Source organism: Peptoniphilus sp. HMSC075B08 (assembly GCF_001815405.1).
Lineage (GTDB): Bacteria > Bacillota > Clostridia > Tissierellales > Peptoniphilaceae > Peptoniphilus_A > Peptoniphilus_A harei.
Genome location: NZ_KV820458.1, coordinates 318 through 57,988, shown reverse-complemented (window position 1 = coordinate 57,988; position 57,671 = coordinate 318). Strand labels below are relative to the sequence as shown.

Genomic DNA, 57,671 nt, shown 5'->3' with positions numbered 1-57,671 from the left:
AAATTATGGTTTCTGATAATGGAATGGGAATGACTAAGGAAGAACTTGCCCACGTAAAAGAAAAATTCTACAAGGGCAAACACTCCAAGAGCCACAGTGGAATTGGTTTATCTATTAGTGATGAGATAACAAAACTCCACCAAGGTAAACTAGAGATTTTCTCCGAAGAAAATATTGGAACAACAGTCAAGGTTAGCTTGCCACTAGAAATAGAAAAAGAAGTAGGTGAAAAAAATGATTAAAAAAATAATTTTTTACCTCTCATTAATTTCCCTAGTTTTATTAACAGGTTGCTCCTTTTTGACAAGTCAAGGAACCGATGTTGAAAGGCCTGATATGGGTCAGTCACCACTTTATGGTAAGTGGACAATAACGAAGTTTATATCCAATAAAAAATCAAACCAAGACAATTTTAAATTTAAGGAATTAATTGGAGAAGACCTATACTTTAGTAACGATTCAGTCCTTCTTGCCAATGATTATATAAAGGATGCTTCCTATAAGACTAAATATGTAAAACTTTCTAATTATTTATATCAAAAGTTTAATCTTGACTACAAGAATTTGGGACTTGAAGATTCTGAAGTCTATACAACTTATGTATTCGATTCAAATTCCAACTCTTCCTTGTATTATGAAGTTATAAAGACAAGTGAGAACACTGCTCTCTTGTTTGACAATGGAATTACTCTTGAAATAAAACTTGTGGACGACAAGATAAAAAATGAAGATTTAAATTCACATATTTTAGAAAGAAAGGATGAGGTCTTAGCCAAGAGTAGCTTGTTTGACTTAACAGGTGACAAGGGATTTTTAATTGGATTTAAAACTAAGCTTGACTCTGACATTCCTTCATGGAACTACAAGACTCTTTACCTAAAATTCTCTGATTTGAAATTGGAAAATGTCTACGAGATGAACAATATTATCCTTCCGAGGGATGATCGCTTCTTTGAAGTTAGTGTTCAAAGAGAGTCAAAGTCAGAGGAAACAACTGATAGGTTAATTGCAAGAGACTATAAAACGTCAAATCTTCTTAAAAGAGATTCGGAAATTCCCAAAAATGAAGCTGAAGAGTTAAGAGAAGACAACTCCCTTAAGACCATTAACTTTATTACAAATAATTATATAAATGTTGAGAGTCTCGATAGGAATACAGGCAAAAGGACTCTTAGAATTTATAATTTAGATAAGCTAGAGGATAAAAAGGCCCTTAGTTATAAAGATTTCATATCTGAAGATGAATTAAAGGCTGAAGGGAAAAACATTCAATCCCTAAAAGAAGATCCTTACAATATTGGAATCTATAGGGACAATGGATTTTGGAAGCTCAAGGGAAGGCTTAACACAGAAGATGGAAAGTACTCTGATTTTGATTTAAACCTAGTTCTTCCTTATGAAGTTAACAAGTACAACAAAATAAATATTCCAATGACTCAGATCAAAAGTTTTAAGTCAGGAATAAAAGACGGATTTGTTTCTCCAGATAACAATTTCTTAATAACATTGGAAAATAATTATCTAAGAATATATAATATAAGTGAAGGAAAAATTATCTCCAGTCCTATTTTTGAAAGGGAAATAGGAGATGAGGCTTCCACAATTATGACAGAGTGGTCAACAGGCCGCTATGCAAATATTTGGCAAGATGAACTTTCATCTAATAAATGAGGTGTGAAATGAATAAGATTATAGAATTAGTTGGAGAAAATTCCACTTACATGCTCCTAACCCTAGGTGCAATATTAATTGGAATTGTCATTACCTTTATAGTAAACTTTGCTGCAAGGGATTTAAAATTTATAAAATATTTACCAGGACTTGCTCTGGTATTTGTTGGGATAATTTCTCTTTTTATGGTTATCAATAAACTTTTTGATCCAACAAGCTTAGACAGTTTAATTATTTTTGTAGTGGGAGTTTCATCTGGATTAGTGTCACTTATATTTGCACTAATAATAGGCATTGCCTCTTCAGATAAAAATCGTTACAAGAAAAATACTAGAAATAGATAAAAATTAAGCTCAAGATAAGAGGCACTTAGGTGCTTCTTTTTTCTTGAGCCTTTTTAGGAAGAATATGAAAAATATATCTTAAATAAGTTTTTAATTTTTAGAAAGTAAACACCTTCGAATCCTCATTATAAAATAATTTTTGATTCTTAAAAAATTTTTAAAATTAATAAGTAGAAATGTAGTCCTTCATGGACTCAAATTTTTTGTCCCCAATGCCAGGGACATTTTTTATGTCTCCAATGGAAGAAAAAGAATTATTGGCCCTGTAGTCTAGAATCTTTTGGGCAGTTTTTTCTCCTACTCCAGGAATTTTTGTCAGTTCACTTAGGTCTGCTGAGTTAATATTTATTTTTGAAGCAGGTCCACTTGATGATGGACTAGATACAAGTGTGGTCATATTTTCTTGTACTTCACCAACTTTTGGAATATAAATTTTTTCTTCATCGTGGAGCTTTGCTGCCAGATTAACCCTATCAAGGTCTGCATCATCTCTGGCTCCACCAGCCAAATCAAGGGCATCAACCACACGCTTACTTGAGTCAAGTCTTAGGATGCCAGGGCTATTTACCGCTCCAGATATATGTACCATTATCTCTTCACTTTCTTCAGGAGCTTTTTCAATCTCAAGTTCTTTTGTATTATCATCGAGAGATTTCTCCTTATTATCAATTATGCCAGCAGTATTTATTTTTAAAAATTCTTTGGCATCATCATTGCTGTCATTATCATAATATTGGTAGCCAATTATTAAAAGTAAAAAAATAATTATAAGGTAGGGGAGTTTATCTTTATTTAAAAATTTAAAATCCATTTACACCACTCACTTATTAGTAATATTATATTTATAACAATGTAATACCCTAAATAGATAATTTTACACAGTTTTCAAATGCTAAAATTTATGTTATAATTTATCCAATCGAAACGATTTCAAAAAAATTAATATATTTAGGAGGAAAACAATGAAAGTTTATACAACAGATAAGGTAAGAAATCTTGCTCTCGTGGGACATTCTGGCTCCGGAAAGACTAACCTAACAGAGGCTATGTTATTCCAAAGTGGAGCTACAAAAAAACTTGGAAATGTTTCTAGCAAGAACACAGTATCCGACTTCTCAAAAGAAGAAAGAGAAAGAGGAACATCAATTGCAACATCAATTATTCCTGTTGAATGGAGAAATTATAAAGTAAACATAATAGATACTCCTGGATTTCTTGATTTTGTTGGCGAAGCTCACAGTGCTTTAAGAGCCAGTGAAGCAGCAATTATGGTTATAGATGCAACTAAGGGTATTGAAGTTGGAACAGAAAGAACTTGGAAATACGCAGAAAAAATTGGACTTCCAAGAATTATTTTTATAAATAAAATTGACGGAGAAAATGTAAACTTTAGAAAACTAATGGATGAGCTTGAAGCTGCCTTTGGTAAAAAAGTTATCCCATTCTCTGTACCTATTGGCGAAGGTGAAGATTTTGTTGGTGTAACTGATGTAATCTTCCAAAAGGGATACAAGTATGTAAACTCTGCACCAGAAGAAACTGAACTTAACCACGACCAAGTTAAGGCAACTGAAAGAATGTACGAAGAAATTGCAGAAGTTGTTGCAGGTTCTGACGAAGTACTTATGGAAAAATACTTCTCTGGAGAAAAATTCACAAGAGAAGACCTTCTAAGAGGAGTTACAACAGCCCTACTTGAAGGTGACGCAGTTCCACTACTTGTTGGATCTGGTGAAAAGGGAATAGGTATAGATATTTTACTTAATACAATTGTTAACTACATGCCAGCACCAGACGATGATCGTGCCCACCTTGGATTTAGATACAAGGAAGGGGAAGAAAGAAAGGTTTCAGCAAAGGATCCTTTTGCAGCAGTTGTATTTAAAACTGTATCAGACCCATTCCTTGGAAAGATTTCTATATTTAAGGTAATTTCTGGTATTTTAACTAAAAACACTCCTTTATATAATGTAACTACTGAAGAAACAGAAAAACTTGGTGGCCTTTTTGTAATGAGAGGTAAGGAACAAATAGAAGTTGATGAAATATATGCAGGAGACATTGGTGCAACTACAAAACTTGCAGGCACTTTAACTGGTGATACTCTTTGTGATAAGGACCACATGGTTAAGTACAAGAAGTTAAAACATCCAACTCCAGTTCTATATTATGCAATAGAACCTAAGACTAAGGGAGACGAAGAAAAGCTTACTCAATCTCTTAAGAAGATTAGGGACGAAGACCCAACATTTACAATCGAAAGAAATACAGAAACTAAGCAAATGACTATTGGTGGTCAAGGCAAGGTTCAACTTGACGTTATACTTGAAAAATTAAAGAACACTTATGGTGTTGAAGTTGAAATTGTTCCATTTATAATCCCTTATAGAGAAACAATTAGACAGACTGCAAGTGTTCAAGGTAAGCACAAGAAACAATCTGGTGGAGCAGGCCAATATGGTGATGTTTGGATTAGATTTGAACCATCTGAAAATGACTTTGAATTTGATGAAGAAGTATTTGGTGGTGCAGTTCCTAAGAACTACTTCCCAGCAGTTGAAAAGGGAATTATTGAATCCAAGGAAAAGGGAGTTCTCGCAGGATATCCTGTTACAAACTTCAAGGCTGTCCTATATGATGGATCCTACCACGATGTTGACTCAAATGAAATGTCCTTTAAACTTGCTGCAAATCTTGCCTTCAAGAAGGGTATGCAAGAAGCAAGCCCAGTTCTCCTTGAACCTATTATGAAGGTTGAAGTTACAATTCCAGAATCTTATCTTGGAGATGTAATGGGAGATATGAACAAGAGACGTGGAAGAATTCTTGGTATGGACCAACAAAATGATGGTACTCAAGTTCTTATTGCTGAAGCTCCTCAAGCTGAACTTTTCACTTACCTAATTGATCTTAGATCACTTACTCAAGGTAGGGGAACTTTCAACATGGAATTTGTAAGATACGAAGAAGTTCCACAAAATATTGCAGAAAAAATTATTGAAGAAAGAAAAACTGATAAATAAAAATAAATTTTTAAAGGTTGGGCTTAAGTGTTCAACCTTTTTTATTATAAAACAATTAAAGATATTGAAAAGCAACATTAATAGTTTTATAATTTAGTTAGGTAACATTATATCTTATAGAAAGGGGATAAAAATGAAAACTAAAAAAATTGTATTAATTTTAATATCTTTGGCTCTTGTGTCAATTATGTGTGGTTTTTCTTTTTTAAATTCTAATAAAGAAATTTATAATTTTAACATAGATGTTTGTGATGATAAACCAAACTATGAAAAAATTATTAAGGACTTAACTTATGATAGTGTGTATAAATATAAGCTAAAAGAAGTTATAGTAAGTAACAAGATTATGGAAGGACAGGGTTTTAAATTTACAACAAATAAAGATGCGGATTATTTATTAGTATTTTCTAATGAAGATAATGAGAATGCACGTATAGCAGTAAGAGTTTCTGATGTGAGTTTGAGAATTTCTACTTCTAAAAAACATAGTAGTTATATACTTATTACTGATACAAAAAATTCAAAAAAAGATTTAGATTTCTCTTCTAAAAGTGGTATCCCAAAAGGAACATTTTCTATTTTAGAACTAGAACGAGAAAAAGTCGTAAATAAGTAAAAAAGAATTAAATAGCTAAAAAATATCTGTTGGTGAGTTGAATCCCAACAGATATTTTCATTTGAAAAAAATTTATTATTTATATGAAACAATTCTTTAAAAACAACAAAAATATATAAGCTTAAATGGTCACGAAGCAAAATACTTTACAAAAGTCCTAGTTTATATTAAACTGGAGATAGTAAAAGATAGTCAAATTTTTTATGACATAAAAGACAAAGATAGTCAAAGGAAATGATTTTATGGCAAAATTATCCAATTCCATTGAAGAATTTTTAAATGAATTAATATTTGAATCAGGTGGAGTTGTTGAAATACAAAGATCAAAAATTTCAGACCAATTTAACTGTGCGCCCTCACAAATAAATTATGTTTTGACCACTAGGTTCACACCCTTTAAGGGTTACTATGTTGAGTCGAGACGTGGTGGCGGAGGCTATATTAGAATTGTTAAGGTTAAATTAGAAGATGATGAAGATATACTAGAAAGATTTTTAGATTTTATAGGCGACTCTATTACAAAAAATAATTCGGATGATCTTATAGAAGAGCTTGTGAGATTAAATAAGTTGACTGAGAGGGAGATGGAACTCATGAAGGTGAGCCTGTCTGACAGGTCCCTAAGTCAATGTGAAAATAGAAATGAACTGAGGGCAGATTTGTTAAAAAATATGCTTCTCGTTATTTTCAGCTAGGAGGGAAGAAGATGTTGTGCGACAACTGTAAAGAAAGGGAATCAATAATTTCTTACACAAGAATAAACAATGATGAAGTTGAAGAAGTTCATCTTTGTCAGGTTTGTGCTGAAGAAAAATTTAAAAAAGAATTTACGGGATATCAAAATATAATTCCTCAACTTGAAAATGCCCTAAAAAATATTTTTAAATTTACCGCCAACTCATCAAAAGATGAAAAAGATGACATTAGGTGTGAATACTGCGGCAGGAGTTTTAGAGAACTTAAGAACACAGGAGTCTTGGGTTGTCCAAAGTGTTATGACTCCTTTGGAAATGAAATTAAGTCTTACCTAAAGGCTTTAAATATAAACTTAAAATACAGGGGAAAGATCCCTAAAAATTCAGAATCCTATATTTATTATAATAGGAAGCTTGAGGACCTTAAGGAAAAGCTGGACCTTGCTATTGGCCTAGAGGAATATGAAAAGGCAGCAGAAATTAGAGATGAGATAAAAACTTTAAAGGAAGATGCCAATGTCTAATATTATTTTAGGTAACAAGATAAAATTATACAGAAACATTGATGGCAAGAATTTTGTCAACACTATGTCCGATGAAGAATTAAGAGAAAACATAGACTTTCTTGAGCCAATAATCAAGGAAATGGGTTATGAAAAAGTCGATATAGAAAACATGTCTTCCTTAAAAAAGTTAAAATACTTGGAAGAGGGAAGGCTTGGCAAGAGCTTTCTTGAGAAGAAAAATATTGGGTTTTATCAAAAGGTTGAGGAGCCAGATATTTTAATTAACTCAAGCGAGCACATAGAGCTTTCAAACTTCTCAAGGACCAAGTCTCTTGACGAACTTTACGAGGAAATTTATGACTTGGAAGGAAAGCTTGAAGAAAAAGTTGATTTTGCCTTTAGTCCAGAGTATGGATATTTAACTTCAAGGGTTTTTAATGCAGGAACTGGTTTTAAACCTATTGCCTTTTTATACTTGCCAGCCTTAAATTATTTTGGGATAAGTGAAATTGCCAAGGGCCTATCAAGGCTTGGCTACACCCTAGGTTCTTATAGGGGCAGGTCCGAGAAGGCCATGGCAAGTATCTATACACTTTCTTTTGAGTCCACACTTACAGAAGACGAAGATTCTTATTTAGAAAAATTAAAACTCATTAGCGACGAAATTGCTGATGTTGAAAGGGAAAATAGAAAAAAACTTTATTTAGACAATATTATAAGCCTTGAAGACATGGTGAACAGGTCCTATGGCCTACTTGCCAATGCAAGGCTACTATCGGAAGAAGAGATGATGCAGTCCATGAGCATGATTAACCTGGGGATTGAGCTTTCAATCTTAAAGCCAAATAGGGATTTTGACTTTTACAAGGAAATCATGAAGCTTAGAAATGGACACTTACAAATTGAGAGAGGCTCAATCTTGGACCTTAAGTCAAGAGATATTTTAAGGGCCAACAAGTCGAGAGCTCTCATGAAGGAGGTTTTCAAATGAGTATGTTTGGAAGATTTAGTGAAAAATCACAAAAAGCCATTCTCTTTGCCCAACAAGAGGCAAGAGAACAAAGACATTCATATATAGGGTCAGAGCATATACTTCTTGGAATTTTGCGAGAAGGAACAGATGCAGGAGCTCACATACTTTCAAAGCTTGGGATAGATTACAATAAGGCCAAGGAAACAACTATGGATATAGTAAGCCAGGGCCAGGGTCCAGTGGTGTCAAGCATTGCTTACACACCTAGGACAAAGAGAATCTTTGAACTTGCCTTTGAAGTTTCAAGAGAAATGGGTGAGAACACAGTATCAACTGACCACCTTTTACTTGGAATCCTAAGAGAAGGTCAAGGAGTTGCTATCTTAGTCTTAAAAAGACTGGGCATTGATGTAATGAGTCTTGAGAATGATATTTTAAATAACATGGAAGACTATGAGGATTATGAAGAAGGCAGCGAAGGGTCCTCTGAAGCCCTAGAAAAATATACTACTAATTTAAATAAAAAGGCTGAAGAAGGAAAAATTGACCCAGTTATTGGAAGAGAAAAGGAAATAAAAAGAGTTATCCAAGTTCTATCAAGAAGGACAAAAAACAACCCAGTTCTAATTGGAGAACCAGGTGTTGGTAAGACTGCCATAGCTGAAGGACTTGCTGCAGAAATTGTTGCAGGTAATGTTCCTGAAATTATGAAGAATAAAATTATTTTAACTCTTGATATTTCTCAACTTATTGCCGGAGCGAAATACAGGGGAGACTTTGAAGAGAGATTAAAAAACGTAACTAATGAGGCAAGCAAGAATAAAAATATTATTCTATTCATTGATGAAATGCACGTAATAATTGGTGCAGGATCTGCTGAAGGATCTCTTGATGCTTCAAATATCCTAAAGCCAATGCTTACAAAGTCAGTCCTACAAATTATTGGGGCAACAACTATTACAGAGTACAGGCAAAAAATTGAAAAGGACTCTGCTTTTGAAAGAAGACTTATGCCAATAATGGTTGATGAACCAAGTGTGGAAGATTCAATCAAAATAATAGAAGGTCTTAAAAATATTTACGAGGACCACCACCATGTAATAATACCTGATGAAAGTATTGAAGCTGCTGTAAAATATTCCGACAGGTATTTAAACGACAGGTTTTTGCCAGACAAGGCAATTGACTTAATTGATGAGGCAAGTTCAAAATTAAAGATAGAATCTTATAAGGTTCCAGAGTTTGAAGAAAAGTATAAGCTTGACCTTGAGGATATAGAAGAAAAGAAGAATCAAGCAGTAAAGGACCAAGACTATGAACTTGCTGCAAATCTACGTGATGAACAAAAAAGAGTGGAAGAAGAACTTGAAGAGAAGAGGGCTGCCTTTAAAGAAAAAGAAGCAAAGAAGGAAGTTTCAAAAGAACTTATAGCCGATATTGTATCTGATTGGTCTAAGGTTCCAGTAACTGAAATGACAGAAGAAGAGACAGAAAAATTAAGGGACTTAGACATAAAACTAAAAGAAGATGTCAAGGGACAAGACCAAGCTGTCAAGGCTCTTGCCAAGGCCATAAAGAGGTCAAGGATTGGTCTTAAGGATCCAAACAAGCCAATAGGTTCCTTTATCTTTGTTGGACCAACTGGTGTTGGTAAGACTTATCTTGCAAAGAGTCTTGCCAAAAACCTGTTTGGAAAAGAAGAAAACATGATTAGGTTTGATATGTCAGAATACATGGAGAAATTCACTGTATCAAGACTTGTGGGTTCACCTCCAGGATATGTTGGTTACGATGAAGGTGGCGAACTAACAGAAGCTGTTAGAACAAATCCTTATTCAGTAATTCTCTTAGATGAAATTGAAAAGGCTCATCCAGATATATTTAACATTCTTTTACAAATTCTTGATGAAGGAAGATTAACTGACTCAAAGGGAAGGACTGTTAACTTCAAAGATACAGTTATAATTATGACTTCAAATGCTGGAGCAAACCTCCTAGCCAAGAATTCAGTGCTAGGCTTCTCAACTTCAGAAGAATCTGTAAAGAAAAGTGAATTTGAAAACATGAAGTCCATTATAGACCAGTCCTTAAAAGATATGTTTAAGCCTGAATTCTTAAACAGGGTTGATGATGTTGTAATCTTTAAGGCTCTTGAAAAATCTGAAATCAAAGACATTGTTAAGAATATGCTTGATAGTCTAAACCTTAGACTAGAAGATATGGGAATCAAGGCAAGATACACAAATAAACTTATCAACTTCCTTGTTGAAGAAGGTTATGACAAGGTCTTTGGTGCAAGGCCACTACAAAGGACAATTACAAAACTTATTGAAGATAAAATTGCAGACGAATTCTTAGATGGAAATATCAAAGATGGCGATGAAATCTCTGTAGATGTTAAATACAAGAAGGTTCAAATAAAAAAAGTAAAGAAGACAAAAAAGGCGAAAGATGAAAAAGAAAATAGTCTATCAATGTAATAAATGCGGCTACATTTCCCATGGTTTTTTTGGGAAGTGTCCCAACTGTGGTGCATGGAATACTCTAGAAGAGAAGGAAGAAGAAACATCTTCTAGCAAAAGCTCTTCTAGGAGCAAAAAGATTAAAAAGGATGCACAAAAATTAAATACTGTTGCAGTTTCTTCAGATGAGAGAATTAAGACTAGCATAGAAGAATTTAACAGGGTCATGGGCGGTGGTATCGTCCGTGATTCTGTTAGTATTTTGACTGCAAAGCCAGGCTCAGGTAAGTCAACCCTTCTTATGCAAGTTGCCAATGACATTGCCAACAAGGGGATGAGGGTCCTCTACGCATCGGGAGAAGAGTCAGAAACACAAATTAAGATGAGGGCAGAGAGAATTCTTGACAAACTTTCTGACAATATTTGGGTTTATTCTGTCACTTCACTTAACTCTGTCCTTGATCAAGTTGAAAAAATTGATCCACAACTAATAATCATAGACTCAATTCAAACTTTTACACTTGATGAATTTCCACAAAGACCAGGAACTCCAACCCAAACTATGGAGTGTGCCTACAAGATGACTGAAGTTGCCAAAGACTTAGAAAAGCCTCGCATGGTCTTCTTAGTTGGACAAATGACCAAGCAAGATGAGCTTGCAGGTGTGAGAAGTCTTGAGCACTTGGTGGATACAGTTCTCTTAATTGACGGCGATTCATCAGAAGACTTGAGATCACTTATGACGACAAAAAATAGGTACGGGTCAACAGGTGAAATTGGATTTTTCTCCATGACGGAAAAGGGAATGATCTCAATTGACAATCCATCAGAATACTTTATGACGAAAAGGTCGGCAGCAGAACAAGTGCCAGGCTCTTCACTCTCAGTCATTAGGGAAGGAACAAGACCAATAATTCTTGAGACAGAAGCCCTAGCCTCAAAGTCTTTCCTTCCTTATCCATCAAGAATTTCTGAATCTGTAAGGCGTGAACACCTAAACACCCTTGTTTCAATTCTTGAAGAGAGGGCAGGAATTACTTTTTTAGACAAGAACATAGTTGTCAAGTCCACTGGTGGAATTAAAGTTAAGGAGCAGGCATCAAACCTATCTGTAATGGTTTCTATTGTGTCGTCAACACTTAATAAGCCTGTTGAAGCTAACTCAGTTTTCATTGCCGATGTGGGACTTACAGGAGAGCTTAAAAATGTTCCAAGTCTTGATGTAAGACTTAAGGAGGCAGAAAGAATGGGCTTTAAAAAAGCTTACGTTTCAAAATATTCTAATGTAAAGGAAGAAGCCTACCAGGACTTAAAAGTTATTAAGATGTCGAATATCTCTGAAGTCCTAAATAAAATATTTGATTTATAAAATTTTTAACAATAAAAAAACTCTTGTTACTAAAAAGTAATAAGAGTTTTTCTTTTGCATATTTTTAATTTTAAGCTAGCTTAGTTTTTCTCGTAGATGAAATTACAAGAGCAATTACGAGACCAACAAGCATTGGACATACCCAACCAAGACCAAACTCAGTAAGTGGTAATTTAGTTAAGCTATCTCCAAAGCCACCTAGAAGGCCTTTGCCTTGCAATACAAATAAGAATCCAAATATCAATGAAACGATAGAAGGAACTTTAAATACTAAGTCGTCCTTAATCTTTTCATTAAATAATCCCAATAGGATAATTGTCATTGCACATGGATAAATAACTTCAAGGATTGGTGCAGAAATTTTAATAATTTGAGTTACACCAAGCATAGAAATTAAGCATGAAACAATAGAACAGATAATTACGATTCTTTCATAAGAGATCTTGTTAAAAGTCAAGTCGTTAAAGAAATTACCAGTTGCAGATATAAGTCCAATAGCGGTTGTAAGACAGGCTAGGGCAGTTATAAGACCAAGGATATAAACTCCAGTGCCACCTAAGATTCTGTTTGTAATGTCAACAAGTAAAAGAGTTGAGTCAGTGTCAGCATCATAAATGCCAAGGCTTGAAGTTTGTGCTCCAAGATATAGTAGGCCTCCGTAGATTAATGCTAATAAAATTACTGCAATGACACTTGATAAAATAGTTGCCTTAATCTCAACTTTTTGTGATGAGTAATTTCTTGACTTAACAGCTCCAATAACAACAAGGGCAAACATACAACTAGCAATGGCATCCATTGTTTGATAACCATCAGTGATGCCCTTTTTTAGAACATTGTCGATCATAGTTGTGTTTGCAACTTCTCCAATTGGAGTGACAATTCCCTTAATGATTAAAACTGTCATACAAAGTAAAAGTGAAGGAGTAAGGAACTTTCCAACAATATCAATTACCTTACTAGGTCTAATACTTAATAGACAAGCTATAAGGAAGAAGATAACAGAGAATAAGTACCTGTTAAAGGACTCACCAAAAATTGGCAAGATTGCAATCTCATAAGTAGTAGCGGCTGTTCTTGGTGTTGCCAAGAAGGGTCCAATACATAAAATAATTGCTGTAGAAATAATTACTGCAAAAGTCTTGTTAATTCTTGAGGCGAGGACGTTAAGGTTACCTTCATATTTTGATAGGGCAATAATTGCCAGTAGGCCTAGACCTGCGTCTGTGATTGTAAAGCCTAAAAATCCTATCCACCATTGGTGACCCGACAATAAACCTAAGTAAGGGGGAAAGATTAAGTTTCCAGCTCCAAAGAACATTGCAAAAAGTGCGAAGCCAATAATAAATAAATCTTTCGTCTTAATTTCATTGTTCATCTTTTTTTACCTCCATAAATATATTTTTCTCATTCTATCACAAAGAAAGACTTTTGGATACATAAATTATTGATTAGATGCAAATATTTTGATAATATCAATGTTATTGAAAGGAAGGTTGACATGGATTACAAAGAATCAGTAGCTTGGCTTGAAAATAGAAATATACCTCTTGGAGAATTTACAACAGATAATATTAAGACTTTATTAGAAATTTTTGATAGGCCTCAAGATAAATTAAAAATTATTCACATTACAGGAACTAACGGCAAGGGATCAGTTGCAAGTTTCATCACTAATGCCCTTATAGAAAATAACTATTCAGTGGGCAAGTTCACATCTCCTTATATAACAAATGTTCGTGAGGAGATAGAAGTCAATAGGGAAATCATAAGCGAAGAAGACTTTGCAAAGATTGCCAGTCAAGTTAGAAAAGAAGTTGAAGGACTTGATAAGAAGAAAATTTTTGTAAGTGGTTTTGAAATTTTAACTTCAATTGCCTACATTTATTTTGCAGAGAAAAATTTAGACTTTGCAGTAATGGAAGTTGGCATGGGAGGAAGAGTTGACGCGACAAATGTAATGGAGAAATCTATCCCTGTTTTTTGTCACATTGCACTTGATCATGCAAACATCTTGGGTGACACTTTAGAAAAGATTGCTCGTGAAAAGGGTGGAATTATTAAAGAAAATTCTCATGTCTTTTCTTATCCTCAGGCTGAAGAAGCAAGGCTTGAATTAAAGAAAATATCAAGAGAAAAATCTTCTAGCTTTAGTGAATTTTCCTTTGACGAAGTAAAAATAATTTCCTCCAACGAATTTGGAAATAAATTCAACTTTAGATCTTATAAGGATGTAGAAATTTCTCTTATTGGAGACCATCAAGCCTTTAATGCAGCCCTTGCTATCATGGTTTTGGATTATTTAAAAGAAGATTACAAATTAGACGAAGAAAAAATAAAAGAGGGACTAAAGAAGGCAGAGAATATTGGAAGGACAGAATGTCTATCAAGAGACCCTCTTATAGTAATTGATGGGTCTCACAACTTGGATTCAATTGAAGGAATAGAAAAAAGTATAAAGAAATTTAACTATAACAAATTGATATTGGGCTTCTCACTTCTAAAGGATAAGGACCACAAACACATCTTGGAAAAGATTGAGGGACTTGCAGATAAGATTGTCTTGACAGAAATTGACAATGAGAGATTTACTGATTTAGATTCCTTAGAAAAAGAATTTAAAGAAATTTCAAGTAAAGAAATTTATGCAATCAAGGACAGGAAGGAAGCAGTTGAAAAAACTTTTGAACTTGCAGGAGAGGGCGACATGATCCTTTGGTGTGGATCACTTTACCTCATAAAGGATATAAGAAAAATAATTTTGGAAAAAATAAATTAAATATAAAAAACAAAACCCCTTGACGACTACTCAAGGGGTTTTCTTATAAAGTCTCCCAAGGGAGAATATGTAGGTCCTAAATAAAAAAAGGATCTTAACTAAGACCCTTAATTATATAGCTCTTTCTACTTTACCAGATCTTAGGCATCTAGTACATACGTTAATTCTTTTTCTTGATCCATTAACTACAGCCTTAACTCTTCTAATGTTAGGAGACCAGCTTCTGTTAGAACGAGAGTGAGAGAAAGAAATTTTATTTCCGAATGATTTTTCTTTTCCGCAAATTTCACATCTTTTAGCCATAACGCACCTCCTTTAGTTATTAAGCAGACAATATTTTACCAAAAAAGTCCGCTAAGTGCAAATATTTTTTCAACATGTATTTATTTTACACTAAATTCTAATTTTTTACAAAGGATTTTTGAAAATCTGTTAATATTCTGTGACTTCTGATATAATGTACTAGATAAGGAGGTGCCCTCATGCCGGCAATTATTAATAGAGAACTTGGAAACATTGTAATAGAAGATAGCGTACTAGCAAATATAGCTGGGATTTCAGCTATGGAATCTTACGGAATTGTTGGAATGGCATCAAAAAATGCCGCAGATGGAATTTTTGAATTATTGAGATTCGAAAATCTTTCAAAGGGAATTGTAGTTAATACTGACGAAAATGAAATTTCTATAGAGCTTCATGTAATTTTAGAATATGGAGTTAAAATTTCTACTGTTGGTGAAAATATTATAGAGAGAGTAAAGTTTAATATAGAAAATTTAACAGGGCTTGAAGTTGATAATATTGAGGTCCTTGTAGAAGGTATTAGACTTAAGTAGTGGAGGTAAGATTTTGGAAATAAATAAAATTAATGGTCCCCTATTAAAAGAAATTTTTAAGGGAGCCGTAAATTATCTAATATCCATGAAGGAGGAGGTCAACGCTCTTAATGTGTTCCCTGTTCCCGATGGAGATACAGGAACTAACATGAGCCTTACATCAAAATCTGCCTTAAAACAAATTGAAAGCTTAGAGGGAGATTTTACTGCTGGAGACGTTTCAGCTGCAGCAGCTCGTGGTGCTCTTATGGGAGCTAGGGGAAATAGTGGTGTTATTCTTTCACAACTTCTAAGAGGTTTTTCTGAAGGTTTGGAAGGAATTGATAAAGCAACTACATCAGACCTTGCTCATGCCTTTAAAAAGGCAAGTGAGACAACTTATAAGGCTGTTATGAAACCAATTGAAGGAACAATACTTACAGTTGGAAGAGAAACTGCTGACTTTGCCATTAGACATTATAAAAAGGCAGAAGACCCAATTACATTTTTAGAAGATGTAATTGTTGAAGCAAATAAATCTCTTGATAACACACCAAATCAACTTCAAGTTTTAAAGGAAGCTGGAGTTGTCGATGCAGGTGGTAAGGGTCTTGTTGTCCTACTTGAAGGTGGACTTAAGGTCTTAAAGGGCGAAGACATTGCTGATCAAAGTGAAGATGAAACCCTAAAGAAAAAGGCACAAAAAGAAGTTCAATTCACTGAAGCTGACACTTCTTTAAAATATGGTTATTGTACTGAATTTATTATAAATACTGACTACGAAGATATTGACTCTTTTAGAGAAAAAATTGCACCACTTGGTGACTGTCTTTTAGTTGTTGGTGGTGGCGGAAGTCATCTTATAAAGGTTCACGTTCACACAAATGACCCTGGAATTGTCCTTCAACATGCTTGCGAGCTTGGACTTCTTCAAGATATCAAGATCGATAACATGAGATACCAACACAGGGAAGTTCTCTTTGATGATGAAGAAGTTGCTGAAGCTAAAAAGAGAGAAGAAGAGGAAGAAATAATAGAAGAAAAAGACTATTCCTTTATAACAGTTTCCATGGGAGAAGGAATGACAGAAACCTTTAAATCTCTTGGTGTTGACTTTGTTGTTGCAGGTGGTCAAACTATGAACCCATCAACAGAAGACCTTTTAAAGGGAGTTGACAAGGTGGGGGGTAAGGTAATCTACCTAATCCCAAATAACAGCAACATAATTTTATCAGCAGAACAAGCAAGGGATATTTCTAACAGGGAAATTATTGTAATTCCATCAAAATCAGTTCCACAAGGTATAGCTGCTATGCTTGCCTTCAATGAAGAAGCTTCAAAAGAAGAAAACGAAGAAAATATGATAGAAGCAATAGGAAGTGTCATTGATGCATCTGTAACTTATGCAGTAAGAGATACTACAATAAATGGCAAGGAAATCCACAAGGATGACATAATTGGTATTGCATCTAAAGATATAATTTCCAGCGGCAAGACTGTTTTTGACGTTGTAACAGAAACTGTGGACAAGCTAATGGACGAAGACATTTCTCTTGTGACACTTTTCTATGGAGAAGATGTTAAAGAAGAAGATGCAGAAGAAGTTCGTGAAGCTATTGAAGAAAAATATCCAGATATTGATATTGATGTAATAAAGGGTGACCAACCAATTTATTACTACATCATATCTCTTGAATAAATTTTAGATTATTTATTGAGCCCGAAGTTTTGCTTTGGGCTTTTCTTATAGGAAATAAAACTAGGAGATAAATATGAACTTAACAGACCCTATAAAGGGCTTAAAAGGAATTGGACCCAAAAGGGCTAAGCTCTTTCATAAGTTGGGAATTTATACAATTGAAGACCTCCTCCACTTTTATCCCAGAAGATATGAAGACTCTTCAAAAATTACTAGGGTTTCAGAAGCGAGGATTGGAGAAAAAAATACTTTTAAGATTAGGATTCTTTCTAAACTTCAAAACAGGAGGATAAGGAAGGGTCTTACACTTACAAGTTTTTTGGCTGAAGATGAATCTGGAGAGATTGAACTTTCTTTTTTTAATGCCTTTTACCTTCATTCTAAGATCTTGCCAGGTAGATACTACTTAGTCTATGGAAAGACAGACTACTTTAGGGGCAGGGTGACAATGTCAAGTCCAGAGATTGAAGAGGCTGATAATTTGAAAAAGCTGGGCAAGATTTCTCCTATTTACAATTTAACAGAAGGCCTGAATAATTTTGTCTTTGAAAAAGTAATTGACCAAGTTATTAATGAAAATCTTTTTAGTGAAAATCTGCCAGAAGAAATCTTGGATAAGTATTCTTTCCTTGGGAAAAACGAAGCCATAAGAGCAATTCATTATCCTAAGTCTAGGAAAAATTACATACAGGCTAGAGAAAGGCTAATCTATGAAGAGTTATTTTTATTTGAGCTTTCTATCCTAAAGAATAAGGTCCAAAATGAAAGGCGAGATGCAATAAAATTTGAAATCAAGGATCAAGTTTTTGATTTTATAAATAATCTTCCCTTTAAATTAACAGAGGGCCAAAACACAGTTCTTGAAGAAATCTTTAAGGACATGAAGGAAGGCAAGTCCATAAATAGACTGATTCAGGGTGATGTTGGTAGTGGTAAGACAATTATTGCAATAATAATAATATATCTTGCCTACCTCAATGGTTACCAATCATCAATTATGGCACCAACAGAAATTTTGGCCAAGCAACACTTTGAATCCTTTGTAGAATTGTTAGAGCCTTTGGGTATAAAAGTGGGACTCTTAATAGGATCAACTACAAAAAAGGCAAGAAGAGACATCTTGGACAATCTTGAAATGGGGTCTCTTGACATCTTAATAGGAACTCACGCCCTAATAGAAGAGAATGTAGTTTTTAAAAAGCTTGGTGTAAATGTAATTGACGAGCAACACAGGTTTGGAGTTGTTCAAAGAAATATGCTGCAAAATAAGAATAAGGACGCAGCTACAATCGTTATGTCGGCAACGCCAATTCCAAGGAGTTTAAGTCTTGTCCTCTATGCAGACCTTGACGTTTCCATAATAAAGTCCATGCCCAAGGGACGAAAGCCAATTAAGACCATTGCCATAAATGAAAATATGCTGGAAAAGTCCTTGGCCTTTATAAAAAAAGAACTTAATGAGGGGAGACAAGCCTATGTCATTTGCTCTCTCATTGAAGAAAATCAAGACTACGAAAACTTGCAGGCAGTTGAGAAGGTTTATGAAGAACTAAGCCAATACTTTGATGGTTTTCATGTTGGACTTCTTCATGGAAAGATGAAGGCAGATGAAAAAAATCAAATTATGGAGGACTTTGCAGAGAATAAAATTAACCTCCTTGTGTCAACGACTGTTGTTGAAGTTGGGGTCAACGTACCCAATGCCAGCGTCATAATGATCTATAATGCAGAGAGGTTTGGGCTATCAACCCTCCACCAACTCAGGGGAAGAGTTGGAAGAGGGGACCAACAATCCTATTGCATCCTCTATAATCTTTCTACAAGTGAAATATCCTGGGAGAGGATGAAGATAATGACGGACTCCAACGACGGATTTTATATTGCCAACAAGGACCTAGAGCTCAGGGGCTTTGGTGACATACTTGGAACAAGACAATCGGGCATGCCAAATCTAAGACTTGCAGACCCCTTCAGGGATGAAACTATTTTAAAATACGCTGCAGATGACGTGAGAAATATATTAGAAGAGGACCCAAACTTAGAGGGAGAAAAATATTCTTATTTAAACAAAGAGATAACTGAATTTTACTCGGATTTAAACTAATATCTTTTAAAATATCCTTTCTTATGGTAAAATGTAACTAATTTGGAGGCTTTATGAGAATAATTTCAGGAAATAGAAGGGGACTAAAATTAATAGCTCCCAAGGGACTAGATACAAGGCCCACAGAAGACAGGGTTAAGGAATCTGTTTTCAACATTTTGGGACAAAACTTCTTTGACGTCACAGTCTTAGATTTATTTTGCGGTTCAGGTGCCAATGGAATAGAATTTTTATCCAGGGGAGCAGACAAGGCCTACTTTGTTGACAAATCAAAGGAAGCCATAGATTGTGTGAAAAAGAACCTTGATAAGGCAAAGTTAAATGATCAAGCAATAGTAATGGAAGATCATTTGAACCAAGCTCTAAAAAAGTTAGATGTAAAGTTTGATTACATCTATATGGACCCACCCTTCGACAGACGCGACTTATACAAGAAAGCCTTTAAACTAATAAGAGAAAATAAGATACTAAAGCCTGACGGAAAGTTAATTGTGGAGTATAATACAGATAAGCCACTAATAATAGGTGAAGGCTTTGTAGAAATAAAAAACAAAAAATATGGAAATACTTCGATTTCCATATGTGGATGGGATGAAAATGAAAGTAATATATGCGGGTAGCTTCGACCCAGTGACAAATGGCCACTTAGACATAATAAAAAGAGCAAGGGATATTTTTGGAGAAGTTATAGTTGCAGTCCTAGACAACACTTCAAAAAAAGGACTCTTCACAGTTGAAGAGAGGAAGGACCTTCTTCATGAAGTTTTAGACGGCATGGAAGGGATTGAGATTGATTCCTTTGACGGACTCTTAGTAGAATATGCAAAAAAGAGAAACTGCAAGGTGGTTGTTAGGGGACTGAGATCGGCAAGTGATTACTTTAGTGAATACACCCTAGCCATGGCAAACAAAAATTATAAGGACAGCATAGAAACAGTATTTTTATTGTCATCTAATGAAAATTTATTTGTAAGTTCATCACTTGCAAAAGAAGTAGCCAACTTTGACGGAGATACAGATTTATTCGTGCCTCCTATTGTAGGAGAAGCTATGAAGAAAAAATTACTTAGGAGGAAGATATGAATTTAATTGATTTAGTTGAAGAATTAGAAGACCTTGTGGAAACATCATCACAAATTCCACTTACAAACAAGGTAATGGTTGAAAGGGAAGAATTTTTAGAAATTGTTAACGAATTAAAAACACAAATCCCTGGAGAAGTTTCTGAAGCACAAAAGATTGCTCAAGACAAGGACGATATCATCAATGGAGCACACGACGAAGCAGACAAGATTATCTCTGCAGCAAGAGCTCATTCAGAAAAAATTATTGACGAAAATGAACTTGTGAGACAAGCAAATGAAAGAGCAAGTGAAATTTTAAAATCTGCAAAGGAAGAGTCAACTCAAATAAGAGAAGGCGCAAGGGACTATGCAGACGAGCTACTTGAAAACACACAAGTAAACCTTTCAGAAATTATAAAAATGCTTAACGAAAATAGACAAGAGTTAAGAGGATAAATTTAAGAGCAAGACCTGAGTTAAAAGCTTAGGTCTTTTTTCATGCTTAAAACCATCTTCACCACTTATTTAATGAAAATTGGACTTTATAAGTTAGTAAAAATTAAAATAATTAGAGAAAAGAATAAGAATTAATTTAAAGTATAAGATTAATAAAAAATTTCAATTTAAAATAAATTCTAATTTGAAAAAAATACACAAACTTATATTAAGTTGCAAGTTAATATAAAAATGATAAGTCAAAAATAATTTTCATACTATAACAAAATGATAAGTCAAAAATTATTCTCATCTACCAACAAAATATTAGTGTCATTATATCAACTGTGTTATACTAAAATAAGCAATACAAAGGAGGATTTTTATGGAGCAAAATATCTATTTAGATAAGGAGCGCCTGGAAAATTCCAAGCTTACAACTAAAGCCCTAGGTGAGTCTCTTGAGATAGATTCTCTCAAGGAAAAAGTAGTTGAGCTTAACAAAAAACAAATGGAACCAGGTTTTTGGGATGACAATGAAAGTGCCCAAAAAGTTATACGTGAAACAAATTCATATCAAAGAAAGATAGATCAATACGACAAGTTAAATGAATTAATTACTGATGCAGAAGACCTAATTACCCTTATGGAAATAGAGGAAGACTACTCTTCATACTCTGACTTCCAAGGAGTTGTTGATGAAATAGAAAAGGAAGCTGCTGAATTTAAACTAAACACTTTATTAAATGGGGAGTACGATTCCCACGATGCCATTCTTTCTATCCATGCTGGTGCAGGTGGAACTGAAGCCCAAGACTGGGCAAGTATGCTTCTAAGGATGTACACAAGGTATGCAGAAAATAAGGGTTTCAAGGTTGAAACTCTTGACCTCTTAAAGGAAGACGAGGCTGGAATTAAATCCGTAACTCTAAAGATTTCTGGCGACAATGCCTATGGATACCTAAAGGGTGAAAAGGGAGTCCACAGACTTGTTAGGATTTCGCCTTTTGACTCCAACAAGAGAAGACACACTTCCTTCTCATCTGTTGATGTCTTCCCAGAAATTGATGACGACACAGAAGTTGAAATCAAAGACGAAGAATTAAAGATTGATACTTACAGGTCATCAGGTGCAGGTGGACAACACGTTAACACTACTGACTCTGCTGTTAGAATCACCCACATTCCTACAGGAATTGTTGTTCAATGTCAAAATGAACGTAGCCAAATCCAAAATAGGGAAAAGGCAATGAACATGTTAAAGGCAAAGCTTGTTGCTCTTGCAGAAGAAGAAAAAAAGGAAAAAATTGAAGACCTTCAAGGTAACTACTCACAAATTGCTTGGGGTTCACAAATAAGATCTTATGTATTCCAACCTTACACTATGGTTAAGGACCACAGGACAAATGTAGATGTTGGTGACGTAGAAAAGGTAATGGACGGAGATTTAGATACATTTATTAACGCCTACTTGCAAGATAAGGCGACTGGAGAAAGCTGAGGTTAATATGGCAAAGGATGTAATTATTGCACTAGATTTTCCAAGTGGAGATAAGGCTCTTGATTTTTTAAAGGATTTTAAAGATGAAGAAGTATATGTAAAAGTTGGAATGGAACTTTTCTACAAGGAAGGTCCAAGTATTGTAAGAAAAATAAAAAAACTAGGTCACAAGATTTTCTTGGACTTAAAGATTCATGACATTCCAAACACTTGTAAGGGGGCGACAAATTCTCTAATTGCTCTTGATGTTGACATGATCAACTACCACATAGCTGGTGGCAAGAAGATGTTAAGCGATGCTAGTGAAATTGTAAAAAATGAAAAAAGTGACCTAATAACCCTTGGTGTAACTATGCTTACTTCTACAGACGAAGAGGTTATGCACAAGGAACTTCAAATCGATAAGGATAAGTCTCTTGATGAGGTTGTCCTTGCCTATGCAAATATTGCAAAGGAAGCTAACTTAAGTGGTATTGTTTGCTCTGCACTTGAAGTGCCAAAGATAAAGGAAAATTTGGGTAAAGACTTTATCACAGTTACTCCAGGCATTAGGAAGGTAAAAAATACTGACGACCAAAAGAGGGTTGTAACTCCTAGCGAAGCAAGAGAGCTTGGATCTGATTACATCGTTGTGGGAAGACCAATCACTAAGGCAGAAGACCCATTAAAGGAATATAGAGAAATCAAAAAAGACTTTTTAGGAGGCAAATAATGCGAGAAATTGCAAAAATTTTATTAAAATTAAAGGCCGTTACTCTTTCACCAGAAGATCCATACACTTGGGCATCTGGAATAAAATCTCCAATCTACTGTGACAACAGACTGACTCTTTCTTACCCAGAAGAAAGAAGTCGAGTAGAGAAGGGTCTTGTTGATTTAATTAAAAAAGAATACCCTGAAGTAGAATATATAATGGGAACTGCAACAGCAGGGATTCCTCACGCAGCTATAATTGCTGATGCCATGGAACTTCCCATGGGCTTCGTAAGATCTTCCAATAAGGACCACGGCAAGCAAAATAAAATTGAAGGTGCAAAAATTGATGGAGCGAAAGTTGTAGTTATTGAAGACTTATTCTCAACTGGTGGATCCTCAATTGAAGCTGCAAAGGCTCTTGAAGAAGTTGGATACCAAGTCCTTGGAATCGTAAGTATATTTACTTATAATATGAAAAATGCTGAAGAAAACTTTAAAGCAGCAGGTTTTAAACACAATTCACTTACAACTTTTGATGAATTAATAGAAGTTGCTCACGAAATGGACTATATTAAGGAAAGTGAAATTGAAAAGTTAAAATTATTTAGGGATAATCCAAAGGATTCTTCCTGGATGAATGCATAAATCTCTTTTTGGGTAAAGAAAAGTAGTAAGAGAAATGCAAATTTTAACTTAGGGGGAGAAATTTGAATTATTATAGAACTTTGAGAAAGCTATGGCCCTATGCTAACCAAGTTTTTAAGAATAAAGATAGAATTAATAGGGTGATTCATGAGTCTACAGCCACTACAAGTAAAGTGGATTTATTTAAAAAGATTTCACGAGAACTTGGACTTGCTCTGGGCCTTGTAATGGATTATTCCAAGGGAAATTACAGGGATGTAAAAAAGAAGGACATAATTTTAATAGTGGCAGGATTTTTATATCTTTTAAACCCCGCAGATATAATTCCTGACTTTGTTTTGTTCTTTGGATTCTTTGATGACTTAGGTGTTCTAACTTATATAGTAAAAAAATTAGACAAGGAATTGGAAAAGTATGACCACTGGAAAAATTCTAGAGAATGATTTTTTTAAGAGAGATACAGTTGAAGTTGCAAAATCTTTAATAGGCAAGAAAATTATCAGAAATATTTCTGGTAATTTTTTCTGTGCAAAAATAGTTGAAACTGAAGCTTATTTGGGCCTTGAGGATAGGGCCTGCCACTCCTATGGTGGTAGGATTACTGATAGGAATAAGACACTTTATCTACCTGGAGGTCACATCTATGTCTACTTGATTTATGGTATGTACGACTTATTAAATATTGTGACAAGAGACGAAGAACATCCAGAGGCAGTTTTAATTCGTGGAGTAGAACCACTTGAAAATTTAGATGGGATTTCTAAAAATCGATTTGGAAAGGCTTATGAAGATCTCTCAACTTATCAAAGGAAGAACCTAAGCAATGGACCAGGGAAGCTTTCCATGGCGCTTGGAATTAATAGGTCTTTAAATGGAAAAGTCTTGTCAAAGGATTATCTCTACATAGAAGATTCTGATGAAATTTCTGAAAGTGATCTTCTTATTACAAAGAGGATTGGGATTGATTATGCAGGCGAAGACGCAGATCTTCCCCTAAGGTTTTGCCTTAGAGATAATCCCTATGTGTCAAAGAAATAATATAGATTTTTGTTAAGTTATCCTTTATAATAGGTTAACATAAAGGTGATAAAATGATTAGTATAAAAAACTTATCTTTTAAATACGACTACGAAGATGAAAATGCTAAAGAGATTTTAAAAGATATAAATTTAGAAATAAAAGAAGGCGAATTTGTGGCTCTCTTGGGTCACAATGGGTCTGGAAAGTCTACCCTTGCCAAACTAATAAATGGTCTCCTATTGCCAGGACAGGGAGATGTCTTTGTTGATGGGATGAACACCAAAAATGAAGATGAGATTTGGGACATAAGAAGGACTGCTGGCATGGTTTTTCAAAATCCAGACAACCAATTAGTTGCAACTATTGTTGAAGATGAAGTTGCCTTCGGTCCTGAAAATATGGGGATTGAACCAAGTGAAATAAGAAAAAGAGTTGATAGTGCCCTAGAGGATGTTGGGATGGCTGAATATAAAAAAAATGCACCCCACCTTCTTTCTGGTGGACAAAAGCAAAGAATAGCCATAGCTGGAATCCTTGCCATGTCGCCTAAATATATAATTCTTGATGAGCCAACTGCTATGCTTGACCCAAGTGGCAGGAGGGAAGTAATTGACACTCTTGTTAAACTCAACAAGGAAGAAGGCAAGACAATAATTTTAATAACCCACTACATGGAAGAGGCTGCAATTAGCGACAGGGTTGTTGTAATGGAAGATGGCAATATGGTCCTAAGTGGGACTCCAAGAGAAGTTTTTTCTCAAGTGGACAAGATCAAGGGACTTGGCCTTGATGTGCCTCAAGTAACAGAACTTGCCTACGAGCTAAAAAAAGATGGGATTGATATTTCTAGGGAAGTTTTAAATATAGAAGAAATGGTGAAGGAAATATGTCACTAATAGAAATTAACAATTTAACACATATCTATAGCGAAGGCCTCCCTTTTGAGAAGAAGGCTGTTAATGACATCAGCTTAAAAGTCGAGGAGAATGAATTCATTGGCCTCATTGGTCACACAGGTTCAGGCAAGTCAACCTTTATCCAACACCTAAATGGACTTTTGAAGCCATCATCTGGAGAAATTATTATTGATGGAACAAGGGTTGATAAGTCTGGTTCAAACTTAACTGACCTTAGAAAAAAAGTTGGACTAGTCTTTCAATATCCAGAATACCAACTTTTTGAAGAAACTATTGAAAGAGACATTGCCTTTGGACCAAAAAACTTGGATATAAGCGAAGAAGAAGTTCAAGAGAGAGTAAAGTCTTCCATGGAGTCAGTTGGACTCGACTATAAAACTTATAAGGACAAGTCACCCTTTGAACTTTCTGGAGGTTTAAAAAGAAGGGTGGCCATAGCAGGTGTCCTTGCCATGGAGCCAAAAGTCTTAATACTTGATGAGCCAACAGCAGGTCTTGACCCAAGGGGTCGTGACGAAATCCTAAGTGAAATAAAAAGCATTCATGAAAAGAGGAAGATGACAGTAATTTTAGTTTCCCACTCCATGGAAGACGTGGCGAAAATTGCTGAGAGAATAGTTGTCCTTGATAAGGGTAAAGTCTTTTTAGATGGAGAGCCAAGAGATATCTTTAGAGAGGAAGATAAGCTTCTTGGAGTTGGACTTGGGATTCCACAAATAACTTCTCTTATGAGGACTTTAAAGAAGAAGGGTCTAGACATCAACGAGGATGCCATAACTGTGGAAGAGGCCAAGGAGTCTCTAAAAAAATATTTGAGAGGTGCTTCTAATGTTTAAAGATATAACAATTGGCCAATATTTTCCTGGTGAAAGTGCCGTCCACAAGTATGACCCAAAATTAAAAATGATAACAATGATTTTATTTATATGTTCACTCTTCTTTATAAAATCAGTTTTCATGTATATACCAGTAGTTTTATACTTACTTTTAATTATAGTTAACGCCAAGCTACCACTTGGAATGGTCCTAAAGGGATTAAAGCCACTGAAGTGGATTATCCTCGTTACATTTATAATTAACTTATTTTTCACGCCTGGAGAAGCAATTTACACTTTTGGATTTTTAAAAATTTCAAAAGAAGGGGTAAACCTTGCTGTCTTTATGGGAATAAGACTAATCCTCTTAGTTCTTGGTACAAGTTTATTAACTTATACAACTTCGCCAATAGAACTAACTGATGGGATAGAATCGCTCTTAAGGCCTTTTAGGAAGATTGGAGTTCCAAGTCACGAGATTGCCATGATGATGACAATTGCCCTTAGGTTTATTCCAACACTTATAGAAGAAACTGACAAGATTATGAAGGCACAAATGGCAAGAGGAGCAGACTTTGAGTCAGGAAATATAATCAAGCGTGCGAAAAACTTAGTTCCACTCCTTGTTCCACTTTTCATTAACTCCTTTAGGAGGGCAGAAGAACTTGCCACAGCCATGGAAGCAAGATGTTACAGAGGTGGAGATGGCAGGACAAAGATGAATGCCTCAAAGATCGTGAAGAAAGATGTCATCTTATTTATTGGCAACCTAATCTTCTTTGGCATAATAGTTGTGGTTTCTAAGATATGAAAAATATTTTAATAAAAATTAACTACGACGGGACTAACTTTCACGGATTTCAGATGCAACCAGATGAGAGGACTGTTGAGGGAGAAATAAATCTTGGAATTGAAAAAACTGTCAAACATCCTGTGAAGATTTTTTATGCAGGAAGAACTGACAAGGGAGTTCACGCTGAGGGACAATACGCAAATTTTTATTCTGATACCACAATTGATATAGGAAATCTCCCTAAGGTTTTGAACTTTAACCTGCCAGAAGATGTTTCAGTTGTTGAAGCAAGGTATGTTCCAGATGATTTTCACGCAAGATATGATGCAAGATTAAAAAAATATCGTTACGTAGTTCACAGGTCAAGATATAGGCATGCCCTCTTACGCAATCGTGCCTATGAATATCCCTATGAAGTGGACCCAGATAGGATGAGGAAGGCTCTTTCTTACTTAATAGGAGAGCACGACTTCAACTCCTTTATGGGAAAAGGGGCCATAGTCAAGGACTCCATAAGGTCCATTGATCGAATAGATGTCATTGAAGATGGAGACTTTTTGTATTTTGACTTTGTAGCAAAAGCCTTTTTAAAAAATATGATAAGAATTGTAACAGGAACTGTCCTCGAGATAGGACGGGGTCAAAGAGAAATTGAATATATGAAGGAAGCCTTGGAGAAAAAAACTCGAAAGGCCGCTGGACCAACAGCACCTGCCTGTGGACTATACTTGCTAGATGTCAAGTATTAAGTCCTCGGGCTTTTTTTATTTTTAAATTTTAGCAACTTAGGACTTACAAGCTTATAAATAATTTTTTAAGACACAAAAAAAATTCATACTTAATTCTTAATAAGAACTTTATAATTTTTAAAGACTTCATAATTATTTCTTGTTTACTATTTAATTACAAGCTTACAAATTTTTAAGAAGTTACAATAATTTTTTAATCACCTTTTAATAAAGACTTGATAAGTTTTTATAGACTCTTTAAAAATTACCAAGTCCTCTTTTTATAATAAGCTAGAAATTTTTATTAATTTATCATAAAATTTCAACCACATTTTCAGCAATTATTTACTTTTAAATATCTTCTTAAAAAAGTCATGCAAAGTGCAATAAATTGATAATATAAGAAGTATTTGGTATAATTATTTTAGTTAATTTGGAGGTGTAATAGTGGATAATAAATATCTTGTTAATGGTAATGAGGCAGAAGGTCAAGTTAAGATTTCTGAAGATGTTATCGCTACAGTTGCATCAGTTGCAGCTGAAAGTGTTGATGGTGTTGTTAAGGTTGGATCTAACTTCAAGTCTCAAGTTACTGACATTTTAAATACAAAAAATTTCAATAAGGGCGTTAGAGTCAATATTGGCGAAAAAGAAACTATTGTAGATGTATATATTACTATTGAGTACGGAATAAAAATTGTTGAAGTATCTGAAAAGGTACAAGAAGAAGTTAAGGAAGCAATTGAGAATATGACAGACTTTGATGTTGTAGAAGTCAATGTTCACATTTCAGGGATTGCTGTAAAAAATTCTGAAAAGACTGTTGTAAAATGAGTAGGAAGAGAGCAAGAATAGGGGCCATGCAGGCCCTTTTCGCCATGGATATAAATAATGACTTCTCTACTGACAAGTTAGAAGTTTTTATGGAAAACAATAACTTCCAAGGGGACGAAGTTGATTACATCAATAGGGTAGTTCCAGATATTTTGGACAAGCTTGAAGTAGTTGATGAGACAATAGAAAAAAATTTAAAGGGCTGGACTATGGCAAGGCTTGCCAAGGTTGACAGGCAAATCCTTAGGGTTGCTGTCTACGAATTTCTCTACAAGGATGATATCCCTGAAGAGGTTTCTATTAATGAAGCTGTTGAAATAGCAAGACTTTATAGTTCTGACGAAGCACCTAAATTTATAAACGGAATTTTGGGAACAATTTACAGGAGTTTTTAATTTGGCAAAGTCTGCTTTTAATGTAAGTGAACTGAATAATTACATCAAAAAGCTAATCTCAATGGACTATATCCTAAGGGACATTAAGGTCACTGGGGAGATTACTAATTTAAATTACCACAAGAATGGAAATATTTATTTTTCTCTCAAGGATAAATTTGCCCGTATTGATGCTATGGCAAGCCAAGAGGATATAAAAATTAATATATTCGATGGGGCAAAGGTTATGGCAAAGGGAACTGTCACTTACTACGATAGAAGTGGCAGGGTTTTTTTATATATTAGCCAATTAGAACTTGATGGCAAGGGCAATCTCTACCAGGAGTACCTGGATCTTAAAGAGAAACTCTCTAAGGAGGGACTTTTTGACCCTGGCCACAAGAAGAGATTAAAGAAGTATCCATCGAGGATTGGACTTATTACATCGACTAGTGGTGCAGCCATTGAGGATGTTATAAATATTTTTAGGAAACGCAATAAGACTTGTGATGTTTTTATTTATCCAAGTCTTGTTCAGGGAGCCTATGCAGCTGAAACTTTAATTTCTGGTGTGAAATATTTTAATGAAGAAGAGGCAGTAGACACAATAATTATTGCAAGGGGCGGAGGAAGCTTTGAAGACCTCTTTGTCTTTAATGATGAAGGTCTTGCAAGGGAGATTTTTGCATCAAAAATCCCAGTGATTTCTGCTGTGGGTCACGAAGTAGACTACACTATTTGTGATTTTGTAGCAGATATGAGGGCGGCAACTCCAACTAATGCAGCTGAACTTGTGACTATTAGTGAGGATCAAATTTTTTCTGAACTTGAGAAGAAAAAGTCTCAGCTAAAAAATCTCATGGATAGGAGACTTGATTTCAATAGATTAAGACTCTTAAATCTATACAAAAATATTTCTATAAAAAACCAAGTTTATAAGATAAATGAAAGGACTAGAGACCTCTTAAGGGCTCATGCACTTTTGAATTTCTCTATGAAAAAAATTATTGAGGACCATGAGTATGACCTTCAGGAGAAAAAGTTTTATCTGGGGAATTTTAAGTTAAAAGAGTCCAAGGATCTTGAAAATTATTCTTACAGACTAAAAAATATTTCTGTAAATATAAATTCTAGGATTAACAAGGACCAAGAGAGTCTAAATTTTGATAAAAAACTCTTAAATTATTATTTTAAGACTTATGTCAATGATAATCATAGGAAGGTTAAGAGTTTTGAAAAGTTTTTAGCCGCTTATGACTTAAGTGTTAGGTTGAAAAATGAAAAAAACAGGCTAAATCTATTGAAGATGGGAATTGATTCGGCCTTTGAAAAGATAAATAAGGTTGAAATCTTGACAGAAGATGGAAAAAATCTCAAGTCTGCAAGAGAAGCAAGGCCGGGAGATCTTATTTCTCTAAAATTTAAGGATGGCCAAGTAGAATCCAAGGTTCAAAAAGTGGAAGTGAGGGATTAAATGGAAAGAGATTATGAAAGTTCCTTTAGGGAGCTTGAAAATATAATAAAGGAACTTGAGTCTAAGGACATTAGTCTTGAAGATTCCATAAAAAAATACGAAAAGGGAATTGAGCTTTATAAGTACTTAAACAATACCTTAAAGGCCTACGAGGGCAAGATTAAAACTATTGCAGAAGAAAATTCTGAATTTATTGAGGACAAAAAAGATGAGAGATTTCGATAATTTACTAGAAAAATTTAATAATTATTTGAGCTCCTTACTTGAGTACGACAACAGTCCTCAACACAAGGTTATTGACTCTATTAAGTATTCCTTGTTTTCTGGTGGTAAAAGGATAAGACCCCTTATTTGTTTAATAAGTTTTTGTGAATTTTCAGATGAGTCTTTGGATAAAATACTACCTTTTGCAGCTGCAATTGAAATGATTCACACTTATTCACTTGTCCACGATGACTTACCAGCCATGGATGATGACGACTTTAGAAGAGATAAGCCAACTAACCACAAGGTTTATTCTGAAGGGATTGCAATCCTTGCTGGAGATGGGCTCCTAAATATGTCTATGGAAATTCTCTTAAGACATATCGAAAACATTGAAGACCCTGAAGACTTAAAACGTGCCATGAGGGCCATGAAATATATTTATAATGCAACAGGTGTTAATGGGATGATTGGTGGCCAAACTATTGATATTGACAGAGACGTTTCAGATTACACAGAGGATGACTGCGAAAATATGTATAAGCTAAAGACTGGAGCCCTAATTAAGGCATCAGTTGTAGTTGGCGGCATTATAGCAGGTCTTGAACCAGATAACATTACTAAGCTTGCAAAGTTTGGTGAATACATTGGTATTGCCTACCAATTTGAGGATGATCTCTTAGATGAAGAAAAGGACCCAGACAGTGGCGAAATCAACATGCTTCTATTTAAGGACAAGGAAGACCTTCAAAATGAAATTATCGACTTAACTAATGGAGCCTATGAAGCCCTAGATGGTCTTGAACTTAAAGAAGATGCATTAAAGTCTTTTGCAGCCAAATTAGTAAATAGGAGTAGGTAATGGCAAAAAAACGAGCAGATGTCTTATTAGTTGAAAAGGGCCTAATTGATTCTAGAGAAAAGGCCAAGAGACTAATAATGGAAGGCAAGGTTTTTATTGGAACAGACAGGGTGGAAAAACCTGGAACCCAACTTAAAGAAGAAGAAAAAATCTACATCAAGGGACTTGAAAACTCCTTTGTATCTCGTGGTGGCCACAAGCTTGAGAAGATGATTGATGACTATGAAATTGATCTCACAGATGCAGTTTGTGTAGATATAGGCGCATCAACTGGGGGTTTTACTCACTGTATGTTAAAGCATGGGGCAAAGAAAGTTTATGCCATAGATGTTGGCTACAACCAACTTGACTACAAGCTTAGGATGGATGAAAGAGTTGTATCTCTTGAGAGGACTAACATTAGGTATTTTGACAAGGAAATAATCGAAGAAGATGTTTCCTTTATATCTATTGATGTCTCCTTTATTTCACTTGAACTTGTTCTTCCTGTTGCCAAGGACATCTTGGGACCAGAAGGCGAAATTGTTGCCCTTGTAAAACCACAATTTGAAGCTGGTAAGGGAAAAGTTGGCAAGGGTGGAATCGTAAGAGACAAAAAAGTACATATTGAAGTTATAGAAAAAATAATTGACCTTGCAGGAGATCTAGGCCTTAATATAAAGGCTTTGACAAACTCTCCAATTAAGGGAACAAGTGGAAACATAGAATTTTTAATTTACTTGTCAAATTATGGGGAGTCTTCCAGGACTTTTGATGCAAAAGAAATTGTAAACAAGGCTTATGAAAATTTAAATGATTAGGTGAAATATGCTTTTAGAGTTAAATATCGAGAATTTTGCAATAATTGAAAATATGAAAATAGAATTTGAATCTGGTCTCAATGTTTTAACAGGAGAAACAGGTTCAGGTAAGTCAATTATTATCGACTCCCTTGGTCTTGTCCTTGGTCAAAGGGCCAACAAGGATATTATAAAGAAAGGTAAGGACAGGGCCTTTATTGAGGCAGTTTTTTCCTCTTATGATGAAGAAACTAAGGATCTTCTCCTTGAATATGGAATTGATTCAGGAGACTTAGTTGTTGTTTCAAAGGAGATTCGTGAAAAGGGACCAAGCATTACTAGGGTCAACAACAGGACTGTTACATCTCAAATTTTATCAAAAATCTCCAGCCATCTTATCGATATTTTTGCTCAGCATGAATCTATTTCCCTAATGGACAACAAGAATCAGTTAAAATTGATTGATGACTTCTCAGGCAAGGGTCAGATACAACTACTTGCTGATTTAAAGGAACTTGTAGAAGAAATAAATTCTTTAAAAAATGAATATAATGAAAAGTCCAATATGGAACAAAATAAGGACAGGGAAATTGACCTTCTTGAGTACCAAATTAAAGAAATTGAAGATGCAGGCCTAAGTGATTATGATGATGAAGAACTTTATGATGACTTCAACGTCCTCAACAATATGACAGACACTTTGATAAAATTATCTGAGGCTAAGTCTTTAATAAATGAAGGCTACGAGACAAGTTCTCTTGAAGACATTTTGGACAGGGTGATTGCCAATGTGGTTGACGTCACAAGCTACAACAAGGACTTAAAAGAAGTGGAAGAAAACCTAGAGGATATAAGATTTAGGATATCTGATATTACAAAAGACCTTGATAGATATATAAACTCCAGTGAGATTGATGAGGAAAGACTTCAATTTTTAAAAGAAAGAATAGACCTTGTAAACAACTTAAAATTAAAGTATGGAAATAATGTTAAGACTATAAATATTTTCTTCGATGAAATAAGCGAGAGACTTAGATTTTTACAAAACTTCGAAGACAATTTAAATAAACTTTTAAAGAAAATCAAAGAAAAAGAGAAGGAAGCCTTAATACTTGCGGAAAAAATTAGCCAAAATAGGAAAAAGACTGCAAGGATTCTCGAGAAAAAAGTTGAAGAAGAGATCAACAAGTTAAATATTAAAGACGCTAAGTTTAAGATTGATATAAAAGAAAAAGACCTTTCCTTTGATGGGATTGACAAGATTGAATTCTTAATTGCACCAAACCTTGGTCAAGACCTTATGCCAATGGCAAAGGTGGCATCTGGTGGTGAAATGTCAAGAATTATGCTTGGCTTTAAGTCCATAATTGCAGAAAAGGACAATATCCCTACACTTGTGTTTGATGAGATAGATACGGGTATAAGTGGAAAGACAGCTCAAATAGTTGGAAACAAGATAAAGGAAGTTTCAAAAGATAGACAAGTTATAGTAATTTCTCACTTACCACAAATTGTTGCCCTTGCGGACACGCACTTTGCAATAAAAAAAGATGTGGTTAACAATAGCACAATTTCTACAATTGACAAATTAAGCTACGACGAGAGAGTTAATGAAGTTGCTAGATTAATTGGCGGTATGAATATAAGTGAAATTGCAATTGAAACTGCAAAGGAAATGATTGGTGATTAAATGACAAATTCAAATTATGAAGAAAGAACTATGAAATCAACAAAAATCTTTGACGGTAAGGTCCTGCAACTAAGGGTTGATACTGTTGAGATGGAAGGTCAAAAGTACACTAAGAGAGAAATAGTGGAAAGACAGCCTTCTGTTGGCATAGTTGCCATAACTGAAGAAGATGAAATTATACTTATAAAACAATATAGGAAGGCCATTGATAAGGAAATCTACGAAATACCAGCTGGCATGGTTGATTTTGGAGAGGAACCTCAAAAGGCTGCCTTAAGAGAACTCAAAGAAGAAACTGGCTATGATGCCAAGAAGTCTGACTATCTTGCAGAAATTTATTCTTCTCCAGGCTTTACTAATGAAAAATTATTTATTTTTTATGCAGAAGACTTGACTCTAGGCGACCAAGACCTTGATGAGTTTGAGCATCTTTCTGTTGAAAAAATAAAATTTGAGGAAGCCTTAAAACTTGTTAGCTTAGGAGAGATAAACGACTCAAAAAGTGTAGCAGGAATTCTTTACTACAATAACTTTAGGAGGAACAATGAATAAATCAATTGACTATATAAAAGGAAAAATAAAAAATCAGCCTGAAATTGGAATTGTATTGGGATCTGGCCTAGGTGATTTTGCCGATGCCATTGAAGATAAAATCGAGATTCCTTATACAGAAATTCCTGGTTTTCCAGTTTCTACAGTTAAGGGACACGATGGAAAACTAATTTTTGGAAAAATTAATTCAAAAGAAGTTTGCGTAATGAAGGGAAGAATTCACTACTACGAAGGTTATGACATCAAAGAAGTTGTTTATCCAATAGAAGTTCTTGCAGGTCTTGGAATAAAAACCCTAATCCTAACAAACGCAGCAGGTGGAGTTAACACTGACTTTGAACCAGCAGATCTTATGATTATAAATGACCACATTAACCTAATGGGTAAGAACCCACTAATTGGACCAAATGATGAAGACCTTGGACCAAGATTTCCTGATATGACAGATCTTTACAACAAAGACCTCATTGAAGTAGCGGAAAAGTCTGCAAAAAAACTAGGAATAGACATTCAAGAGGGAGTTTACATGTACTTCACAGGACCTTCTTACGAAACTGCAGCTGAAGTAAGGATGGCGAGGATTCTTGGAGCTGATGCTGTTGGTATGAGTACTGTGCCTGAAGCAATTATTGCAAGACACAGGGGTCTAAAAATCCTAGGTATTTCAACTATAACAAATATGTCTACAGGTATATTAGACACTCCTCTTGACCACACAGAAGTTGTTGAAGTTGGCCAAGAAGTCGCAGGTAAATTTAAAGAACTATTAAAAGAAATAATTGAGGAAATTTAATGAATTTTTTAGATATTATTCAAAAGAAAAAAGAAAATAAAGTTTTAAATCAAAATGAAATAGAGTTTTTTGTAGAAAATTATGTAAAGGGAGATATTCCTGATTACCAAGTTTCTGCATTTTTAATGGCTATTTATTTTAATAAGTTGAATTTGGATGAAACATACTATCTCACAAAGGCAATGATTGACTCAGGAGAAACTGTAGATTTATCAGAAGTTCCTGGATCAAAAGTTGACAAGCACTCAACAGGTGGAGTTGGAGACACAGTAACCTTAGTCCTAGGACCTTTACTTGCATCAGTGGGACTTGTTTTTGCTAAGATGAGTGGAAGAGGACTTGGTCACACAGGCGGAACTCTTGACAAGCTAGAGGCAATTCCTGGCTTTGACATAAATATTGGTGGAAGAGATTTTATTGAAATCCTAAAAAAATCCAATATTGCAGTTATTGGTCAAACAGAAAACATAGTTCCTGCAGACAAACTTCTCTATGCCCTAAGGGATGCAACAGCAACTGTAGACAATGTCAGTCTAATAGCATCATCTATACTTTCAAAAAAGATTGCCCTAGGAACAGATGCCCTAGTTTTAGATGTTAAGGTTGGAAATGGTGCCTTTATGAAGGACGTTCCATCAGCAGTAGAATTATCAAAATTAATGGTAGAGCTAGGCAAAAAATTCGGACGTAATACTAAGGCAATTATAACTTCTATGGAAGAACCTCTTGGAGATGCCATAGGTAACAGCCTAGAAGTTATTGAAGCTATAAATATCCTAAAGGGAAAAAAAGAAGGTCATCTAAAAGATATTGCTTTAAGAATTGGAGCTAAGCTAATGATTATGGAAGGAATTTCATCTTCTGAAGAAGAGGCAATGAAAGTTCTTGAAGGAAAGATAAGTGATGGATCTGCAATTGAAAAGTTCAAAGAAATGGTTGAACTTCAAGGTGGAGACAAGTCTTACATCGATGATACAGACAAGTTTAAAAAATCTTCAATTATTAAAGAAATTTATGCAGAAGAGTCTGGATATGTAAAGTCCATTGAGGCGATTGAAATTGGAATAGCATCAAGAGACTTGGGAGCTGGAAGACACAAGAAAGATGATGTGCTTGACCTAAGCGCAGGAATTTATCTTCATAAGAAAATTGGAGACCTTGTAGAAAAGGGCGACAAGCTTGCCACAATTTACACTGAAAAGGAAAATGAAGTTGAGGGAGCAATTAAGAGAATCAAGGCTGCCTATGCTTTTTCTGATAAAAAGGAAGATTACAAATTAATTATAGAAGAGATTGATTGAGATGAATAAGTTAGATATTGTATCAATACTAATAAACATTGTTGCCCTAATGGTGGCAATAATTCCTCACGAGATAGCTCACGGTTACGTGGCCTATCTCTGTGGCGATACAACTGCAAAGGATGACGGAAGACTTAGCTTAAACCCACTGCATCACATTGACCCTGTGGGTTTAATTTCTATGGTTATTTTTAGGTTTGGCTGGGCAAAGGCCGTGCCTATTAATCCCTATAGGTTTAAAGGAAATAGGAAAATAGCATCACTCTTAGTTTCTCTTGCAGGAGTCTTTACAAATTTTGTTCTTGGACTAATTTCTGGAATAATTTTAGTTTACTTAAATTACAAGTCATCTGCCTTGGTGCCTCTTTTCACATCAATCTTTTGGTATAATATTATGCTTGGAGTCTTTAACCTTGTGCCCCTTCCACCACTTGATGGGTCAAAGGTCTTGGCGACATTTTTGCCAGAAAATTTAGAATACAAATTTTATAAGTATGAAAAATATTTTTATTTTGTATTAGTTATAATGATTTTTTCTGGACTTGTTGACAAATTTATTGGGCCAATTGTCTATGGAATAATCAATGGAATTATTTCTTTGGGAATTAATTTATGGAATACAATATTGTTTTAAAAACTTATGAAGGTCCAATGGATCTTCTTTTAGATTTAATAAAAGAAAATGAAATAGATATTTACGACATACCGATTTTTAAAATTACTGAAGAATTTTTAAAATACATTGAGAACATGAAGAAGTTAAACCTAACTCTCACTTCAGATTTTATTTTAATGGCTTCAACTCTTTTGGAGATAAAGTCAAAGATGCTCCTTCCAAAGAAGGAGGAGATTGATGAAGATGGGGAGGTTGAAGATGACCCGAGACAGGACTTGGTGGAAAGTCTCTTGGAATACAAGAGGTATAAGGAAGCTTCAGAAATTTTAAAAGTTCAGGAAGAATATGAGTCAAAGTCCTTTTATAAGCTTAGGACAGAAATATTTTCCATGAATGAGCTGGACTTTTTAAAGGATTCTAACGTTGATAAACTTTCCCTTGCTTTTTTTAATATTTTAAAAAGATATAAGGACAAGAAAGTTGTGGGAATTGAAAGAGAATATTTCAAGGTGGAAGATGCTGCCAGAAAGATTAAACTTGCCCTTCACAAGAATAAGGAGATAAAATTTAGTGACTTACTCCATGATATAGTTTACAAGGTGGATGTCATCACTTATTTCTTGGGAATGTTGGAACTTATTAAGAATGAATATATTTATGCAGATCAAAGTGATAATTTTGCAGATATTTTAATAAAAGAGAGAGAGTACAATGGACAGGAACAGGCTGAAATCAATAATTGAATCAATTCTTTTCATCTGGGGCGATCCCATAAGCTTAGAGGACCTTGCATCTACCTTAGAACTTAGGAAAGACTATGCGAGAGAAATTCTTTTGGAGATGAAAGAAAATTATAAGGACGAGACATCGGGCCTAAGGCTTAGAGAAGTTGACGGGAAGTTTCAACTGGGAACTAAGCAAGAAAATGAGCCCTACTTAAAAAACTTGATACAAGAAAAAAATGAAAAAAATCTTTCAAAGCCTGCTCTTGAGACTCTTTCTATTATTGCCTACAAGCAGCCAGTGACAAAGTTAGAGGTAGAAGAACTAAGGGGAGTTAACTGCGACTCAACTATTAAGGGACTTTTGGATTTTGATTTAATAGAAATTTCTGGCAAACTAGATAGGATTGGTCATCCTAATCTCTATTCAACAACAGAAAAATTTCTACAAAAATTTGGGATGGAAAACTTGGAAGAGCTACCTGACTTAAAGGAATTAGAGGAGGAATCTAATTGAGATTACAAAAATATATGGCTCATTGTGGAGCTGCATCGAGAAGAAAGTGCGAAGAATTTATAAAGCAGGGACTTGTCAAGGTTAACGACAAGGTTGTGACAGAACTTGGAACAAAGGTTGACCCCAACGTTGATAGGGTTTACCTCGATGGAAAAAGATTAACACTTGAAGGCAAAAAAGTTTATATGATTTTAAATAAGCCCATAGGAGTTGTAACTTCTGCATCAGATGAAAAAGACAGGCCAACTGTCACTGATCTTGTGCCTGATGACTACAGGGTTTACCCAGTGGGAAGGCTTGATATCGACACAACTGGCCTAGTTTTTCTAACAAATGACGGTCAACTTGCAAATATCATGATGCACCCAAGATATAAAATTGGGAAAAAATATATTGTAACTGTTGAGGGGACTCCCAATGCTCGTGAGCTTTCTCTCTTAAGAGAAGGTCTTGATATTAGGGACCTAAAAACTTCTCCAGCAAATGTAAAAATTTTAAAATCCTTCAAGCAAGATTCCATTCTTGAAATAGAAATTTTTGAAGGACAAAATCATCAAGTTAAGAGGATGTTTGATTATATTGGCCATAAGGTTAAGAAGCTAAAGAGAATTTCCATGGGAGAAATTCAGCTCTTAGACCTTGAGCCAGGAAACTACAGATATCTAAATGAAAAAGAAGTTAAATATCTAAAGGGATTAAAATGATAGTGAAAGAAAAGTATTATGAGATAGTGGATGAAGTCCTATCTCATAATTTTTTAGGAAAAATTGCAGTAGATGCAACTGTGGGGAAAGGCAATGACACCTTAAAGCTCTTAGAAGCTGTTGGACAAAATGGGTTTGTCTATGGCTTTGACGTCCAAGAAGAGGCCATCAATAAGACTAAAGGATTATTAAAAGATTTTAAAAACTTTGAATTATTTTTAGACTCTCATGCAAATATTGATAGGGTGGAGAGTTTTGACCTGGTAATTTATAATTTAGGATTTTTGCCAGGGTCTGATAAAAAGATTACAACTTTAAGAGACTCAACAATTGAGTCACTGAAAAAGGCAACAGACAGAATAAATGAAGCAGGAATAATAATTGTAGTTTCATACTTGGGTCACGAAAACTCTTTTGAAGAGAGAGAAGGCGTCGATGAATTTTTAAAAACTCTTGATCAAAAAATTTTTAAAGTAGAGAAGAGAGAATTCTATAATCAAAAACACAATCCACCCATTGTTTACTTAATCGAAAAGAAGGTGACTAGATGAGAATTGGAATTATAGGAGGAGGACCTGCCGGCATGATGTGTGCCATTAAGGCAGAAGAAAATCATGAAGTTGTCCTCTTTGAAAAAAATGAAAAACTTGGCAAAAAACTATTTATAACTGGCAAGGGAAGGTGCAATTTAACAAACTACACTGACGAAAAAGATTTTATGAAAAATCTTGTGAGGAACCCTTCCTTTATGTTCTCATCAATTTATTCTTTTTCACCCTTCACAACTTATTACTACTTTGAAGACCTTGGCCTGCCCCTAAAAGTTGAAAGAGGGAACAGGGTCTTCCCAGCAAGTGACAAGTCATCTGACGTTATAAAGACCTATGAGAAAAAGCTTAGACAAGTTGGGGTTGAAGTAAGACTTAATACAGAAGTTACGTCCATAAAAAAAGATGGAGAGACCTTTATCTTAAATGGCAGAGAAAAATTTGATAAGGTGGTAATTGCAAGTGGCGGTATCTCTTATAAACTCACAGGGTCAACTGGGGACGGCTACAAATTTGGAAAAGAGTTTGGTCATAAAATCATTGAGCCCAAGCCAGGATTAATTGGAATTAATCTTTCAAATAATTTTGATTTGGCAGGACTTAGCTTAAAAAATGTTGAGTTAAGAGTTGAGAAAGATAAGAAAATTATTTCAAAAGAATTTGGTGAGATGCTCTTCACTCACAGGGGAATATCAGGTCCCATTGTCCTAACGACTTCAAGTAAAATCAATAGAATTAATGATTTTGAACTTTATCTGGACCTAAAGCCAGCCCTTTCAAAAGAAAAGTTAGACAGTAGGATTTTGAGAGATTTTGAAGATAATCAAAATAAAAATATTGAAAATGTGATGAGAAATCTTCTTCCAAGAGATTTGATTGCTTATGTTCTTGATTCTTCAAAAATTCCTGGAGACAAAAAGATAAATCAAATTACAAAAGAAGAAAGAGAAGAGCTTGTAAAAACAATTAAAAACTTTAAATTAATTTTTGCTAGTCTCGATGATATTGACAGGGCAATAGTAACTAGTGGCGGAATAGACGTTAAGGATATTGACCCAAAGACTATGGAGTCAAAACTTGTTAAAGGCTTATACTTTATTGGTGAAGTCATGGACCTTGATGGACTAACAGGTGGATTTAACATACAAATTGCAAATTCAACAGGCTACTCTTGTGGCATAAATCTCTAAGCCTTTACTTATTTCAGAAAATAAAATATAATAACAATGATAAGAGTCACTACGCTAAGTAGTGATTTTTTTTGGAGGTAAAAATGAAAATTGCAATAGATGGACCAGCAGGCTCAGGGAAAAGTTCCCTCGCAAAGGAAATTGCAAAGAGACTTGGGGTCTTATACGTTGACACAGGAGCTATGTACAGGGCAATTACCCTTAAGCTTCTAAAGGAAGATGAGTCTTCTTATGAAGATATTCTTAAAAACACAAAAATATCTTTTGAGGGAGATAAAATTTTTCTTGATGGAAAAGATGTCTCAAAGGAAATAAGAGAAAATGAAATTTCCAATAAGACTTCAGAGATGTCCAAAAAGAAAATTATTAGAGACTATCTTGTGAAAATGCAAAGAGAAATTGCAAGAGACAAGGACGTTGTCATGGAGGGAAGAGATATTGGCTCAGTTGTCTTAAAAGACGCTGAATATAAATTTTTCTTGACTGCTGATGTAGAGACTCGTGCTATGAGAAGGTATAAGCAAATTGATGACGACAAGGTATCTTTTGATGAAATTTTAGAGGACTTAAAAGTGAGAGATTATAATGACTCTCACAGGGAAAATTCTCCACTTATTCAAACAGAAGATGCAATTTTAATTGACAGTACAGACTTAAATGCTGAAGAGACAATTGAAAAAATAATTTCTTATATAAAAAGGTGACGTATGTTTTACTTTACTGTTAGGAGAATTGTGGGATTTTTTATGAGACACATCTATAGGCTCGAAGTCCATGGAAGAGAAAATATTCCACAAGATTCTGAAAGATTAATAATTTGTGGCAATCACAAGAGCAACCTAGATCCAGTGGCCATTTCAGCAATTTTTGAAAGACAAATTTTTTGGATGGCGAAGAAGGAACTATTCGAAAATAAATTTTTTGGAGGTTTTTTAACTAAGCTTGGAGCCTTTCCCATTGATAGAGAGGGAAATGACCTAGCAGCCATAAAAAAATCTCTAAAAATTTTAAAAAATGAAGATGTTCTTGGAATCTTTCCTGAAGGAACTAGAGTAAAGGAAGCTGACTACACGAGAATAAAGTCTGGCATTGCCTTAATTGCTCAAAAGACAAATTCAAGGGTCCTTCCAGTTTATATTGAGGGAAACTACAAGCCCTTTAGGAAGACCAGGATTTATTTTAGGGAGCCTGTAAAAATTAATAAGGAAATAAAATATTCTCCAGGGGAGCTTGAAAATATTTCTCAAGACATAATGAGAATAGTATATGGTGATGAAGTTAAATGGAAATTATTGTAGCTGACAAGCATGGATTTTGTGGCGGAGTAAAAAGGGCTGTTAAGATAGCCTTTGACAATGCAGGTGAGGGAGTCTATTCCTATGGCGACCTTGTTCACAATGAAGGAGTAGTAAAAGAACTTGAAGACTTAGGAGTTGTGACAATTGATGACACCAATGTTGAAAACTCCAAGGTAATAATAAGAAGTCACGGAGTCCACAAAAAGATTTTAGACAAAGTAGAAGAAAAAAATAATGAAATAATAAATTGTGTTTGCCCCAAGGTAGAAAAAGTTTATAATATAGTAGATAATTTCTACAAAAAAGGTTATAATATAGTAATTATTGGGAATCAAGACCACCCTGAAGTGGTGGGAATAAATTCTCGATGCAATGACTCTGCAACAATTATTTCAAATTTGGAAGATATAAAAATTCCAGAGGGAAAGCTAGTTATTGTCTCACAAACTACAAATAATGTAGATTTTTTCGAAAAAGCAACAAATCTTATAAAAGATATTTCAAAAGATGAAGTTTTAGTTTATAATACTATATGTAATGCAACTTTCGAGAGACAAGAAAGTGTTAGGAATTTATCAAAAAATGTTGACGCTCTAATTGTATTTGGCGGCAAAAAATCTTCCAACACAAAAAAACTTGCAGAAATTGCGAAATTAAATTGTAAAAATGTATTTTTAATTCAGTCCATTAGAGATATTGATTTAAATATATTTAAAAAATTTAATAAAATAGGTATTACCGCCGGAGCATCCACACCGGAATCGGTAATCAAGGAGGCTGTTAGTAGGATGGAAAATTTTGACAAAGGTGAGATGATGGAAGCCATCGAAAATTCTTTTAAGAGAATTAGACGTGGCGAAGTAGTAACTGGAGAGGTTTTATATATAACTGATTCAGAAGTAATGGTTAATCTTGGATACAGATCAGATGGTATCATTTCAAGAGATGAACTTGCAGGAGGACCTGATGTAAATCCTCAAGATCTTTATGAACAAGGTCAAGAAATTGATGTTTACGTTCTAAAGATGGATGATGGAGACGGCAATGTTGTCCTTTCAACAAAAAGAGTTGCTGACATGAAGGTTTGGGATGAAGTTGAAGAACTTTATAACAACAAAGAAAACATAACAGTAACTGTTAAAAATCAAGTTAAGGGCGGACTTACTGCAGATTACAGAGGACTTAATGCATTTATACCAGCATCTCATGTTTCTGTTAGATTCCAAAAAGATTTAAGCAAATTCATTGGAGAAGAATTCGAAACTGAAATTATCGATTTTGATAAGAGAAAGAGAAGAATTGTTCTTTCAAGAAAGAATGTACTTCAAGAAGAATTAGACAAGATTCGTGACGAAGTATATGACAAGCTTGAAGAAGGAGACATTATCGAAGGAACTGTACAAAGATTAACTAACTTTGGTGCATTCGTAGATGTTGGAGGAGTAGATGGACTTATCCATATCTCTGAACTTTCTTGGAACAGAGTTAAACACCCTTCAGATGTAGTAGCACCTGGAGATGTTGTAAAAGTACAAGTTCTTAATGTAGATAAAGAAAAGAATAGAATCGCACTTGGACTAAAACAAACTATGGAAAAACCATGGGATGTATTTACTAAAGAAGTTAAAGTTGGCGACGTTGTTAAGGGTAAGGTTGTAAACCTACTTGACTTCGGTGCTTTCGTAAGACTTGAACAAGGCGTTGATGGTCTACTTCACGTTTCTCAAATCTCAAGAGAACACGTTGAAAAACCACAAGATAAACTTTCTATTGGTGAAGAAGTTACAGTTAAGGTAACTGACATTGATGAAGAAAATCAAAAGATTTCTCTTTCAATCAAGGCTCTAATTGAACCAGAAGAAAAAGAAGAAAGCGAAGAAGCTAAACCAAGAGAAAGAAAACCTAGAAGAGAAAGAAGAGCTCCAAAGAGAGAAAAGAAAATTGAAGAACCTAAACAAGATGACTTCAATATGACTATTGGAGAAATGCTAGGACTTAATTTCTCAGATGCAAATCTTGACGCTGATCTAATCGACGAAGATGCAACTGAAGAAAACACAGATAATGAATAATAATTCTTATTTGAAATTAAATGTTAAGAGAATCTAAAAGAAACTCTTTAAGATATAGAAAACTCAGGAAAATTTCCTGGGTTTTTTATTTTGTAATTTTTTATAATTTAAGATTAAAAATATTTAAATAGAGTTAATCTCATAAAATTTTTGATTAAGTAAGTCTGAAATTTTATAAATAATAAATTAAAAAAAACTTTATATAAATAAACTGCTAAATTAAATGATATAATAAAAGCATGAAGTACTTAATATTTTTACTTGTTTTTTTGACAGGATGTAGAGGCAATGAAGCTAAAGTTATAGATAGTGCAAGCCAAGCTAATCTTTCGGTAGAAATCATTTCTTTTGATGACAAGTATGGAAGTGAACTGAGGATTAAAAATAAAAACGAAGAATTTATTATTGATGTCAGTGATCTTAGGCCCTGGAAGATTGACTTAGCTAATGTGGATGGAGGTCCAATTGAGCTTGCACTTGGAGTTTATAAAAAAACTCCCTTTGATCAAAAGTTTGACAGGAGGTGCTTCCTATATAACATTGACTTTAAAAATCAAAAGTTAAGGCCAAAATTAAGAATCTCAAGACTTCATAACCCTATAAAAGATTTTAACTTGTGTGATCTTGATGGAGATGGATATGATGAAATTATTTCTATAGAAAAAAACCTTGATGGCAATTATCTATTTGGTGTCTATGACTGGACAAATTTCGCTGTCGAGAGAAATCATGGAAGTGAGGTCTTAATGGATGAGCCTAAGTTTTTAGACAAGGAGAAAAAAGTTGAGATAGATGGAAAGAAATGCGAATTATATTTAGAAGGAGATGAAGTAAAATGGAAGTAAAGAAAAAAATACTTGTGACTTCACTTTTGACACTTACTCTTTTATCAGCCTGTAAAAATGATAAGGGACCTTTGCCAGAAAAGGAAACTGCAAAGATTGAATTACAAGATACGAAATTTTTAGATGAAATGGAAAACAAAACTGCTTATATTGATTACAAACTTTCTGAATTTACACCAAGTCTTGAAGATTATACAGTTGCAAAAGATTTTTCCAATGTAGAAAATTTTTCTGACTTTGGAGATTTTACAGAAAGACAAAAGGAAATGCTATTAAAAAATGGTTTTGTAATTACTAAGCCAAAAAATTTAGAAGACAATGAATACATGGAAGATCCTTGGAATTATGAATTTGACCAAATTCACCAAGTTTATGAAGACAATGAATATAAAGAATTAGCAAGTTTTGTGACAACTGATTCAGTAACTCACATCTTCCATATTTTCTACGATGGATTCTTGAGAAATTTGGAAAAGGAAGAGCTCTATCCAAAGTCTATTGACCTAAATAAAAAATTGCTTGAAGAAAATATAAATCTATTAAGTGAAATAAAAAATGAAAGATTAAAAGAAATTCAAAATAGAAACATTGCCTTTATAGCAACTGGGCTTAAAATCTTGGTAAGCGAGCCAGAAAATTTGCCAGGAAAGGCAAAGGAATTAGTTGACGAAGAGATGAAAAATGTATCACAAGGAGAAGTTTGGCCATCTAATATAAGTGGAAGGGACATTGACTATTCACAACTTAAACCAAGAGGCCACTACACTAGAAGTGAAGAATTAAAAAAATATTTTTCAGGCACAATGTACTTTGGTCAAGTTGGACTCTTTATAGAGAATGAAGGCAAGCCTGATGAAGACAGTATCTTGCAAGGACTTCTTCTAACTTATTCAATTTATAAAAATCCTGGAATTTTAAAAAATTGGGAAGATTTAGTTGAGCCAATTGATTTTATGGTGGAATCTGCTGATGACCTTTCTATAAGAGAATTTGCAAGAACACTTTATGGAGTTTATGGAAAAGATTTTGATATTAACAAATTAGATGATAATAAAAATTTAAGCAAAGCTTACACAGTCTTAAAGTCCTATCCAGATCCACAAGTTGCTGGTTTTATGGGCAAGTCCTTTAGGTATATGCCACAAAGAGCAGTTATGGATAGCGTATTGATGCAAAATGTTGTTGATATTGCGAGCCAAAATCACCCATCTGATAGACCAATATATTCTGGCTTGGACCTTATGGCTGCCTTTGAAAATGAAAAGGCGAGAGAAATTTTAGATAATGATTCCTACAATTCTCACTGGGATAAGTACAAGGAAAAAACTGATGAAAATATTTCAAGTGTGAAGAAGATGGAAGACTTAGACTGGCAAAAAAATATGTACCGTGGATGGCTATGGATGCTAAAGTCCTATGACCAAAAATTTGGAGAGGGCTATCCAATGTTTATGAGAAATGATGCTTGGGAAAGAAAGGACCTAGTATCTGCTCTTGGATCATTTGCAGAACTAAAACACGACACAGTTTTATATGGCAAGGCAGTCATGGCTGAAATGGGTGGCGGAGGAGATTTTGAAATTCCAAAATCCTATGTTGAACCAAATGTAGAACTTTACGAAAAATTAAATTGGCTTCTTGAATTTACAAAGGTAAATTTAAAAAATCGAGACATGTTAAGTGAAAAGTATGAAGAAAAAATAAATAATTTCCAAGCTATGGTTATTAAATTTAGAGACATTTCTATTAAGGAACTTCAAAATGAGCCACTTACTGAAGAAGAAATTATTGATTTACTAAACATTGGTGGAGAAATGGAAAGAATAATGGTTGACTTCGTTGAGTCATCTGATGAAAATAATATTTCTTATTGGTATGAAATCCAAAATGCAACTGACAGGAGGATGCCAGTAGTAGTTGACCTAATGAGAGTTGTAGAGAACAGCGTGGGTCTTCCTGAAGACGAAATTTCTCACATAGGAACAGGGAAGCCAATGGAAATTTTTGTTATCTATCCTCACCAAGATAAACTTTACATGGGTAGGGGAGGAACTTTCTCTTATTACGAATTTTTAGATAAGGACAGACTCACTGACGAAGATTGGCAAAAGATGGTTTACGATGATGCAACAGATTTTCCAACTTGGTACAAGGACCTTGTGACAGAAGAAAAGAAAGCAATAGAATTTCATAGTTATGGACCAGATTATGAAGAAAGCATGTATAAAGAATAGTTAAAGAGGGCTAGTCCCTCTTTTTTCTTGCAAATTTTTAAATTTAAAATTACTATGTGTTATAATATTTTGAGGTGATAATATGCTTTTAGATTTAGTTGAAAAGAGAAGAAGTATAAGAAAATTTACTGATGAAAAAGTTTCTGAAGAAGACTTGAGAGAAATCTTAACTATTGCACTTCATGCCCCAACGGCAAAAAACAGAAACCCAGTTAGATATATAATTATTAGAGATAAAAAAAGATTGGAAGAACTTTCTAATTATAAGGTAAATAGTGCCAAGTTCTTGGCTGGAGCTGATGTAGCCATTGCCATAGTAACTGATAGCGAGATTGCACCAAACACCAACCACCAAGACGCATCTATTGCTGCAACTTATATCTTACTTGCAGCAGCTGACTTGGACCTTGGGGCAACTTGGGCCAATGTGACTGATTCTAAACATGAAAGTGGAATTCCTGCCCAAGAATTTCTGCACAAGTTCTTTGACCTTGAAGATAAGTTTGATGTTGAGTGCATAATTGGCATAGGTCATCCAGCCGAAGAAAAGTCAGAGAAAGTTCCCTTTGAATATTCTGAAAATGTATTTGAGGATTTACATGATAAGCTTAAATAATTTAGAAGAGACAGAAAAATTTGGACTCTTTCTTGGAGAAAACTTAAGACCAGGAGATGTTGTCTGCCTTAATGGTGACTTGGGAGCAGGCAAAACTACTCTTACAAAGTCCATAGCCAAGGGACTTGGGATCCATGACTATGTTACAAGCCCTACTTTTACCATTGTAAATGAATATTATAGCGAAATTGACTTATACCACATTGACACTTATAGGCTTGATGACATGGTTGATGTGGACTATCTTGGTTTTGATGAATACTTTTATTCTGATGGAGTTACTATAGTGGAATGGGCTGAAAAAATTAGGGATGCCCTACCAGAAGAGTATATGGAGATAAATATTAAGTCCCAGGATGATAAGAGGGACTTGGATATAAATTATGTTGGAAATAGGTTTGATGAATTGAAGGAGAAATTAGATGAAAGTTTTGGGAATTGATACTTCCACAAGAACAACTGCTATTGGACTAATTGAAGATGATGAGGTCCTAGCTGAATATAACTTAAGAGGCCTGGTTTCTCATTCAGAATCTGTGACAGATATGATTGAAGAAATTTTTAAAAAGTTTGATTTTTCCCTTGATGATATTGACCTAATTGCAGTGGGAGTAGGACCAGGATCCTTTACAGGACTTAGGATTGGTATTACTATTGCCAAAGTCTTGGCCTTTTCACTTGATAAGGACTTAATTGGAGTTTCTTCTCTTGTTGCAAATGGGATGTCAGACTACGGCAAGGTTGCTGCTATTGTCGATGCGAGACGTGGAAATGTCTATGGATCTATAATTGACAATGACAAGGATCCAGAAGTTTTATTTGAAGATTCCCTCTTGGCCTTTGAAAGGTTTAAGGAAGAATTAGATAAGTATGATGAAGTCACTCTTGTGGGACTCGATGCAGAAAAGTTCCTAGGAGATATTCCTCAAGGAAAATTATCCAAGAACAAGGGTATGAAGGGGACTAACATTGCAAGACTAGGTCTAATAGAATATAAAAAGAAAGGACCTGTTGATGTCTTTGGTCTTGTACCGAATTATTTAAAACTTTCTCAGGCAGAGGCCCAGTATGAAAAAAATCACTAGACTGGCAAATAAGTCTGACATAGATAGGATTCACGAAATTGAAGTTGAGACCTTTGAAAATCCATGGTCAAAAAAATCCATCGAGAACGCCGTAATTTTTGATGAACTTTCAGATATTTTAGTAGTTGAAGTTGATGGTGAAATAGGCGGATTCATTTCCTTTATGAGGATTTATGATGAAATTCACATAGGAAATGTAGCTGTTGGAAGAAATTATCGTGGACAAAAACTTGCAAATGACCTTTTTGAAGGTCTAATTGATCTTGCAGAAAGAGAATCTTACAAGATGACCCTGGAGGTAGAAAAGTCAAATAGGGTCGCCTTTAATTTATATAAAAAGTTTGGATTTACAATCCAAGGAGTGAGAAAAGATTATTACGGCATTGACAGAGATGCCTATATAATGTGGAGGGAGTGATGAGATGAAAGTTTTGGCAGTGGAATCCTCTTGTGATGAAACTTCTGTTGCTGTTGTTGAAGACGGACGAAAAGTTTATTCCAATGTGATTGCATCCCAAATTGATACCCACAAAAAATTTGGTGGAGTTGTACCTGAAATTGCATCAAGACAACATGTTGAAGCTATTAACACAGTCCTAAAGGAAGGACTTGACGAGGCAGGAGTGGACCTCAAGGACATAGATATTATTGCAGCCACGAAGGGTCCAGGACTTATTGGAGCCCTGCTTGTGGGATTGAGTGCAGGAAAGACCCTTGCCATTGCAACAAATAAACCCTTTGTTGGGGTCAACCACATTGTGGGACACGTTTGTGCAAATTATATTTCCTTTAAGGACTTGGAGCCACCCTTTATTGGACTAATAATTTCTGGTGGTCATACCTACTTAATTGAAGTCAAGGACTATGTTGACTTTACCCTTCATGGAAGAACTGTTGACGATGCAGTGGGTGAAGCTTTTGACAAGGTGGCAAGATCCATGGGGATTGGTTATCCAGGTGGACCAATAGTTGATAAGCTTGCAAAAGAAGGCAAGGAAACTATAGACTTCCCAAGGGTAATGATCAAGGAAGATAATTATAATTTTTCTTTTTCTGGACTTAAGACTGCAGTCTTAAATTATTTAAACTCAACTAAGCTTCGTGGAGAAGAAATTGTCATAGAAGATGTGTGCAAGTCCTTCCAAGAAGCAGTGGTTGACGTCTTACTTGAAAAATCTTTTAGGCTTGCAAGAGAAAAAAATATGGGTAAGATTGTCCTTTGCGGTGGAGTTTCAGCAAACTCTAGGATAAGAGAAGCCTTTGAAGAAAAGGGTGCCGAAGAAAATATTAAAATTTTCTATCCTGACTTAAAGCTCTGCACAGACAATGCTGCTATGATTGCTTCGGCAGCTTATTATGAATACATGGCTGGCAATCTTGATGAAAAAAATTTTGCAAATCCAAATTTAGGTTTGGAATAAGTTAGAAAATAAAAAATCTAAGTCTATGAATTAAAATGTTTCATGGCTTAGATTTTTTTATTTCTTTAATTTTCTAGGCTTGTAAAAAGTTGTGGGCTTATAATAAGTTGTAAAGTCGTAATTATTTATTAGTCATAGTTATTTGCAAAGTCGTAATTATTTATTAGTCATAATTATTTGCAAAGTCGTAATTGTTTATTAAGTCATAAATATTTAATAAGTCACAAGTATTTTAAGGCTTGGCAATAATTATGGACTCACAAAATTTTTTACACTTATAAAGAACATCTTAAAACTTAATAGAAAATAAAAAAAGTGCATCTCTGCACTTTATTTTTATAAGTTATTAAGGAATTTTAAAATTTCCATTTTTGTAAGATTATTTTCAAAAACTTCTAGGTGGTCAATCCCCATTAGCTCGTGGGAACTTTTCAATCCCATTTTAATTAATTTTTCCACTGAGTATAGTTCTCCAAAGTCATAAGACTTTGATGATAGGAAAATTAAATTTGAAATTTGATTTACCTTCTTATTGTAAACTTCTCCTGAGACCTTCTTGTAGTTTTCCATAAGGGATATGGAGACAGATTTTAGCTTAAGCCTCAATTCGCCATAATCGTCTTCAAGTCCAAAAAGTTTTATGAGCTCAAAGAAAAAGTCTTCACCGTTAAGGGCCTTAAATACATCTCCCACAAAGATTGAATTCTTGTTGGGGTTCATGACCTTTAAGATAATTCTATTATCAATGACTTTTGCAGAAATTCCTGACTTAGATTTAAAAATAAATAAGTCACTATCTCTTAGATTACTTTTAATTTTTTCCAAGAAAATCGGTTCAGAGAAGTTAAAGTTTACGTATAAAATTCCCGAATCGGAAGTCTTTCCCTTAATTTCCTTGTAGATGTCCCTAGTTGACATTTTTTCTCCAGAATAATAAGTGTTTAAAATATTTTCCGGGACTTCTCTTATGTTGCCAAGGGACAGGTTGTCCAAATAAGTTGGCGACTCAATAGAAATAATATCCTTTAAGTCAGTATAGACTTCCTCAACCTGTTCATCTTTTTCAAAGACAAGCTTGTTCACATGAGTCTTTTCTGACGAAAATTCAAGAAACTTGTAGCCATCAAGGAAGTTAACTCCACTTTTTTCCAAGTAGGAGCGAAGCTTCTCGTAAATAAGCTTGCTGTCTAAAGTAAAGTAAGATTGAGAACCAATATAATCAAGTAGACCTTCTCTAAGTTCCTTGACTGGAGAAGTGGCCTTTAAATTGTAAATATTTGCCAAGTAGTAGTAAAAGTTTGATTTCAAGAAGTCTGAAAACAAGAAGTATTTTTCAATACTTGACTCAGTTTCCAAGTCAAGGGGAGAGAGCATTAGCTTGTAAATTTTTTTCTTGCTGGCTTCATCTACTTCATCAATCTTATAAGATGAATTCATAGACAAGTCCATAATCCTTGGGCTTTCTTTTTTTGCAATTTTTTCATATATTTCAAGAATTTCTTCTTCAGTCATTATATTTTTTAAAAGTTCGAGAGTATTCTTAAAGTTATATTCAGAGAACCTATTGTCAAAAGTCACATAGGTATTTTCATCTTCATTTATATTTGTAAATTCATTAAAGGCCTTTGTATAAATATTTATATTTTTTGGGTCTAAGTTTGCGTGGTTAATAAGGCCATAGGCAAGAGCTAAGTTGCCAAATCCATCTCCCAAGAGATAGGCAAGGGACTCTTCGTCACGATTTGGCATTAGGACCTTTACGTCATCGTCAGAAGCTTTTTTTGCAGCAAATATGGCTGCTGAAATTGTGGCAGCTGCAAGAGCCAGTTTTTTGATGTCATTTTTTCTTGACATAATTTCACCTCTCTTAGCCTTTACCCAATAAATAGTCACTTAATTCTAGTTTGTTAAATTGTTTTTTAACAAGTATAATGGACTTTGGAGGGATTAACTTGAATAATTATAAATTAATCGAAGAAAAATATATAGACGAGGTTGCATCTAACTGCAAGGTCTATACTCATATAAAGACAGGAGCAAGAGTCTTAACTCTTGAAAACAATGACGACAACAAGGCCTTTGGGATTGGCTTTAGGACACCACCTGAAAGAGGAAATGGTGTTTGCCACATTGTTGAGCACTGTGTTCTTTCTGGCTCTAGAAAGTTTAAGACAAAGGAACCTTTTATGGATTTAATTAAGTCATCATTGCAAACATTTTTAAATGCTATGACTTTTCCAGACAAAACAATTTACCCAGTTTCATCAAGAAATGAAAAAGACTTTTACAACTTGATGGATGTTTACCTTGATGCAGTTTTTCACCCAGCAATTTATGAAGAAGAGAAAATATTTCTACAAGAGGGCTGGCACTATGAACTAAAGGACAAGGAAGACGACTTAAAATACAATGGAGTTGTTTATAACGAGATGAAGGGAGTTTATTCTGCATCAGAAAACCTTGTGTCTGATGCTATGGTCTTTGCCCTTCATGAAGACTCATCCTATGGAGTTGACTCTGGTGGGGATCCAAAACTCATTCCAAGTCTAAGTTATGAGGAGTTTAAAGACTACCACAAAAAATACTACCACCCATCAAACTCTTATATTTACCTTTATGGAAATCAAAATATGGAAGAGGCCTTGGACTTTATTGACAAGAATTATTTACAAGACTTTGACAAGGCTGAAATTAATTCTGAAATTATCTTAAATGATGAAATAAAGAAAACTAAAGATGTAGAAATAACTTTTTCTGCATCAAAGGAAGAAATGAAGGACAAGATAGACTATTTATCCAAGGGTTGGACTCTTGGTTATGCTGACTCCAAGATGGATGTCTTTATGCGTGACTTCTTGGCAGAACTTTTAATTGATGCTCAAGGGGGACCACTTAAGAAGGCAATCTTTGATGCAGGACTTGCTGAAGATGTCTATTCAGAAACTTCTTCATCACTTCCTCTAGATCTATCAATTGTCTTAAAAAATACTGAGGCCGACAAGAAAGATGAATTCTTAAAAATATTGAGAGAAAGTCTTGAAAAATTAGTTGAGGAAGGAATCGATAAGGACCTACTTGAAGCAACTTTAAATAAATTTGAATTTATCTTCAGAGAGGGTGGAGGAACTCAAAAGGCAATAATATATTATATTAGGGCCCTTAATTCTTGGTTATATGACCAATCACCCCTTGATGCCCTTTATTACAACGACGTTTTAAGTGAAGTTAAGGAAAAACTAGATGATGGTTTTGTAGAAAATTATATCAAGGAAAAATTATTGGACAATGAGTATTCTGTAAATCTAGTTGCAAGACCAGAGCTAAATAAAAATCACAGGGAAGAGGAAGAATTAAAGAAAGAACTTCAAGAGCTTAAGTCAAAAATGTCTGATGAAGAAATCCAAGAAATTGTAAAAAAATCAAGAGACCTTGAAGAATATCAAAATCAAGAAGATTCTCAAGAAAACAAGGACACCATTCCTTCTCTAGAATTATCTGACATTGATGAAAAGGTCACTGAATATCCAGTGGAAGAAGACAAGCTTGGAGATGTAGTTTATTTAAAAACTCATCAAGAGACAAATGGAATTGTCTACACTACACTTTCTCATGATATTTCCTTTATTGAAAAAGAAGAAATGGAGAAAATGTCCCTTTTACTTTCACTAATTGGCCTAATTGACACAAAAAATTACACTTATGAAGAGTTGAACAACGAGATCTACAAGGCAACGGGAGGAATTTCCTTTAACCCATCTGTTTATGTGGATGCTAAGGACAAAGAAAAATATGTCCTTAGGATGAATATCAAGATGAAGTCTACTGCAGATAAGCTAGGAAGAGGTCTTGAAATTATAGATGAAATTATGAATAATTCGCTTCTTGATTCTAAAAAGAGAATTAAGGAACTTTTGAATATTTTAAAATCAAGAATTGAGTCCACAATGCTACAAAATGGCCACCAATTCATAATTTCAATTTTAAAATCCTACTACTCAAGAGTTGCTGACATCCAATCACATATTGGAGGACTAAACTATTACGACTTCATGAGAGATTTAGTAGAAAACTTTGAAGAAAAGTGGGAAGATTTTGAAAAAGAGTCAGAAAAAATCTATGAAAAACTCTTTGTTAGAGATAACTTAATAATTTCTACTGCAGGAAACCTAGAAGACTTAAATAATATTAAGCCTGAGCTTGAAAAATATATCAATTCCTTAGAAATGAAAAATATTAAGCCAGCAGATTATGAATTCGAAAGAAATAATAAGAATGAAGGACTTTACACAACTTCAAATGTTGTTTATGTATCAAAGGGTTACAACCTTGAAGACTTGGGTCTAAAGTACAGGGGAGACTTAACAGTTCTAGCAAATATTTTAAACTCATCCTACCTGCACAATGAAATAAGAGCCAAGGGTGGTGCCTATGGTGGAGGAATCACTATAGGAAGGTCTGGCGACATGGCAACTTATTCTTACAGGGACCCTAATTTAAAAAATACTGTTAAGGTTTATGATTCTATTGGAAGCTTTGTAGAAAATGTAAAAATGTCAGATGAGGATCTTAAAAACTTTATTATTGGATCAATGAATTCCTTTGACCCACTACTTTCTCCAGAACAAGTGGGAGACATCAACCTTTCAAGATTTATTACAGGACTTAAGGTTGAAGATCTAGAAAAATCTAAGAAAGAAGCCCTGGAAACAAACTTAGAAAAATTAAATTCCTATGGAAAAATCTTTGATGAAGCTATGAAGAAAAATTATCTAACTGCCTTTGGTAGTGAAAATATAATTAGGGATGGAGAAGATCTCTTTAAGGAAATAAAATCAATTAAGTGAGTGGAGGAAGAATGATAAATTATCATGAAATTTTAGGCAAAATAGAAAAATTAATGAAGGAAGCCTCCAAAATTTTCTTTGACTTAGACCCTCAAAATAACTTTGAGATGAAGGGGAGAAATGATTTTGTCACAGAAGTTGATTTTAAGGTTCAAGAAGTTTTAGAAGAAGAACTTTTAAAATTAATAGAAAGCTCCAACCTCTTGGCAGAAGAAAAGGGCAAGTCAAGTGCAGATATAAAAGACTACACTTGGGTCCTTGATCCTGTTGATGGGACCAGCAACTTGGTCCACGGTTTTCAACATTCAGTTATTTCTCTTGCACTTATGGAAAAATCTGAATTTGTCATAGGAGCAGTCTATGATCCTTATAGGGATGAATTTTTCTCAGCAATAAGGGACCATGGAGCAAAATTAAATGGTAAGGAAATCAAAGTTTCATCCAATGAAGAATTTGCTAATTCATTAATTGGTGCAGGAACAGGTGGAGGAAGACTGGGAAGAGTTGATGAGACTTTTGAAATGATGAGATATATTTATGAGAACACTAATGGGATAAGACGAATTGGGTCTGCAGCTCTTGAGATGTGCTACTCAGCCTGTGGAAGGTACGATGCCTTTATTGAAGATGACTTAAACCTTTGGGACTATGCTGCTGGAACTTTAATAGTGAGAGAAGCTGGTGGACATGTAATCAATATGCATGGAGAAGAAGTTACTTCAGAAAGAAGGGGCGGAATAATTTCTGGAGGCAAGAAGATAGTGGACGAACTTAGAAGATTCACCTATTAAAAATTTATTTCATTTATGAATTTTTTATGTGAAATGAATTATTTTACAAATGAAAATTTTAGATTAAGGAGTCAGGTAACTGACTTCTTTTTTATTTCTTATAGAAGAAGAGCTTTATCTTTGCTATAATTATTGTTAGAGAAAACGCATTCCTAAATTAAATTTTTCTATATTTTGAATAAAGAAGAGGGACATGAATTAAAGTAGGAGGCTAAGAATGAACAGAAAAACATTTTCACTTGTGACAAGTCTTGCAATTTTAACTTCCAGCCTGAGTCCAACGTGGGCAGCAGGCAAAGATTTTACATATCAAAACTTAAATCAAAACTTGCCAATTAAAGCTCCGGTTGATGAGACAAAAGCGGCAGAAGAAAATATAGACCTTCCCTTGGTGACAGAAACATTGCCAGATGAAAGTGTAAGGAATAAGTATGTAAAAATAATTTTTATACCAGAAACAAAAAAGGTTAATGGTGTCATAGAATATGGAAAACTAGTAGACGAGTATGGAAATAACATTACAACAAATGAAAATTCTTCTGACGAAGAAAAGTCAAAAACATTTTATGTTCTTAAAAGTGCCGGATGGTCAGATGTTTTAAATTATAAAGAGGATGGTAAATTAATTTTGCCTAAACTTGAAGTTGAAAATAATGAAAGTAATCCTGAAAAGAAGAAAATTCATAAATTTCTAGGATGGTCGTTAAGTAATAATCTTAGAGATCCTTTTAATTTAAAAAAATATAAAAAGGTTTCTGACATAGGGACAAGTGATACCCTAGAATTTAAATCAAGATTTGAAAATTCACCATATTTTTATGGAACTGTAAGAACACCGGCATATGATCCAGATGGATATAAAGTCGAAGAATTTAGTAAAAGATATAATTACAATGAGTTTACCTCTTTTTCATATTTAAGTAGATGGAGAGGACAGCTTTCTCCAAATGAAAAACAAAAAGAGTTTGCAGACCCAAAAGACTTTCCTTCAAAAAGAATTTATTTTTATTTTAAAAAGAATTCTGGAACTTATAAATTTGGTGATTATAAACCTAGTATTGTAAACGAAAAAAATAATACATTCTGGTATTGGTGTTATGATGGAGCACACGGAAATATAGCGTGGGATAGTTTTGACATGTACGATAATGCCAGAGAATTTAAGGCAATTTTTATAAATAAGTTTTTTAGAATACCAGATAATATTGATTTGGAAAAATTACCCTTACCTGAAGGAATATTTGTTGTTAAGCTTGAATCAGAAAATGGATATACTGTTGAAGGTTTAACCTTTACTAGGAATGCTGTTAGAGGTGGAGTTTCATTAGCTGAAGTTACGAGCATACCTAAAGAGCCAGAGTTAATTGGTGAAAATAATTTTAAATACGAGGGTGAAGTTGCTTGGTATGATGGATACAAAAAAATTAATAATCCTAGTGAGTTTAAAATAAATTCTGATATAGTTTTAACTGCTAGGCCAGTTAAAGATTATGAATCAGAAAAATTCACACCTCAAGTTAAGGAGATTGAAGTTAATAAAGACGAAGATGTGACAATAAAAAAATTAAAGTCTGGTATTACAAATTTAACAGAAGACATTAATGATATTGAGATTGTAGAAAATGTAGATACTTC

At 34.4% G+C, this 57,671-nt stretch carries 59 protein-coding genes (1 of these 59 only partly in view); 55 read left to right on the top strand and 4 right to left on the bottom strand.

Annotation, left to right across the window (positions count from 1 at the left end; all coding sequences use genetic code 11):
- The 3 genes in view from HMPREF3023_RS06935 to HMPREF3023_RS06925 are tightly spaced (at most 8 nt apart) and all read left to right on the top strand, a layout consistent with a single transcriptional unit that may run on beyond the window.
- A protein-coding gene (locus tag HMPREF3023_RS06935; protein ID WP_070702012.1) for a sensor histidine kinase crosses the window boundary here: on the top strand, positions 1 to 242 show its 3' portion. It extends 1,180 nt beyond the left edge of the window; 242 of the gene's 1,422 nt are visible here — the last part of the coding sequence; the start codon falls outside the window, past its left edge; its stop codon occupies positions 240 to 242.
- Positions 235 to 1,671: a hypothetical protein gene (locus HMPREF3023_RS06930; protein ID WP_083315535.1), complete on the top strand. Its 1,437-nt coding sequence runs from the start codon at positions 235 to 237 to the stop codon at positions 1,669 to 1,671. Before HMPREF3023_RS06935 ends, HMPREF3023_RS06930 begins: the two co-directional genes overlap by 8 nt.
- An 8-nt stretch (positions 1,672 to 1,679) precedes the next feature.
- Positions 1,680 to 2,015, top strand: a complete 336-nt coding sequence (locus HMPREF3023_RS06925; protein WP_070702010.1) for a cytochrome C biosynthesis protein — start codon at positions 1,680 to 1,682, stop codon at positions 2,013 to 2,015.
- Between the two features lie 163 nt (positions 2,016 to 2,178).
- Here the strand turns inward: HMPREF3023_RS06925 and HMPREF3023_RS06920 are convergent, their stop codons facing one another.
- A complete protein-coding gene (locus HMPREF3023_RS06920; protein WP_070702008.1) occupies positions 2,179 to 2,826 on the bottom strand; it encodes a ComEA family DNA-binding protein in 648 nt (215 codons plus the stop codon).
- A 151-nt stretch (positions 2,827 to 2,977) separates the two neighbouring features.
- On the opposite strand from HMPREF3023_RS06920, the gene fusA reads away from it, so the two are divergent.
- The 7 genes from fusA to radA all read left to right on the top strand — a co-directional run bounded on the left by fusA (position 2,978) and on the right by radA (position 11,659).
- On the top strand, positions 2,978 to 5,038 hold the full coding sequence (fusA, locus tag HMPREF3023_RS06915; protein ID WP_070702006.1) for an elongation factor G: 2,061 nt from the start codon (positions 2,978 to 2,980) through the stop codon (positions 5,036 to 5,038).
- A 133-nt stretch (positions 5,039 to 5,171) separates the two neighbouring features.
- Positions 5,172 to 5,654: a hypothetical protein gene (locus tag HMPREF3023_RS06910; protein WP_070702004.1), complete on the top strand. Its 483-nt coding sequence runs from the start codon at positions 5,172 to 5,174 to the stop codon at positions 5,652 to 5,654.
- A 242-nt stretch (positions 5,655 to 5,896) separates the two neighbouring features.
- Positions 5,897 to 6,349, top strand: a complete 453-nt coding sequence (locus HMPREF3023_RS06905) for a CtsR family transcriptional regulator (protein ID WP_070702002.1) — start codon at positions 5,897 to 5,899, stop codon at positions 6,347 to 6,349.
- An 11-nt stretch (positions 6,350 to 6,360) separates the two neighbouring features.
- Complete coding sequence (locus tag HMPREF3023_RS06900; protein WP_070702000.1) at positions 6,361 to 6,873, top strand: UvrB/UvrC motif-containing protein; 513 nt, start codon at positions 6,361 to 6,363, stop codon at positions 6,871 to 6,873.
- Positions 6,866 to 7,846: an ATP--guanido phosphotransferase gene (locus tag HMPREF3023_RS06895; protein WP_070701998.1), complete on the top strand. Its 981-nt coding sequence runs from the start codon at positions 6,866 to 6,868 to the stop codon at positions 7,844 to 7,846. The genes HMPREF3023_RS06900 and HMPREF3023_RS06895 overlap by 8 nt, the downstream gene beginning before the upstream one ends.
- The gene (locus tag HMPREF3023_RS06890; protein ID WP_070701996.1) at positions 7,843 to 10,308 is read left to right on the top strand and encodes an ATP-dependent Clp protease ATP-binding subunit; all 2,466 of its coding nucleotides are present in this window, start codon (positions 7,843 to 7,845) and stop codon (positions 10,306 to 10,308) included. Before HMPREF3023_RS06895 ends, HMPREF3023_RS06890 begins: the two co-directional genes overlap by 4 nt.
- Positions 10,280 to 11,659 carry a DNA repair protein RadA gene (radA, locus tag HMPREF3023_RS06885; protein WP_070701993.1) on the top strand — a complete coding sequence of 460 codons (1,380 nt, stop codon included), beginning with the start codon at positions 10,280 to 10,282 and terminating at the stop codon, positions 11,657 to 11,659. The genes HMPREF3023_RS06890 and radA overlap by 29 nt, the downstream gene beginning before the upstream one ends.
- Before the next feature lie 70 nt (positions 11,660 to 11,729).
- Here radA and brnQ read toward each other — a convergent pair whose 3' ends face one another.
- A complete protein-coding gene (gene brnQ / locus HMPREF3023_RS06880; protein ID WP_070701991.1) occupies positions 11,730 to 13,037 on the bottom strand; it encodes a branched-chain amino acid transport system II carrier protein in 1,308 nt (435 codons plus the stop codon).
- A gap of 123 nt (positions 13,038 to 13,160) precedes the next feature.
- Between brnQ and HMPREF3023_RS06875 the strand changes: the two genes are divergently transcribed.
- A complete protein-coding gene (locus HMPREF3023_RS06875; RefSeq protein ID WP_070701989.1) occupies positions 13,161 to 14,438 on the top strand; it encodes a bifunctional folylpolyglutamate synthase/dihydrofolate synthase in 1,278 nt (425 codons plus the stop codon).
- A 111-nt stretch (positions 14,439 to 14,549) separates the two neighbouring features.
- On the opposite strand, the gene rpmB is transcribed toward HMPREF3023_RS06875, so the two are convergent.
- A complete protein-coding gene (rpmB, locus tag HMPREF3023_RS06870) occupies positions 14,550 to 14,741 on the bottom strand; it encodes a 50S ribosomal protein L28 (RefSeq protein ID WP_005955693.1) in 192 nt (63 codons plus the stop codon).
- 179 nt (positions 14,742 to 14,920) lie between these two features.
- Between rpmB and HMPREF3023_RS06865 the strand changes: the two genes are divergently transcribed.
- The 41 genes from HMPREF3023_RS06865 (at position 14,921) to tsaD (ending at position 50,401) form a co-directional block, all read left to right on the top strand.
- Entirely contained in the window at positions 14,921 to 15,274 is a 354-nt protein-coding gene (locus tag HMPREF3023_RS06865) for an Asp23/Gls24 family envelope stress response protein (protein WP_070701987.1), read from the top strand.
- A gap of 13 nt (positions 15,275 to 15,287) precedes the next feature.
- A complete protein-coding gene (locus HMPREF3023_RS06860; protein ID WP_070701986.1) occupies positions 15,288 to 16,952 on the top strand; it encodes a DAK2 domain-containing protein in 1,665 nt (554 codons plus the stop codon).
- Between the two features lie 73 nt (positions 16,953 to 17,025).
- Positions 17,026 to 19,056 (top strand): ATP-dependent DNA helicase RecG, encoded by a 2,031-nt coding sequence (gene recG / locus HMPREF3023_RS06855; RefSeq protein ID WP_070701984.1) that lies wholly within the window; start codon positions 17,026 to 17,028, stop codon positions 19,054 to 19,056.
- Positions 19,057 to 19,109: 53 nt separating this feature from the next.
- Positions 19,110 to 19,676: a 16S rRNA (guanine(966)-N(2))-methyltransferase RsmD gene (rsmD, locus tag HMPREF3023_RS06850; protein ID WP_070701982.1), complete on the top strand. Its 567-nt coding sequence runs from the start codon at positions 19,110 to 19,112 to the stop codon at positions 19,674 to 19,676.
- Positions 19,654 to 20,139, top strand: a complete 486-nt coding sequence (gene coaD, locus HMPREF3023_RS06845; RefSeq protein WP_070702286.1) for a pantetheine-phosphate adenylyltransferase — start codon at positions 19,654 to 19,656, stop codon at positions 20,137 to 20,139. The genes rsmD and coaD overlap by 23 nt, the downstream gene beginning before the upstream one ends.
- A complete protein-coding gene (locus HMPREF3023_RS06840; RefSeq protein ID WP_070701980.1) occupies positions 20,136 to 20,576 on the top strand; it encodes an ATP synthase subunit B family protein in 441 nt (146 codons plus the stop codon). Before coaD ends, HMPREF3023_RS06840 begins: the two co-directional genes overlap by 4 nt.
- Positions 20,577 to 20,940: 364 nt before the next feature.
- Entirely contained in the window at positions 20,941 to 22,056 is a 1,116-nt protein-coding gene (prfB, locus tag HMPREF3023_RS06835) for a peptide chain release factor 2 (protein WP_070701979.1), read from the top strand.
- Between the two features lie 7 nt (positions 22,057 to 22,063).
- Complete coding sequence (pyrF, locus tag HMPREF3023_RS06830; RefSeq protein ID WP_070701978.1) at positions 22,064 to 22,768, top strand: orotidine-5'-phosphate decarboxylase; 705 nt, start codon at positions 22,064 to 22,066, stop codon at positions 22,766 to 22,768.
- The gene (gene pyrE / locus HMPREF3023_RS06825) at positions 22,768 to 23,397 is read left to right on the top strand and encodes an orotate phosphoribosyltransferase (RefSeq protein ID WP_070701976.1); all 630 of its coding nucleotides are present in this window, start codon (positions 22,768 to 22,770) and stop codon (positions 23,395 to 23,397) included. Before pyrF ends, pyrE begins: the two co-directional genes overlap by 1 nt.
- A gap of 62 nt (positions 23,398 to 23,459) precedes the next feature.
- Positions 23,460 to 23,840, top strand: a complete 381-nt coding sequence (locus HMPREF3023_RS06820) for a YkvA family protein (RefSeq protein WP_070701974.1) — start codon at positions 23,460 to 23,462, stop codon at positions 23,838 to 23,840.
- The gene (locus HMPREF3023_RS06815; RefSeq protein WP_210400918.1) at positions 23,812 to 24,435 is read left to right on the top strand and encodes a DNA-3-methyladenine glycosylase; all 624 of its coding nucleotides are present in this window, start codon (positions 23,812 to 23,814) and stop codon (positions 24,433 to 24,435) included. The genes HMPREF3023_RS06820 and HMPREF3023_RS06815 overlap by 29 nt, the downstream gene beginning before the upstream one ends.
- A gap of 53 nt (positions 24,436 to 24,488) precedes the next feature.
- Entirely contained in the window at positions 24,489 to 25,313 is an 825-nt protein-coding gene (locus HMPREF3023_RS06810) for an energy-coupling factor transporter ATPase (RefSeq protein ID WP_070701972.1), read from the top strand.
- Positions 25,304 to 26,170, top strand: a complete 867-nt coding sequence (locus tag HMPREF3023_RS06805) for an energy-coupling factor transporter ATPase (protein WP_070701970.1) — start codon at positions 25,304 to 25,306, stop codon at positions 26,168 to 26,170. The genes HMPREF3023_RS06810 and HMPREF3023_RS06805 overlap by 10 nt, the downstream gene beginning before the upstream one ends.
- The gene (locus tag HMPREF3023_RS06800; RefSeq protein WP_070701968.1) at positions 26,163 to 26,960 is read left to right on the top strand and encodes an energy-coupling factor transporter transmembrane component T family protein; all 798 of its coding nucleotides are present in this window, start codon (positions 26,163 to 26,165) and stop codon (positions 26,958 to 26,960) included. Before HMPREF3023_RS06805 ends, HMPREF3023_RS06800 begins: the two co-directional genes overlap by 8 nt.
- Positions 26,957 to 27,691: a tRNA pseudouridine(38-40) synthase TruA gene (gene truA / locus HMPREF3023_RS06795; RefSeq protein ID WP_070701965.1), complete on the top strand. Its 735-nt coding sequence runs from the start codon at positions 26,957 to 26,959 to the stop codon at positions 27,689 to 27,691. Before HMPREF3023_RS06800 ends, truA begins: the two co-directional genes overlap by 4 nt.
- A 426-nt stretch (positions 27,692 to 28,117) precedes the next feature.
- Positions 28,118 to 28,504 carry an Asp23/Gls24 family envelope stress response protein gene (locus HMPREF3023_RS06790; RefSeq protein ID WP_070701964.1) on the top strand — a complete coding sequence of 129 codons (387 nt, stop codon included), beginning with the start codon at positions 28,118 to 28,120 and terminating at the stop codon, positions 28,502 to 28,504.
- Complete coding sequence (nusB, locus tag HMPREF3023_RS06785) at positions 28,501 to 28,899, top strand: transcription antitermination factor NusB (protein ID WP_070701963.1); 399 nt, start codon at positions 28,501 to 28,503, stop codon at positions 28,897 to 28,899. Before HMPREF3023_RS06790 ends, nusB begins: the two co-directional genes overlap by 4 nt.
- A gap of 1 nt (position 28,900) precedes the next feature.
- The gene (gene xseA / locus HMPREF3023_RS06780; RefSeq protein WP_070701961.1) at positions 28,901 to 30,352 is read left to right on the top strand and encodes an exodeoxyribonuclease VII large subunit; all 1,452 of its coding nucleotides are present in this window, start codon (positions 28,901 to 28,903) and stop codon (positions 30,350 to 30,352) included.
- Entirely contained in the window at positions 30,353 to 30,577 is a 225-nt protein-coding gene (gene xseB / locus HMPREF3023_RS06775; RefSeq protein WP_070701959.1) for an exodeoxyribonuclease VII small subunit, read from the top strand.
- On the top strand, positions 30,561 to 31,418 hold the full coding sequence (locus tag HMPREF3023_RS06770) for a polyprenyl synthetase family protein (protein ID WP_070701956.1): 858 nt from the start codon (positions 30,561 to 30,563) through the stop codon (positions 31,416 to 31,418). The genes xseB and HMPREF3023_RS06770 overlap by 17 nt, the downstream gene beginning before the upstream one ends.
- Positions 31,418 to 32,218 (top strand): TlyA family RNA methyltransferase, encoded by an 801-nt coding sequence (locus tag HMPREF3023_RS06765; protein WP_070701954.1) that lies wholly within the window; start codon positions 31,418 to 31,420, stop codon positions 32,216 to 32,218. The genes HMPREF3023_RS06770 and HMPREF3023_RS06765 overlap by 1 nt, the downstream gene beginning before the upstream one ends.
- A gap of 7 nt (positions 32,219 to 32,225) precedes the next feature.
- Positions 32,226 to 33,887, top strand: coding sequence for a DNA repair protein RecN (gene recN / locus HMPREF3023_RS06760; protein ID WP_070701952.1), 1,662 nt, complete (start codon positions 32,226 to 32,228; stop codon positions 33,885 to 33,887).
- On the top strand, positions 33,888 to 34,439 hold the full coding sequence (locus HMPREF3023_RS06755; protein ID WP_070701947.1) for an NUDIX hydrolase: 552 nt from the start codon (positions 33,888 to 33,890) through the stop codon (positions 34,437 to 34,439).
- Positions 34,432 to 35,232, top strand: a complete 801-nt coding sequence (locus tag HMPREF3023_RS06750; RefSeq protein ID WP_070701945.1) for a purine-nucleoside phosphorylase — start codon at positions 34,432 to 34,434, stop codon at positions 35,230 to 35,232. The genes HMPREF3023_RS06755 and HMPREF3023_RS06750 overlap by 8 nt, the downstream gene beginning before the upstream one ends.
- Positions 35,232 to 36,533 (top strand): thymidine phosphorylase, encoded by a 1,302-nt coding sequence (locus tag HMPREF3023_RS06745; protein ID WP_070701943.1) that lies wholly within the window; start codon positions 35,232 to 35,234, stop codon positions 36,531 to 36,533. Before HMPREF3023_RS06750 ends, HMPREF3023_RS06745 begins: the two co-directional genes overlap by 1 nt.
- A gap of 1 nt (position 36,534) precedes the next feature.
- Positions 36,535 to 37,167, top strand: coding sequence for a site-2 protease family protein (locus HMPREF3023_RS06740; protein ID WP_070701941.1), 633 nt, complete (start codon positions 36,535 to 36,537; stop codon positions 37,165 to 37,167).
- Positions 37,146 to 37,892 (top strand): segregation and condensation protein A, encoded by a 747-nt coding sequence (locus tag HMPREF3023_RS06735; protein WP_070701939.1) that lies wholly within the window; start codon positions 37,146 to 37,148, stop codon positions 37,890 to 37,892. Before HMPREF3023_RS06740 ends, HMPREF3023_RS06735 begins: the two co-directional genes overlap by 22 nt.
- Complete coding sequence (scpB, locus tag HMPREF3023_RS06730) at positions 37,861 to 38,388, top strand: SMC-Scp complex subunit ScpB (RefSeq protein WP_070701937.1); 528 nt, start codon at positions 37,861 to 37,863, stop codon at positions 38,386 to 38,388. The genes HMPREF3023_RS06735 and scpB overlap by 32 nt, the downstream gene beginning before the upstream one ends.
- Positions 38,385 to 39,092 carry a pseudouridine synthase gene (locus HMPREF3023_RS06725; RefSeq protein WP_070701935.1) on the top strand — a complete coding sequence of 236 codons (708 nt, stop codon included), beginning with the start codon at positions 38,385 to 38,387 and terminating at the stop codon, positions 39,090 to 39,092. Before scpB ends, HMPREF3023_RS06725 begins: the two co-directional genes overlap by 4 nt.
- Positions 39,089 to 39,643: a tRNA 5-(aminomethyl)-2-thiouridylate-methyltransferase MnmM gene (locus HMPREF3023_RS06720; RefSeq protein WP_070701933.1), complete on the top strand. Its 555-nt coding sequence runs from the start codon at positions 39,089 to 39,091 to the stop codon at positions 39,641 to 39,643. Before HMPREF3023_RS06725 ends, HMPREF3023_RS06720 begins: the two co-directional genes overlap by 4 nt.
- Positions 39,640 to 40,830, top strand: a complete 1,191-nt coding sequence (locus HMPREF3023_RS06715) for a BaiN/RdsA family NAD(P)/FAD-dependent oxidoreductase (protein ID WP_070701931.1) — start codon at positions 39,640 to 39,642, stop codon at positions 40,828 to 40,830. Before HMPREF3023_RS06720 ends, HMPREF3023_RS06715 begins: the two co-directional genes overlap by 4 nt.
- Positions 40,831 to 40,913: 83 nt before the next feature.
- The gene (gene cmk, locus HMPREF3023_RS06710) at positions 40,914 to 41,534 is read left to right on the top strand and encodes a (d)CMP kinase (protein WP_070701928.1); all 621 of its coding nucleotides are present in this window, start codon (positions 40,914 to 40,916) and stop codon (positions 41,532 to 41,534) included.
- A 3-nt stretch (positions 41,535 to 41,537) separates the two neighbouring features.
- The gene (locus tag HMPREF3023_RS06705; protein WP_070701926.1) at positions 41,538 to 42,128 is read left to right on the top strand and encodes a lysophospholipid acyltransferase family protein; all 591 of its coding nucleotides are present in this window, start codon (positions 41,538 to 41,540) and stop codon (positions 42,126 to 42,128) included.
- Positions 42,113 to 44,200 carry a bifunctional 4-hydroxy-3-methylbut-2-enyl diphosphate reductase/30S ribosomal protein S1 gene (locus HMPREF3023_RS06700; protein ID WP_070701924.1) on the top strand — a complete coding sequence of 696 codons (2,088 nt, stop codon included), beginning with the start codon at positions 42,113 to 42,115 and terminating at the stop codon, positions 44,198 to 44,200. Before HMPREF3023_RS06705 ends, HMPREF3023_RS06700 begins: the two co-directional genes overlap by 16 nt.
- A 269-nt stretch (positions 44,201 to 44,469) precedes the next feature.
- Complete coding sequence (locus HMPREF3023_RS06695) at positions 44,470 to 45,045, top strand: hypothetical protein (protein WP_246829199.1); 576 nt, start codon at positions 44,470 to 44,472, stop codon at positions 45,043 to 45,045.
- On the top strand, positions 45,036 to 47,279 hold the full coding sequence (locus HMPREF3023_RS06690) for a DUF3160 domain-containing protein (RefSeq protein WP_070701920.1): 2,244 nt from the start codon (positions 45,036 to 45,038) through the stop codon (positions 47,277 to 47,279). The genes HMPREF3023_RS06695 and HMPREF3023_RS06690 overlap by 10 nt, the downstream gene beginning before the upstream one ends.
- 82 nt (positions 47,280 to 47,361) lie before the next feature.
- Positions 47,362 to 47,895 (top strand): nitroreductase family protein, encoded by a 534-nt coding sequence (locus tag HMPREF3023_RS06685; RefSeq protein ID WP_070701918.1) that lies wholly within the window; start codon positions 47,362 to 47,364, stop codon positions 47,893 to 47,895.
- On the top strand, positions 47,879 to 48,337 hold the full coding sequence (gene tsaE, locus HMPREF3023_RS06680; protein ID WP_070701916.1) for a tRNA (adenosine(37)-N6)-threonylcarbamoyltransferase complex ATPase subunit type 1 TsaE: 459 nt from the start codon (positions 47,879 to 47,881) through the stop codon (positions 48,335 to 48,337). The genes HMPREF3023_RS06685 and tsaE overlap by 17 nt, the downstream gene beginning before the upstream one ends.
- The gene (gene tsaB / locus HMPREF3023_RS06675) at positions 48,318 to 48,980 is read left to right on the top strand and encodes a tRNA (adenosine(37)-N6)-threonylcarbamoyltransferase complex dimerization subunit type 1 TsaB (RefSeq protein ID WP_070701914.1); all 663 of its coding nucleotides are present in this window, start codon (positions 48,318 to 48,320) and stop codon (positions 48,978 to 48,980) included. The genes tsaE and tsaB overlap by 20 nt, the downstream gene beginning before the upstream one ends.
- Positions 48,964 to 49,398 carry a ribosomal protein S18-alanine N-acetyltransferase gene (gene rimI / locus HMPREF3023_RS06670; RefSeq protein WP_070701912.1) on the top strand — a complete coding sequence of 145 codons (435 nt, stop codon included), beginning with the start codon at positions 48,964 to 48,966 and terminating at the stop codon, positions 49,396 to 49,398. Before tsaB ends, rimI begins: the two co-directional genes overlap by 17 nt.
- 4 nt (positions 49,399 to 49,402) lie before the next feature.
- Entirely contained in the window at positions 49,403 to 50,401 is a 999-nt protein-coding gene (gene tsaD, locus HMPREF3023_RS06665; RefSeq protein ID WP_070701910.1) for a tRNA (adenosine(37)-N6)-threonylcarbamoyltransferase complex transferase subunit TsaD, read from the top strand.
- Between the two features lie 336 nt (positions 50,402 to 50,737).
- Here the strand turns inward: tsaD and HMPREF3023_RS06660 are convergent, their stop codons facing one another.
- Positions 50,738 to 52,255, bottom strand: a complete 1,518-nt coding sequence (locus HMPREF3023_RS06660; protein WP_070701908.1) for an oleate hydratase — start codon at positions 52,253 to 52,255, stop codon at positions 50,738 to 50,740.
- A 98-nt stretch (positions 52,256 to 52,353) separates the two neighbouring features.
- Here HMPREF3023_RS06660 and HMPREF3023_RS06655 point away from each other — a divergent pair, with 98 nt between their 5' ends.
- The 3 genes from HMPREF3023_RS06655 to HMPREF3023_RS06645 form a co-directional block, all read left to right on the top strand.
- Positions 52,354 to 55,245, top strand: a complete 2,892-nt coding sequence (locus HMPREF3023_RS06655; RefSeq protein WP_070701906.1) for an insulinase family protein — start codon at positions 52,354 to 52,356, stop codon at positions 55,243 to 55,245.
- 11 nt (positions 55,246 to 55,256) lie between these two features.
- Positions 55,257 to 56,036 carry an inositol monophosphatase family protein gene (locus HMPREF3023_RS06650; RefSeq protein ID WP_070701904.1) on the top strand — a complete coding sequence of 260 codons (780 nt, stop codon included), beginning with the start codon at positions 55,257 to 55,259 and terminating at the stop codon, positions 56,034 to 56,036.
- Positions 56,037 to 56,253: 217 nt separating this feature from the next.
- Positions 56,254 to 57,671: hypothetical protein (locus tag HMPREF3023_RS06645; protein ID WP_168165802.1), on the top strand; the 1,418-nt coding region annotated here is incomplete at its 3' end.

Bases quoted from the DNA above. Each gene is read 5' to 3' on its own strand.
- HMPREF3023_RS06930 (WP_083315535.1), top strand. From the start codon at position 235: ATGATTAAAAAAATAATTTTTTACCTCTCATTAATTTCCCTAGTTTTA.
- HMPREF3023_RS06925 (WP_070702010.1), top strand. From the start codon at position 1,680: ATGAATAAGATTATAGAATTAGTTGGAGAAAATTCCACTTACATGCTC.
- HMPREF3023_RS06920 (WP_070702008.1), bottom strand. From the start codon at position 2,826: ATGGATTTTAAATTTTTAAATAAAGATAAACTCCCCTACCTTATAATT.
- fusA (WP_070702006.1), top strand. From the start codon at position 2,978: ATGAAAGTTTATACAACAGATAAGGTAAGAAATCTTGCTCTCGTGGGA.
- HMPREF3023_RS06910 (WP_070702004.1), top strand. From the start codon at position 5,172: ATGAAAACTAAAAAAATTGTATTAATTTTAATATCTTTGGCTCTTGTG.
- HMPREF3023_RS06905 (WP_070702002.1), top strand. From the start codon at position 5,897: ATGGCAAAATTATCCAATTCCATTGAAGAATTTTTAAATGAATTAATA.
- HMPREF3023_RS06900 (WP_070702000.1), top strand. From the start codon at position 6,361: ATGTTGTGCGACAACTGTAAAGAAAGGGAATCAATAATTTCTTACACA.
- HMPREF3023_RS06895 (WP_070701998.1), top strand. From the start codon at position 6,866: ATGTCTAATATTATTTTAGGTAACAAGATAAAATTATACAGAAACATT.
- HMPREF3023_RS06890 (WP_070701996.1), top strand. From the start codon at position 7,843: ATGAGTATGTTTGGAAGATTTAGTGAAAAATCACAAAAAGCCATTCTC.
- radA (WP_070701993.1), top strand. From the start codon at position 10,280: ATGAAAAAGAAAATAGTCTATCAATGTAATAAATGCGGCTACATTTCC.
- brnQ (WP_070701991.1), bottom strand. From the start codon at position 13,037: ATGAACAATGAAATTAAGACGAAAGATTTATTTATTATTGGCTTCGCA.
- HMPREF3023_RS06875 (WP_070701989.1), top strand. From the start codon at position 13,161: ATGGATTACAAAGAATCAGTAGCTTGGCTTGAAAATAGAAATATACCT.
- rpmB (WP_005955693.1), bottom strand. From the start codon at position 14,741: ATGGCTAAAAGATGTGAAATTTGCGGAAAAGAAAAATCATTCGGAAAT.
- HMPREF3023_RS06865 (WP_070701987.1), top strand. From the start codon at position 14,921: ATGCCGGCAATTATTAATAGAGAACTTGGAAACATTGTAATAGAAGAT.
- recG (WP_070701984.1), top strand. From the start codon at position 17,026: ATGAACTTAACAGACCCTATAAAGGGCTTAAAAGGAATTGGACCCAAA.
- rsmD (WP_070701982.1), top strand. From the start codon at position 19,110: ATGAGAATAATTTCAGGAAATAGAAGGGGACTAAAATTAATAGCTCCC.
- coaD (WP_070702286.1), top strand. From the start codon at position 19,654: ATGAAAGTAATATATGCGGGTAGCTTCGACCCAGTGACAAATGGCCAC.
- HMPREF3023_RS06840 (WP_070701980.1), top strand. From the start codon at position 20,136: ATGAATTTAATTGATTTAGTTGAAGAATTAGAAGACCTTGTGGAAACA.
- prfB (WP_070701979.1), top strand. From the start codon at position 20,941: ATGGAGCAAAATATCTATTTAGATAAGGAGCGCCTGGAAAATTCCAAG.
- pyrF (WP_070701978.1), top strand. From the start codon at position 22,064: ATGGCAAAGGATGTAATTATTGCACTAGATTTTCCAAGTGGAGATAAG.
- pyrE (WP_070701976.1), top strand. From the start codon at position 22,768: ATGCGAGAAATTGCAAAAATTTTATTAAAATTAAAGGCCGTTACTCTT.
- HMPREF3023_RS06815 (WP_210400918.1), top strand. From the start codon at position 23,812: ATGACCACTGGAAAAATTCTAGAGAATGATTTTTTTAAGAGAGATACA.
- HMPREF3023_RS06810 (WP_070701972.1), top strand. From the start codon at position 24,489: ATGATTAGTATAAAAAACTTATCTTTTAAATACGACTACGAAGATGAA.
- HMPREF3023_RS06805 (WP_070701970.1), top strand. From the start codon at position 25,304: ATGTCACTAATAGAAATTAACAATTTAACACATATCTATAGCGAAGGC.
- HMPREF3023_RS06800 (WP_070701968.1), top strand. From the start codon at position 26,163: ATGTTTAAAGATATAACAATTGGCCAATATTTTCCTGGTGAAAGTGCC.
- truA (WP_070701965.1), top strand. From the start codon at position 26,957: ATGAAAAATATTTTAATAAAAATTAACTACGACGGGACTAACTTTCAC.
- nusB (WP_070701963.1), top strand. From the start codon at position 28,501: ATGAGTAGGAAGAGAGCAAGAATAGGGGCCATGCAGGCCCTTTTCGCC.
- xseB (WP_070701959.1), top strand. From the start codon at position 30,353: ATGGAAAGAGATTATGAAAGTTCCTTTAGGGAGCTTGAAAATATAATA.
- HMPREF3023_RS06770 (WP_070701956.1), top strand. From the start codon at position 30,561: ATGAGAGATTTCGATAATTTACTAGAAAAATTTAATAATTATTTGAGC.
- HMPREF3023_RS06765 (WP_070701954.1), top strand. From the start codon at position 31,418: ATGGCAAAAAAACGAGCAGATGTCTTATTAGTTGAAAAGGGCCTAATT.
- recN (WP_070701952.1), top strand. From the start codon at position 32,226: ATGCTTTTAGAGTTAAATATCGAGAATTTTGCAATAATTGAAAATATG.
- HMPREF3023_RS06755 (WP_070701947.1), top strand. From the start codon at position 33,888: ATGACAAATTCAAATTATGAAGAAAGAACTATGAAATCAACAAAAATC.
- HMPREF3023_RS06750 (WP_070701945.1), top strand. From the start codon at position 34,432: ATGAATAAATCAATTGACTATATAAAAGGAAAAATAAAAAATCAGCCT.
- HMPREF3023_RS06745 (WP_070701943.1), top strand. From the start codon at position 35,232: ATGAATTTTTTAGATATTATTCAAAAGAAAAAAGAAAATAAAGTTTTA.
- HMPREF3023_RS06740 (WP_070701941.1), top strand. From the start codon at position 36,535: ATGAATAAGTTAGATATTGTATCAATACTAATAAACATTGTTGCCCTA.
- HMPREF3023_RS06735 (WP_070701939.1), top strand. From the start codon at position 37,146: ATGGAATACAATATTGTTTTAAAAACTTATGAAGGTCCAATGGATCTT.
- scpB (WP_070701937.1), top strand. From the start codon at position 37,861: ATGGACAGGAACAGGCTGAAATCAATAATTGAATCAATTCTTTTCATC.
- HMPREF3023_RS06720 (WP_070701933.1), top strand. From the start codon at position 39,089: ATGATAGTGAAAGAAAAGTATTATGAGATAGTGGATGAAGTCCTATCT.
- HMPREF3023_RS06715 (WP_070701931.1), top strand. From the start codon at position 39,640: ATGAGAATTGGAATTATAGGAGGAGGACCTGCCGGCATGATGTGTGCC.
- cmk (WP_070701928.1), top strand. From the start codon at position 40,914: ATGAAAATTGCAATAGATGGACCAGCAGGCTCAGGGAAAAGTTCCCTC.
- HMPREF3023_RS06705 (WP_070701926.1), top strand. From the start codon at position 41,538: ATGTTTTACTTTACTGTTAGGAGAATTGTGGGATTTTTTATGAGACAC.
- HMPREF3023_RS06700 (WP_070701924.1), top strand. From the start codon at position 42,113: ATGGAAATTATTGTAGCTGACAAGCATGGATTTTGTGGCGGAGTAAAA.
- HMPREF3023_RS06690 (WP_070701920.1), top strand. From the start codon at position 45,036: ATGGAAGTAAAGAAAAAAATACTTGTGACTTCACTTTTGACACTTACT.
- HMPREF3023_RS06685 (WP_070701918.1), top strand. From the start codon at position 47,362: ATGCTTTTAGATTTAGTTGAAAAGAGAAGAAGTATAAGAAAATTTACT.
- tsaE (WP_070701916.1), top strand. From the start codon at position 47,879: ATGATAAGCTTAAATAATTTAGAAGAGACAGAAAAATTTGGACTCTTT.
- tsaB (WP_070701914.1), top strand. From the start codon at position 48,318: ATGAAAGTTTTGGGAATTGATACTTCCACAAGAACAACTGCTATTGGA.
- rimI (WP_070701912.1), top strand. From the start codon at position 48,964: ATGAAAAAAATCACTAGACTGGCAAATAAGTCTGACATAGATAGGATT.
- tsaD (WP_070701910.1), top strand. From the start codon at position 49,403: ATGAAAGTTTTGGCAGTGGAATCCTCTTGTGATGAAACTTCTGTTGCT.
- HMPREF3023_RS06660 (WP_070701908.1), bottom strand. From the start codon at position 52,255: ATGTCAAGAAAAAATGACATCAAAAAACTGGCTCTTGCAGCTGCCACA.
- HMPREF3023_RS06650 (WP_070701904.1), top strand. From the start codon at position 55,257: ATGATAAATTATCATGAAATTTTAGGCAAAATAGAAAAATTAATGAAG.